The following is a 50,033-nucleotide window of genomic DNA, read 5'->3' on the forward strand; positions in this document are numbered from 1 at the left end:
GGCTTGGGCTTCTTTGGCGGTGTGGCTGCTGGCCCAGGATTTGGTTTCCGCCATTTTGTTTTTGAATTGGTCGAAAACTTTTTCGATATCCCATCTATGACAAAGGGACAGGCCTTTAGTAGGAATTGAGCTTGCCGAATGCCACGGGTTGGGTAGGGTGAAGCCATGAGACGGGCACGTTGGCTGGCTGAATGGCGGAACTCGGAAGGGAAACCGGTGTTTTACCATTGCATTTCACGCGTGGTGGAGCGGCGGTTTGCGTTTGGGGCGGAGGAGAAGGAAAAGTTTCGCACACTGATGCGCATGCAGGAGAAATTCACGGGTTGCCGGGTGGTGGCTTATTGTCTGATGTGCAATCACTTCCATTTGCTGCTCGAAGTGCCTCCGATAAATGTGGAGGGGATTTCGGACGAGTTGCTGTTCAAGCGATTGTCGGCGATTTACAGCGAAGCGTTCGTTGCAGAAATTGCGGCGCAACTGGCCGACGCTCGCAAGGTCGGTCAGGAAAAGCGCATCGCGGAAATTCACGAGCGCTTCACGTATCGCATGCACGATCTGGGAGAGTTTATGAAGGGGCTGCTGCAACGGTTCACCCAGTGGTTCAATCGCACGCAAGGTCGGACAGGTCGACTTTGGGAGGATCGATTCAAAAGTGTGATCGTCGAAGATGGATTTGCGGCGAAGACGATGGCGGCTTATATCGATTTGAACCCGGTCCGTGCTGGTATGGTGAAGGATCCGGCGGATTATCGTTGGAGTAGCTACGGCGAAGCGATCGGCGGCGGCCCGAAAGGAAATGGCAAGACAGCCAGGGCGGGATTGGTGCGAGCCTTGCGCGCTCACAAAGGTGTCGGTGCGGATGCGGGTTTTTGGAAAAATGATGTCGCTCGGGAATATCGCAAGGTGCTGATGGAAGGAGCTTTGGAGAAATCCGAAGAGGTGATTGACCGATCCGGAAAACGGGTGAAGCGGACTTTGCGAAAAGGAATTTCACGCGCGGAGGCGGAACGATCGTCGAAGGATGACGGTGATTTGCCAATGGCGGCGACTCTACGAAGGCGCGTCCGTTATTTCAGTGATGGTGCGGTGATTGGCAGTCGCTTGTTCGTGAACGAGGCGTTCCACGCTGCGCGGGATCGGTTCGGAGAGAAGCGGAAAGATGGAGCTCGAAAACTGCGTGGGCAAGCGGCGGGCCTAGCAGAGAAATTATGGAGTTTCCGCGATCTGCGCCAAGGCGTTGGCTGATGCGACAAGCGGCGGGACGCCGCTTGCACGGCCTGCGACGGGACGTCGCAGCCACGATGATGTGCAGGCATGCCGGAGGCGGCTTGGAATGGCATTCAGGAATCTGCGCGAAGGCGTATGCGGATGGGAAAAGGGGGAGAGTGGGCACCTCGGCGAAACAACGCAGTTGATCCTGTGCCGGATCGCTGGGAGGATGGGGCGTGCTCCCGTGGTTTTCGAATGACAAGTTTCCCCTATACCTCGCGCCGATGGCGGGGGTGACGGACGTGATTTTTCGCCGGATTTGTAAAGAACTCGGTGCGGATGTGATGGTGACGGAATTCGTTTCAGCAGAGGGCATCATGCAGGCGGATGATCGGACCCGGAAATACACCGAGTTCACCGACGAGCAACGCCCGGTCGGGGTGCAGTTGTTCGGCGCTGACGGCGCGCGCATGGGGGAGGCGGCGAAAAAGATCGTCGATTGGAAACGGCCCGATTTCATCGATATCAATTTCGGCTGCCCGGTGAATAAAGTGGTGTCCCGCAATGGCGGCTCCTCACTGCTCCGGGATTGCCCGGTGTTGGAATCGGTGGCGGCGGGCGTGGCAAAGGCAGTCGGAGATATCGTGCCGGTGACAGCAAAAATCCGCATTGGCTGGGATGAAAACTCGGTGAATGCGGTGGAGGTCGGAAAAATTCTCGAAGGTTCAGGAATGCAGGCGATCGCCGTGCACGGTCGGACCCGGGCGCAAGGCTATGGCGGTGAGGCGAATTGGAACGTCATCGATGCCGTCGCGCGGGCCGTTTCGGTTCCGGTGATTGGCAATGGCGATATCTCGACGGGTGCCGATCTGGTGAAACGCAAAACCGAAACGGCGGTTTCCGGGGTGATGATCGGGCGGGCTGCGATGCAGAATCCGTGGGTTTTCCGTGAGGCGAAACATTATCTCGAAACCGGCACGACGCTTCCCCCGGTGCCGTTGGCGGAGCGCTGGGAGCTCGTGTTGCGACATTGTCGTCTGGCCGTGGCGAGTGATCGCTATGGCTCGGAAAAGCAGACTCTCACGGCGATGCGGTCCCGGCTGATGAGTTACTGCAAGGGCTTTCCGGGAGCCAAAGAGCTGCGTCAGCGGCTATGCCACGTCGGTTCCGTTGCAGAAGTGGAGGATTTGGCGGGATTTTCGCTCGGTCAGGCGGAAATTGCTGAACTCTGCTGAGCTTGGTTGAAATCCCGTCTTTTCAAGCGGCTGCCGATTGTCCATTTTTTCTGCATGGAAAGCCACGATGTGTTGAAACGAGCGCTGCGTAAGACCAGTCCGAAAGCGGTGGCTGCTGAATTAGGCGTATCCCTCTCGTTGATTTACAAGTGGGCGGAGCGCCCGTCTGACGATGGCTCCGGCAGCCGGAATCCGATGGATCGGTTGCAGAAAATCATCGAACTGAGCGGCGACCACGGCATTGTCGACTGGATGTGCCGTAGAAATGGCGGCCACTTCGTGCTCGATCCGGATGTGGCCGGACACGACATCCGCCATGTGCTGCCAGCGACTCAGGAGATCATCTCGCAGTTTTCGGATCTGCTCAGCCAGATCTCGGATGCTGCGGTGGATCACTCGATCACCAAGGAAGAAGCGAAGGACATTCGCGAATGCTGGGATAAGCTCAAAAGCTATGCGGAAGGCTTTGTTCGCTGCTGTGAAAGTGGCGATTTCGAGCAAATGATGCACATCCCACCCCCATCCAAAGGGCCAACCCGCCTCGCGGTGGAGTGAATCTAACAGGCCTTGTGGTTCTGGGGCTAACGACCGATGCGCATGCCGGCGGCTTGCTGGTTTGCGCCGGTGGATACGATGGCGGCATGGTCGGAGATACCGGCTTTGATGGCTTCGATGGCCGCCACCACTTGCAGTGCTGAAGAGGCTCCCATGGCTTCCCCCAGGATTTGGCGCGGTGACCAGCGGAGTCCTTGCCAATCCGACCAAGCGGATTGCTCGGCGCGATCAAAACGGTTCACCCCAGTCGTTCCATCCACCAAAAGCGTGTCAGACGGAAGTTTCCCCAAATGGCGGCGGATTTCTAACGAAGCAGCAGCGCGGTCTTGATTGGAAAGTGAAACGGGATCGGGGAGATGGTGCAGCAGCACGTCAGTCTGGCCCGGCTCCAGATAAATCGCAGCGGCACCTTCGGACGGCAGGTAATTGCGCGAGTAGAGACTGAGGCCTTCCGCGCTCAGCCAGTCGATTTCTTCGGCAGCCACCACCAGGCAGCCGTCGACATCGCCGCGCAGAATCCACTCCACCGCCAGATCGATTCCGGTGAAAAATCCGGTGCTGTCTCCCACCAAGGTATCGTTGGGGGCGTTGCTACCGATCATCGCGGAAAGGTGGCTGGATGGCGCGTTGAAAACCGTTTCAGGAAACAGAATCGGACTAGCGACCGCCGGGTCGTTCAGCACCTCACCGAAGAACCGGTTCGAGTAGTTCACGCATCCGTTGGTGAGCGTGAAAATCACCCCGATGCGCAATTCGCCGTTTTGGGATCGGGTGCGGCGATCCTGGCCAAGGGCCTCCATCGCAGCGGCTGCGGCAAATTTGGAAATCGGGCTGGTGCGGCGAAGGCGCGGAAATTTTGGCGCAGCGGAGGCATCGGCCGGGACGCGCAAAACCGGTGTCGTGATTTTGCGACCATCGAGCTCTCTAACCATTTCCGATTTGGAAAGACTAAGGCCCGCTTGCATGGCTGCCAACAACGATGGGCTACCCCAACCGGCTGGCGATACGGCCCCGGTTCCGGTGATCGCGATTGAAGACTTCATGCGGCTCCCTCCTTGGCAAAAATGAGTGTGGCATTGGCTCCGCCAAATCCGAATGAGTTGGTGAGGACACGTTGAACGCTCGTGGTGCGCGGCTCGCGAATGAGATCGAAGGAGCACACGGGATCGGCTTCGCGAACGTGGAGGCTCGCGGGGAGAAATTGATCACGCAGGGCTAACAGGGTGATCACCGCTTCGACCGATCCCGCACCGCCTAACAAGTGGCCGATGGCGGATTTGGTCGAGCTCACCTTGATCTTGGACACTTGGTTTCCGGCCCAGCGCTGGATCGCATTTCCTTCGGCGATGTCATTCAGTGGAGTGCCGGTGCCGTGGGAATTGAGGTAGTCGATTTGTTCCGGCATCACGCCTGCCATTTCGCAAGCGGCGCGCATGGTGAGCAAAGCAGCGTCGCCTTGTGGGTTCGGTTGCGTGAGGTGATGGATGTCCGTTGCCGCGCCGTAGCCGAGGATTTCAGCCAGGATCGGAACGGATCTGGCACGCGCAGCCGCTTGTGATTCCACCACGACAAATGCCGCACCCTCGCCGAGTGCCAGTCCGTCGCGCGCGGCATCGAAGGGTCGTGGGATGCCGGATGGGCTGAGAGCTTGCAAGGCATCGAAGCCGGCGAATACGAGTTGGGACAATGCGTCGTAGCCGCCTGCTAACACGCGTTCTGCTTTTCCTGAACGAACCAGATGGAAGGCTTGGCCGATGGCATTTGCACCGGAGGCGCAGGCATTCGAGACGATGCGCAATGGGCCGCTGACTTTCAATTCCCGCGCCATCGTGGTCAGCTGCTGCTGGGATTGATAGGTTTCGACGCGCCTCAATTGTTCGGAGCGACGGGCGGTGGTCGAGAGTGACTGCCGGTAGTAGGCTTCGCCGATGGGCATGGCGGCGGCGGAGGTGCCGATGATTTGCGGCAGGTTCTGGATAGTGCCGGTGAGTAACCCTGCTTGCTCAAGCGCTTCGCGCGCGGCGTGATAGGCGAGCTGCGTGCCGCGATCCATGCGGTTCCAGATTTTTGCTCGCACTTCCGATACGGGGATCTCCACTTGCCCGGCGGTTTGCACGCGCTGGCGTGAAACATCGAACGAAGTGATGGTGGAAAAACAACTTCGCCCTGCGCGGAGGCCGACTGAGTTTTCATCCAGTCCATGACCCATTGGCGAAAGAATTCCAGCCCCGGTGATGACGACGGATCGAGGTCCGGCGGAGCTTGGGGAATCATGCGAATAGGCCACAGGGTAAATCAGGGAAGTTAAGGCTCGTCAGACCGGGTGTGTGGTAGCTAGGCACTGGCTCACGCTTCTTGTCAAATGCTCTATTTTCGTTGGTTGGAAACCTGTCGTCTTCATGCAAGCCGACCCGCTGTCTACGATGGCGCGGAGGTGGTGACATTTGGCGAACTCGCGAAGCGGGTGGAGGCCAGACCACACAGCGGAAGCCGGGTGATTGCACGATCTGGAGGGGTCGGTTTTTTCGTCGATTTGATATCCGGATGGCGTGACGGAAGCATGGTCATTCCGATCGAAAAAGATGCGCCGGAACCGAAACTCAACTCCGATCCGCCAGCTGAGACCTGCCTCGTCAAATACACGCCTGGCGCGAGCGGCATCCCGCGTGGCATTTTTTTCAACGATGCGCAGCTGATTGCGGACGGTGATCGGTTGGTGCGTGAGATGGGTCTTTCGGTCGAGGTGCCAAATCTCGCGGTGATTTCACTGGCTCATTCGTATGGATTTTCAAATATCGTCTTACCGCTGATATTGCACGGCGTGCCGGTGGTGTTGGCGCCGGTTCCGTTTCCGCGGGTGGTGGAAGAAATTTGTGCGAACCATGCAGCGTTGGCAGTGCCATCGGTGCCGTCCATTTGGCGGGCCTGGCATCGGGCAAAGATTCTGAAAAGTTTACCGATTCGTTTGGCGGTCTCGGCAGGTGCGCCGCTGTCGTTGGATCTGGAAGCGCAGGTTTACGAAACGTCCGGGATCAAGATTCGCAATTTTTACGGCACCAGTGAATGCGGTGCGATTTCATTTGATCGCTCCGAGTTGCCGCGTGTTGATGCATCGGATGTAGGGCGGGTGATGGCGGGTGTGAGTGTCTCTATCGGGAGGGATGGAAGATTGCAGGTGCAAAGCGATGCGGTTGCGATCGGCTACGATGAGTCTCGTCGTGATGATTTGTTAGGAGCTGGTTGCTATCTAACAAGAGATGTTGGCTTTGTCGATGAACGTGAAATCCTGCAATTGGTAGGCACCGTGGGGGGGGCGATCAATGTGGCGGGACGGAAAGTCAGTCCGGCCAAGGTTGAGGCGGCGCTGATGGCGACGGGTTTGGTGCGTCGGGCGAGGGTGTTCGGGATTCCAAGTGCGGACCGCGAGCGCAATGAGGAAATTTCCGCGTTGGTGGAAATGAATGATGGAGAGCGCCTGGAGCGGTTGAAGTCGTCCCTGTCCGAGCGGTTGGAAACCTGGGAATTGCCCCGGCATTGGCGGGCTGGAGCGGAATTGTGGGCATTGGGGCTGGCGGAATTGCGCGATGCTTTCCGGTTTCCATCCGCCTGATTCGCTGGTTAGCCTCGGCGGCATGCGAAACATCGATCAGTGGCTGGCTTGCGAAGAACTGGATGAACCATTCACCCACTGCATTGACTGCAAACTTCCATTGTTAGAAATCTCCGAACCGTGGTTGGTGAACAAGGAGTATTTCCGCGACGAGTGCATTCTCGAATACGCAATTTGCAAAAAGTGCCGCGACCGGACCACGGATCAACTTTCCGAAGAATCGAAGGAGGTGGTGCGCCAATTTCTGGAGCAGGAGATCGATTGGGCGAAGCGGATGAAAGAGTTCATGATGCAGCACGATCCGGCGCAGCGATTTCAGGCGTGCATTGCTTGCCGCAAAAAGCAGGAAGATTGCACCGGCTTCAGCATATCGGCGCTATTTGATTCCGAGGGGCATTTGCAAAACGGTCCCTTGCCATTGCTGGTGTGTAGCGACTGCATCGGTAGCATCACCGGGCGCTTGTCCGAGCACAGCAAAGGCGTGTGGCGTCGGTTTCTGGATGGCCATTTTGAGGGGCCTCCCAGCGATGCCAGTGTGCCCGGTTTTTTCTAACCGAAAGCATTTCTCTCAAATCACGCGTGTGAAAGCGCTTCCTCGAAGGTTGCGAGGATGTGGCCTATGGGCTCCAGCCCGCAAGAGACGCGGAGCAGGTTTTGGGAGACGCCGCAGGCTTCGACCCACTTCAGTTCATCGTAATGCGCCAACAGGGTGTATGGGCAAACCAGGGTGAAATTGGTGCCAAAGCTTGGTCCCTTGTTGAAACGGAGTGCATCGTAAACGCGCGGTGTTTTCTTCTCGGCTTTGAGAACGAAGGAAAGCAAGCCGCCGTAGCCACCGTCTTTGCGCATCACGGCGTGGTAGTGGTCGGTTTGCACCAGCGATGGATGCCAAACTTGCGCTACCGCCGGATGTTCGGACAACCAGGCGGCGAGGGCTGCGCCATTCTCGTTCACCGTTTTCATCCGCTTGGAGTAGCTGTGGAGATTCGACAGCAAAACCTCAGCATCCGCGATGTAGAGCGGGGAAGTTTTGGTCGAGTCGAGGGAGAGCGACTGGCGCAGTGTTTCCGCGAAAGGAGAGGAATCACGCACTGCAGCCATGCCGGCCATGACATCCCCGGCACCGGAGATCCATTTCGTCAGGCTGCCGGTCATGGCATCGGCGAAACGCAGGACGTCGAGATTGAATGGGCCACTGGTCGAGTCATCGACGATCAATGGAGTGCGTCCTTCATTGCAGGCTTCCGCGACGCGTTTGAGATCGACCGTCCGCAGGAGAGGATTGCTGGGAACTTCAGTGAATACCCCAGCGAATTCGCCTTGGCGGATGCGTTGCAAAGCTTCATCCAGCGAGCCGCCGGTTGCTTCGTTGAGGTAGACGACGCCATTGCCGAAGAGTTCCTGGATTTTCAGGCAATCGACGTAAGGAAATTCGAGCTGCAGCGTTTTCTTGCCGTCTTTGACTGCGGGTAGAGCTCGCAACATTGCGCTCGCCGCAGCCATGCCGCTGGAGAACACGAAGACGTCCTCTGCGGATGTGCCGAGGATTTTGGAAAGCGCGCGGGAAATCAGATGAGACTTCGTGCCCTCGCGGAGGTTGCCATCCAGACAGTCTTGAGCCTGTCGGCTGCTGACGACTTCACCGGAAAAGCGCCAATAGAAATTGGCGTCTTTCAGCGCTTTTGATGGCACGATGAGCGCTTGAAGGCCGTTGTAGCTGGTGATGCGGATCGCGGTCTCGGCGCGGCGTTCCACCCAACGATGGGCACGCTGGACGGACTCGCGGGTAGGTAGCACGAGAACTTCCTCATGCTCGGTGGCGACTTCCGATTTCGCTTTCGCGAATAGCTGCTCGACCGTTGGATGCTTGAAAAAGCGGGGATATCCGGCACGCATGCGGCGCACGACTTTGTCCCGGCCCTCTTCATAGCCAATTACCGACTCCCAAGTCGGCAGGCAAACAGAGCACGCATGGGGAGAATCGGGCAACGGCACACCCAGATCCTCCTCCTGCCAAGCTGGTTCCGCCATCAGGTCACGCATTGCGGTTCCCTCCATGACTTCCGAACGGACAAAGGGCAAGCGGGATTCGTTCTGAAGGACCAACAATCCCGAAATCTTTCACTTTTCGCAGTATCTGGAGAGGGCGTTGGCGAGGTCCCGAGCTTTCAGTGGCTTGGAAAGGTAGTCGTCCATGCCCGCATCGAAGCATTTTTGATCATCCCCGCGCATCACATCTGCGGTAAGGGCGACGATGTGGCATGGGGGTCTGCCTTCGGTGGCTTCGATCCGGCGAATTTCTTTCGTCGCATCAATGCCGTTCATTTCCGGCATTTGGACGTCCATGAGAATAATGTCCCAGGGTTGTTCTACAGCGGCCTGGTAGGCGAGTTTTCCATTGCGAACCACGTGGGGGCGAACGCCATATTGCGCGAGCAGGGCGGAGAGGAGCATTACATTGATTTCATTGTCCTCCGCGATCATGATGTTCAGCTTCTGCACCTCTTTGCTCAGCGCGAGAACTTGAGAATCACCTTTCATCTCGGCTGCGCTGATCAATTTCCGGCTGGATTTGCTCAGAGTGATGATGAAGTGAAATTCGCTGCCGGTGCCGACGCTGGATGGCTCATACCAGATTTCGCCGCCCATGAGCCGGGTAAGTTTGCGGCAGATGGCGAGGCCTAGACCCGTGCCGCCGTGGCGCCTGTTGTCAGCGGGATCGAGCTGGCTGAAATCACGAAATAGTTTTTCGCGTTTCGCTTCAGCAATGCCGCTGCCGGTATCGCGAATGATGCCGTGGAGGTAGAATTCATTCGGCCCGTGATCGGGGATGTATTCGTCGTAATTCGCGCGCAGCTCATCGTATGTTCCTTCGCGGATGTTGACGGTGACGGTGCCGTTTTCCGTGAACTTGATGGCGTTGGAAATCAGATTGCCCATCACCTGTTGCAGCCGCACTTCATCGCCAACAACCATCTCCGGCAGGGTGGAGTCGATCTCGGTGATGATTTCCACCCCGCTTTCGAGCGCCTTCGGCCGGAATAGCTCGGTCATGGACGCAAGGCATTTGTTGAGTTCGAACTGGGTGGACTCAAGCTCGAGTTTGCCGGCTTCGATTTTCGAAAAATCCAGGATGTCGTTCAGCACGGTGATCAGCGCCCGGCCGCTGGCGGCGATGGTCTCCGCGTATTTCCGCTGTTCCGGTTCCAGATCGGTTGCCAAAAGCAGATCGGAAAAGCCGAGCACACCGTTCAGCGGGGTGCGGATTTCATGGCTCATCATCGCGAGGAATTGCGACTTGGCCATGGTGGCAGCCTCCAGCTTTTGATTGAGCGAGATGAGTGTGGTATTGCTGGCCTGAAGTTGTTGCTGGCTTTCACGCAGCGCGCGCATCGCCTCATCCCGCTGGCGTTGGGTGAGAAATGCGTTCGAGTGGTATCGAATGCGTGCGATCAGTTCCTGTTGATCCGGCAATTTGACCAGATAGTCATTTGCGCCAGCGGCGAAGGCGGCACTTTTGATGCTCGGATCTTCTTTGACCGACAGCACAATGATCGGGATGCTTTTGGTCTCCGGGTTGTCGCGAAAAAGTCTGACGACATCCAGTCCGTCGACTCCAGGCATCACCAGATCCTGCAGGATGACGGTCGGTTTGATTTCCTGGGCGATCTCAATCGCTCTGGATGGATCCGGGCTGAAATGAAAATTGATATCCGGCTCGTTGAGCAGCGAGCGGCGGATGGCCTCACCAATGAATGCTTGGTCATCCAGCAACAGTACCATGATGGATGGTTCGATTTCCGGGTGGAAAGTCTTGGCTGACGAGGTCATCATGGGCGTGGCGGTTTAATTGGACAGTGAAAACCCGGCAAGACGATCGACGATCCGGTTCAGTGGCAGGATTTCGCGAGCCGCTCCAATTGCTGCAGCGGCTTTAGGCATGCCGAATAATGCGCAGCTCGCTTCGTCTTGTGCAATCGTCAGATGTCCCGCTTGCCGAAGTTGTTTCAGACCCTCGGCTCCGTCGCTGCCCATGCCTGTTAGCAAGGCGGCGGCAAGTGACCCTTTCCAATGTTCTGCGGCGCTGGAAAATAGGACGTTCACGGATGGGATGTAAGCAAATGCTGGTTGATCCGTGAAGTGTAGACGGTTTCCCGGCCGGAACACAAGATGATGTTCCGCTCCTGCGACCAGAACCAGGCCGTTGGTTACCGCGTCACCCGCTTGGGCTTTGCGCACAGGCCATGCGGTCTGGTCTCCGAGCCAGGAGATGAAATCGTCACCAAACCTCACATCCATGTGTTGGGCAATGACGATGCCTGTCGGCAGCGTGGCATCCAGTCCACTCAGAATTTCCGCCAGAGCGGCGGGGCCACCTGCGGATGCGCCGAGCAGGATCAGCTTTTGAGCACTGCGTGCCTCCGTTGCTGGTGCAGCGGCCTGAACCCGTGGAGGCATCGCCATGGGGGCGCGCAGAGTTTTGATTTGTTCGATCTTGCGGAAAAACGTGTCGATTTCTTCAAGATTGCCCATGCTGGGCGTGGTCACGACATCGAGTGCGCCCGCACCCATGGCTTCGAACACTTTCGAGGTGTTGCGGGGAATCGACCAGGTCACCAACAGCACCGCACACTCGGTGGTGGCGACAATTTCCCTGGTCGCCTCCACACCATCCATCCGCGGCATGACCACATCCATCAGCACCACATCTGGCGGGTTGGTGCGGCAATATTCAACCGCTTCCGCCCCGTCATAGGCGGTCCATAGAAGTTGGTAGCCGTCCCGGGTTGCGACAAGGCGCCGGATCGCCTCACATGAGACCGCGTTGTCATTCACGAGTCCCAGTTTCAGATGACGCGAAGGTGGCTTCATGATTGGTAGGCGGGGCCAATGAACTGCTCGACCATGCGCGCGAGTTCGTCGCTGTGGAAACTGGATTTTGCCAGGTAATAATCCGCGCCGGCTTCCAGGCCGCGCTCGCGATCCTCCTGCCGGTCCTTGTAGGAAACGATCATCACCGGGAGATCACGGAAATGAGGATTGGCGCGGATTTTTTCCACCAGCTCAATGCCATCCATCCGTGGCATGTCCACGTCGGTGATGACCATGTCGAATTTCCCTTCGCGCAGCGTGCTGAGGCCATCCATGCCATCCACTGCGGTGGTGACTTCATAGCCGCGCTCGGTCAGGAGTTTTCTTTCCAGCTCTCTCACCGTCAGTGAGTCATCCACAACAAGGACGTGTTTGGCAACGTCGGAATCCTCATGCTTGTCGGTTTTGGAAACTCTCAGCCTGCCTTCACCTGCAAGTGTGCGGATGGATAGGAGGAAATCCTCGTCATCCAGAACCAGAACCGGTGAGCCATCCGCCATCAAGGAGGTCGCTGCGAGATCGCGGATTTTTCCGAGCTCGGAATCCAGCGGTTGTAACAGAAGTTCTTCTTCGCCGAGGAAATTGGCAACCACCACGCCGAATTGCTTGCCGGCTTCAGACATGATCACCACCGACAGCGGGCTGGTGAGCGGCTGATTTTCTTCAAATTCCAGGACCTGCGCCGCGTTGATCAATCCAATCCGCTGGCCATTCCAGTCGCAATGCTGCCTGCCTTCGGTGTAGTGGGTTTCTTCTTCAGGAATGTTGGCGACGCCCTCGATTCTTGCCAGCGGCAGGGCGCATGGAGTGCCGGCGATGTCCACCAGCAGGCAGCGTGCGAGCGCTTGGGAGATCGGAGTGGAAAGCTCAAATGTCGTCCCGGCACCCAGCGTGCTATGAACACGAATCGTGCCGCGCAGTGCTTTTGCCGTGGAGCGCACCGCATCCAGGCCGACGCCGCGTCCGGAGATTTCGGTGACCTTGTTGCTCATCGAAAATCCGGGCAGGAACAAGAATTCCATGACCTCCGCGAAGGTCAGCGTCGAGGCGGCGACACGGCTGATCAATCCACGGGCGACGATTTCTTTCCGGATATACTCGGGATCAATGCCGCGACCATCGTCCGATAACCGGATCACCAGACGACCTGAAACGTGCGCGGCGGAAATGGTGATTGTTGCCTGGGGATCTTTCCCGACGGCATCGCGAATGTGGCTGGGCTCGATGCCGTGATCAAGCGCGTTGCGGATGAGGTGGGTGAGCGTGCTTTCCAGCCTTTCCAGAATGTCGCGATCGACCTCGGTGTTCTCTCCGCGGACTTCCAGTCGGCAGGGTTTTCCGAGCGACCGGGAAAGATCGCGGACCAGTCGTTTCAGGGACAGCACGCAGTCGGCAAACGGCCGCATTCGGCATGATAGTGCCTCGGTGTAGAGTCGGTTACCGAGTTGTGAGATTTGGAAGCTGTATTCGTCCAGGCCAAGCCGGAGCTGCTCGGCCAAATCCTCGGCTGCCGCAATTTTCCGCCGAATGTCTTCGAGGTGCTCAGCGGCTTGTGGGCTGCCGGCAAATGTCTCGGCAAAACCACGCAGTGAAATCAGCAGGCTGCGTTGAACCGTGGCGATCTCCTCCGCTTCCTTGTTGAAACGATTCGCCCGGTTGAGCGTGATGCGATTTTCTCCCGCCAGCGAAACAAGGCGGTCTAGGTTGTCCGAGCCGATCCGGACCGATCGGGTCTGGGTTTCGCTCCGGGATGCTTCGGCTGCTTGAGGTTCCTGGGCAGCGAGTTCCTGTTTTGCTGGCTCTGGTTTTGGGGTGGGTGCAGGGGCCGAGCTTTCCTCGGCATCCGCAGGCAATCCGCATTTGCGGACGAATTCGGCGATTTCCGCGGCGGTTGGCTTCGGCTCGGTATCGAAGATGACGCTGCGCAGCAGATCGGTTCCTTTGAGCATCAAATCGATCCGAGACTGCGGGAAGCGAGCGCCAGGATTTTTTTGAGCACTGACGAAGACGTCTTCCATCACGTGGGCGATGCCTACGGCGGCATCGACATTGACGATTCTGGCAGCGCCTTTGATTGAATGCGCCGCCCGCATCAGTTCTTCCAGCACAGAGGAGGCATCGACACCGCTGCCGAGTGCCAGAAGACCCTCGGATAGGGTGGTTAGTTGATTGTCGGCGTCGATTCTGAACAGCTCCGTCATCGAGAAGCCACTCAGGTCACCGGAAGATGAGCTGCCGGGAGTCATGTCAATTGGCGCCTCATCGCGTCGAAAAGTTCGTCTTCGTTCAATTTTGCGACGAAATGGTCGCCTTCTCCAAACCAACCCGTGCTGTAAACGGCCCCGGTATGGGTTGCGGGCAGCGGTTTCAGATCACTCTGATGAAATTCCTGCACCCCGAGGATTTCATCCACGATTGCGGCCACTCTCCAGCGTTGGTCCTGAAGCACCATCAGACGGGGTGTGCCACTGGCCGGTCCTGGTGTCGCATTCAGCAGGCGCTCCAGAGAAACACAGGTCCTGATGCGGCCATTCACATTTGTCACCCCGCGCAACAATCCCTTGCCGCTGTGGGGAAGGGGGCGGATGACGCCTGGGGTGATGATTTCTTCCACCCGGTCGGCAGACAGGCTGAACTTTTCTGCACCCAAGCGGAAAACCACCAGTGCGATCCGGTCCGAGCTGGGCGGATCCAGTGGCTTGGCAAAGTGCGTGGCCCATTCCTCGCGAAGCCCGTCGGGAATGGCGTGAAGGAGCAGGGAATCCGTAATCATGGGGCATTCAGGCGTTCGGCCCTAGCAAGAAGTTTACGTGAAGCATCTATCCGGCCATCGGCGCGTAAAAGCAGCGCGAGATGCGAAATGGCTTCGGGGTGAGAGGGGGAAAGGTAAAGCGCTTTTCGGAACAAGTTCTCGGCCCGTGTCCGTTCGCCGATCGTCTCGGCAAGCAGCCCGCCCAGATAGTAACTTTCGGCATCCGCTGGTTGGCGTCGATGGTATTGATCCAAGGTTGCCTGGGCTTCCTCAAGCGCCCCGCGGTCGGCGAGGCTGCGGATGTATTCCAATGTTGGTTCCGGGGCGGCAGGTGTGACCGGTGCCGCCGCCGCTGCCGGGGTGGGGCGGGAGATTCCAGCAGGCCGGGAAATGCGGGTGACCACCGGTCTGGTTCTTACTGGAGCTGAGAGACCTTGGAAAAATTGAATCGGGCTCGCCGGGCGGTTTGATTCCGCTTTTTCGCATGCAAAGGACATCGGGAATCCTGCGGATTTCCACCCGTTCTGGCAGGCGAGCGGGACTTCAGCCGGGCCGAGGAATAGCAGGCCGCTGGTTCTCAGCATGCTGCCGATTTTTTGCAGTGCGGAAATTTGCCGCTCGGGTGGGAAATAGATCAGCAAGTTCCGGCAGAAAATCACATCGTAACTTTCTTCAAAGACAGAGACGTCCCAAAAGTTTTTTTCCTCAAACAGCACCTCTCGGCGAACATGACTGGCGACGCGGAATTTTTGATCATCGAACGGCTCAAAGAATCGTTCCTGCGCTGGTGGCACGACCCCGCGAAATGCGGAATGGCGGTAAATGCCTTTGCGTGCCACGGCCACTGAAGGGGCATTGATGTCGAATCCGGTCACTGAAAATTCCGCAGAAGCCAGTCCTGCCCGTTGCAGGCAGATCGCGATCGAATACGTTTCCTCCCCGGTAGAGCAAGGTAGGCTCAATACCCGCAGCGGGCGTTTCGGGTAGCGCCTGACCCATTCCGTGAGTGCTTGATAGCTTTCCGGATACCGGAAAAAGAAGGTTTCCGGGACAATGATGCGGTGCAGAAATGCCTGCCAGACCTCTTGCTTGAGATCCAGGGAATCCGCCCATTCATCAAGGGTCGTCATTCCCGCCTCTTCCCGCGACAGCTCCATCGCCTTCAAAATCACGGGCAGCCCGCCGAGCGTGGAAACTTCCATGCCGGTGCGTTTGGTGATCAATGCTAGGACGCGGTCGACTGCCTTCATGTTGCATCCAGGGTGGAGTTGGTGAGTTCCTGCAGGACCGCATCCGGCAGCACGCGATCCGGGTGGATCCACTGAATGTAGCTACCGTCCGCCGCTTCGTAGACCCGGCCGATGTAGTCGGCGTTTGCTGGTAGCGAACCAGGATCGATGAATCGGATTTCCGCCAGATTTCGGGTTTCCGTGACCTTTTCCGCGAGCAGACCGAGCAATCGTGACACGCCGGATTCCAGCGTGACCTTGCACAGCATGATGCGGGAAACGAAGCATGGCTCGACCGGCGATAAATCTAACAGAACATTGAAATCCAAGACCGGCACCGGCTTGCCACGGAAATTGAGCAGCCCGGCGAACGCGGGGTGGGAATGCGGCATGGACTTCAGTCGGGCGAACGGAATCACTTCCTCAATCTGGCGTGAGGAAATGGCATAGCGGTCATGACCCGCGCTGAAGAGAACAAACAACATGAGGAATCCTATGCTTCTGGCAGTTTGAACCGGGCAATGGAGGTTTGCAGGCCGCTGGTGGCGTTGTTGAGTTGCTCGATCGCACGGCTGGAGTCACGGATGGAATCCGCCGTTTGTCGGGCGGCTTCACCGAGCTGGACCAGCGCATCGCTGATTTGTTGAGATCCTTGGTTTTGGGAACGCATGCCGCTGGTCACTGCGTCCATGCTTGGTGTGAGGGATTGCACCTGAAGGATGACCTGATCCAGCTGCGAGCTGATCTCCGTCACATCCTCACCGCCGCGTCGGACTTGCTCACTGAATTTGTCCATCCCCATCACGCCTGCGGAAACCGCAGCGACCATGTCTTTGACAATGCGCTCGATATCCAATGTGGAAGAAGCGGTTTGATCCGCGAGGCGGCGAATTTCCGCAGCCACGACAGCAAAGCCGCGGCCGTATTCACCTGCCTTTTCGGCCTCGATCGCGGCGTTGAGGGAAAGCAAATTCGTCTGATCCGCGACCTTGGTGATGGTGGTGATGACGGCGTTGATGTTGCCGGCTTTGTCATTCATCACGCCCAGTTTAGCGGTGACGGATGCGGATGCTTCCATGATCTGCCGCATGGTTGCCTCCATTCTGGCAAGACCGGTTTTGCCTTGGGTCGCCAGCGCTGAGGTGTCTTCGGAAACCTTGGCGACTTCATCGGTCACTTTCAGCAGCTCCATGGATGAGGCGGAAATTTCGCGTGCAGTCGCACTGATTTCGGTGGTGGTGCTGGCAACCTCACTGGCAGTGGTTTGCTGTTGCTTGGTCGTTGCTGCGATTTCCACCGCAGAGGAATTGACCTGCAAGCCGGAGCGTTGCACCTGCCGGATAAGATCGGAGAGGTTGCTGATCATGTCTGCTTGGGATCGCCCAAACTCATCCATTTCCGATCGCGGCTGCAGTTTGACGGTGAGGTCGCCCGCGGACATTTTGGCACCGGCGTGGGACATCTCACGAAGGTAGGTCAGCATGCCGGAAAAGGATTTGCCGAACTCATCAGCTTCCGATCGATGGGTGAGCTTGACGCTCAGATCTCCACTGGCGATTCGGTTGCTGGCCGCGGACATTTCCCGCAGGTAATCGACCATGGAGGCAAAGCTATGAGACAAGGTGCCAATTTCATCGCTCCGGTTAGGCGTCTCGACCGTCGTTGAAAGATCCCCTTTGGAAATTTGCACCGCGGAGTTGGTCAGCTTGCGAAGCGGAATCGAGATATTCCGCGCCAGCAAACTACCAATGACCAGTAACAGCAGAATGGAGGCTCCGACTGATAGCCAGATCATCCAGATCAGGGAGTGGGAATCCTTGCGGACTTCGTTGTTGGCATCCTCTATGGCCAGATGGACCACTTTGATCAAGTCGCTAAAGTTTTTGTGAATCTGCTGCCCGGTGCCGACTGTATCGTCGCGCTCGGCTGCCTGAAAAGCGGCTTCCGCACCGGCACTTGCGCGTAAGTCGACCAAAGCTTGCATCGCATCTTTCTTTTTCGCGATCAGCACTTCAGTATCCCTCAACTTGTTGAGCATGTCGGCATCGCCTTCGTATGCCTTTTCAAGTTTTTTGAGTTCTTCCAGGTCGCTTTGGAGATCGGAAAGGTCGGTATTGAAATCTTCGCGGAAATCGTTGGTGCCAGTTAGAAGATAACGGTTTGCGTCCGCTTCAGCATTCAGGACCTGGGCATCGACTTCATCCAGTATTTTGTTGTGGCTACTTGCTTGCTGCCTCAGATCGACGTTTTTGAGCAAGTTTAAGGCGGATATCAGCGATGCCAGCCCGATGCCTGCGATCAAAGCGATCGCGATCAAATACCCCGTGAAGATTTTTCTGCCAATGGACCACTTCATTTCGTGTCGATCTGTAAACACAGCGGCTCTCCATGGAAAGGGAATACTGGTGAGTTCTTTGCATTCAAGATTTCCTGAGTAATCGATCCGTTAGAAAAGGTCTGCAGTGCTGATGTCGTTCGGCGATGGAAATCGGGAAATTGACATTCGTGGAGGATTCGAATGGTTTGTGTAGATTGTCATTTCTACCCGAAAATAGTTTTGACGAGGTTAGCGTGAAGCGTCGTCGAAAAGTGCTCTACGTGACGGACCATTACCGAGAGGAGGTTCTTCTCGGTGTGGTGGACTATGCCCGTAGTAGAGGGTGGATGTTGGACGCGAGTATGCGTTTCCGGGGGGATTTGCCCGCAGAGGGCCGTGTTGATGGAATCATCGTTCACGGTTCGAACGATAGAATCGAACGATGGCTTAAAAATAGACCCGAGGTCCCGGTCGTTCATCTAGGTGCCGTGAAGTCAGGAGTCCAAGGACAGGTGGTGGAGCCGGACTACGAGCAAGCTGCTCAGGATGCGGCGCGGCATCTGTTGAGCCTGGGCCTGTTCAATCATGCTTTTCTACGATCCCGCAGCCTGCCTGAATCGAAACGGTTGCGGAGCGTGTTTCAGAAGGAAATTTTCCCACTGAATCGGGTCGAGATGATCGATCCTGATGATGATGCCGGTTTTAGCGATCGCCCGACTCCGCCGCGCGAACAGCGAGTGAGTCGCTTGGTGAGGATGTTGGGGCAAATGGCGAAGCCGGTGGGGGTCTTTGCGGATGATGATCAATTGGCTCTGGACCTGATGTTGGCCTGTGAATTGATGGGGCTGCGAGTGCCGCAGGAAGTCGCCATTCTGGGCTGTGGTAATAGTCAAATCGAGGTGGCGATGGCACCTTCGCCTTTATCTTCGGTTGATCTCAATTGGCGTCGTGTGGGTCGTGCGGGAGCCAGGGTTTTATCCGAAATGATGGAAGGGCGCGCGGCTTCAGAGCCGGTGAAAGTGGGTCCCTTAGGGGTGTTTGCACGCGCTTCCACGGCGACCATGGTGACCTCAAATCCCATGATTACCCGGGCGATTGTTCACATCCGGCAACATTTTGCGGAGAATTTGAAATCTTCAGAGCTCGCAAAAATTGCCGGCATGACCGAGCGGGCGTTTCGCGCAGAGTTTCGTTGCCTTGTAGGGCACAGCCCGCGGACAGAAATTTTTAAATCACGACTTGCCGCTGCAAACCGGCTTCTGCGCGATACCGATCTAAAGCTGGATGCCATCGCTCTCGAGAGCGGTTTCGGGAATGCGCGGAAATTATGTGAAATATTTGCGCAAACTTATCAACTTACTCCGAATAGCTGGAGAGATAAGGCGCGCGGATCTAACTGATTCAGCGTTAGACCTCTTCCAGTTTAAGGTAGGGAGATGAGGATGTCGCCACACATGATGTGAAAAATTAGCAACATACTAAGGATGGGTGGTTGCTTATCTGGCAATACAACTGGTAATGAATGATATGTCAAAAGAGGTAAGTCTTTTGGCTGAAATAGGGAATAGTTCACACTGTCGATTCAGCGCCGCAGTTGATAGAAGCTGAGAATGGATTGATCGCAGATTCTAGATTTGCGTCCCTATCTCAAACCCGAACTTCTATGATGATAAATAACGATCCTCGATGGGGGCATTTGTCTCCTTTTTTTAAAATTCCTTCTCGTTCTCTACTCGCGGGCTTGGCTTTAGTCGCTGCATTACCAGCTTCGGGAGCCGAAGCGAGCTACCGATATATCAGGTTTAAACCCACTGCGATCGTAAGTGGTGGGGTCAATGTGCAGATGTCGGAATTCACTTTTTCCTACCAAGGAACCTTGCTGAATCTGAATAATCGAGATGGCACTGGTGTCGATGTTGTAACAGTTTCGGCAACTTCGGGGACGCAGGATCCTGCGGCAGCTGAAGGCACGAACATGCTGTTCGATGGCCTGACCACCACCAAATGGTTCAGAGCTGAGGCCCTGGTAACAGGGAATGAGCTGGTGATCGATTTTGGAACGGCACCACCGACCTTTGATTCCTATAATTTTGCGAACGCCAACGATAACGCCACTTACATCCGAACTCCGATTTCCTGGACTTTGGCGGGAAGTGATGATGGCACGGATTGGATTCCGCTCGACGTCCGATCGAATGAAGCGACGGTTAGAACCAACTATGCCTATCAGGTAGGCTACGATATTCCGGATGCCATTCCTCCGGTGATCGATTATTTCAATAGTTACAGCACCGATACTGCCGGGTATTCGGCGATTATGCTCAATGGTTCATCCACCTATCTTGCCTGGGTGACTGGCAATACCTCTGTGGTCAATCTCATTGGGCCAAGTGGAACACCTATTAGTGTGCCGCTCAATGCAGAAACCGGTTACGCGGTAACGCCGCCTTCAAATGCGACATCAGTCTACACCTTGCAGGCGATCGCACCAAGCGGCGGAGAAGAAACCGCAACTGCAACCGTCCGGACGGTTGTGGGTGGTTCCTCGACCTATCAATACGTCCGCTACACGCCGATGAAGCGCCGGGGAGGAACCGTGCCTGGCGAAGTGCAACTCAGTGAATTCCAATTCTTCAATGGATCATCACAATTGACGGTAAGCGCGGTCAGCAACATCGGCGGAAGCAATGGCGACCCTGCCAGTACCTCCACGGAAACTGCCGCAAGTCTGATCGATAACAACACCGCGACCAAATGGTATGATGGCAATAGCGCACCGGTGATCTTTGACTTCGGGACTCCGCAAACATTTGACGGCTACCGTTTTGCTACTGGCAACGATGCGGCATCGCGTGACCCGATCCAGTGGACCTTGGAAGGCAGTAATGATCAATCCACATGGACCATGATTGAAAATGTTGATTTTGATTACCCGGTTCCATTGGAGCGCAATCGTTCTTCGTACGATATCCCGTTGCCAGGGAGTTCGATATCTCCCCGGATTGTTGAATTTACTGGGAGTGCATCGGAAATCTTTGTTGGGGAATCCGTTACTCTGACCTATTCTGTAGGTGGTGCTACTTCGGTATCATTGAATGGTGAAGTTCTTCCTGCATTCAGCGGTGAAGTGGTGGTGACTCCTACGGTAAGCACGACTTATACGCTTACAGTTGCAACGGCTACATCCACGGAAGCTTTAACGGCGTCCTTTGATGTGGTTGTCTATGATGATCCAGGTCTTGATGGCATTGACTACGATGATTTCGCATCGGCAGGAGCGGATATTCGAGTCGCTGGCAGCGCGGAGGTTACGGATGGCGTTTTACGCCTGACGCCTGATGAAGGAAGTCAAAGTGGTGCTGCTTACTTCTACAAGAAGTTGAACGGCACTGCTGGCTTTGAAATGACATTCGGGCTTCATCTCAACATTGATACTCCAGTTGCTCTCCCACCGGCCGACGGTATTGCCGTGGTGATTCATAATGCTGATGGTGGTGTCTCGAATGTTGGAACTGGTGAGACTGGTATTGCCTCGAATTCTCTGAACATCATGTTCAAATCATTCGATTTCACCGCGATCAATTCCTCAGTGGTTCAAGTTCTTTCCGGAACCACAGCGCTGAGCCAAGCTACTTCTATTTATCAAACCCCGGGAACGGAAATTATTGGGATTCCTGAGGTGTTGGATTCTGCCGGGAATGTGGTCGCTGGTGGGTACCCCTACACCCTTGCTACCTTGTCAACCGAGCGAGCCTATCAAGTGAGAATCGTTTATGTCCCAGGTGATCTCGACGTCTATTTCGATGGAATCGCAGTCATTCAAAATGTGGATGTGAATTTGGAAGATATCGGCGCGACAGATGAAAATGGGTTTTCCTACTTTGGATTTACCGCGCGGACCGGCCTTTATACGGAGAATAACGACATCGTGGATTGGAAAGTTCAGATGGGTGACTTTACCGAAGATCATGACTTTGGGATGATGAAGACGATCTATAAGACCGCTCCTGGATCAGATGTTCCAACCGATTATGATCTCGTTTGGTATGGTCATTCCGGATATTCTTATGATGTTGAATACACCAGTGACTTGGTGAATTGGTCGCCTTTGATCACCATTGATGGATTGGACGGACAACTTGGTTATAGTGTTCAATCGCTGCCGGACACGCCGATGGAGTTTTATCGAGTCGTTGAGTCAGAAAGCACGCCGGAACAATAGTTCGAAATCGAATCTCCCTGAGATAAAGCAATGATAGAGGCGCGATCCGAGCAATCGGGTCGCGCTTCATTTTGTATCATAAAGTTTGGTTTGGTGGGCTTTTGATCTTGTATATCATGGTGAATGTTTCATGATGCAATGATGATGAGTGGGGGAATGATTATGCAGGCCATAGGGATGTTGATCATACTTGTTGCAATGATTGCGGCAATTGGAATTGCCACCGGATATCCAGCTGCTCTTTGGATTGGTGACAAGGTGGCGGAATTTATTTCCTGCCTGCCCAATGAGAGATTTGCGGTGGCTCCTCCCATCATGGGACCGCCCGCGTCCAAGGCAATCAGAGGAGATTTACAAGAAGCTTTGGCAGACTATGAGGCGCTGCTCGAAAACTATCCCGACGAGCCGGAAATTTATCGGAAAATAATCGAACTGACACTTGGCCCGATGAATCAATCCGAGTTAGCCGAAGACTATCTTCATTTAGCGATGGAGAATCTGCAGGATGCCAAAGATCGGTCCCGATTGATCAAGCTGGCCGCTTCCATCAAAAGCGGCGAATATTGTCCGTTTCAGCATCTTCAGACTGAAAAGCTACGTTCTACGAGACGAGCTCTCGCTTATATCAGTAAGGTTCCTGCAGTGAAAAAACTGCTGTGATAGTCCGAGGATGTGGCTTTGCCTTGTCTGGCAAAGCTATTCCATCACCCCGCTCTTACCTGAGCCTTTCCCAGGAATCCACGTTCGAGCCAACGAACCAGACAGTGGCATCACGGTAGGGCACATAGGTGACATCGAGGCTTGGGTTGAAACCATAATACGGATAGTAGCCTCTACCATAAAATCCGCCGTAATACCCCGGTCCGACAAAGAATTCATCACGATAAACAGGTTTCGTGCCGGTGTAATCCCACCGCTCGCCTGATTTGCCGTTTTTCGAGTTTTCAAAAACCTGACTTGGGTTGCCCCATGCGATGCGAACGGCGTCCTTCGACATGCCACGACGTATTTGACCTTTCTTGACCAATTCCTGATCCTTGCTGCTCAACGCCTCAAATTTTTGCGGATTTTGAGCGATGCGATATTGCGGTGTCGATGGCACGCAGGAAACTACAAAAGTCGCTGAAATCAAGGAAAGGACGAGAAATTTCATACGGCTAATCTAAGGTCTGGCCTAGGAGAATGCAATGTGCGCGACAACGAATTTGAGGAAGTTCTGAAACACGCTTGCCAAGCGTGAACGCCGCGCCGCAATCTTCCTGCGAACGTTTCCCCGATTACCTAAAATGTCCGACCTGCTAGAAGACGACGATCTGACCGCCGCCCTGAAAAAATGCCCTGAATGGGAGTATGAGAAGAAGTCGATCACTCGAACTGTTGAGTTCGAAGAGTTCATGGATGCCATTGATTTTGTGAACGATCTCGCGGAGATCGCAGAAGAGGCACAACATCATCCTGACATCCACATCCGCCATACCAAGGTTTCACTGAAGCTCACCACGCATGATGCGGGTGGCGTTACAGATTTGGATATCGAATTGGCGCAACGGGTGGACAATCTTGTGGATTGATCACCGTGCGGCGGGGCGGATGAGATTTCCGCCCGGCCACTTTTGTTGCAGCTGACTGGCCTGCGAGGTCTGGCCAGTATCAGCGTTGCTTTGGTTAAAGCAGCATCATTTCCTCATCACTGAATCCAGTGATTTTCCGTAGGCCACTCTGCAATTTCCGCAGCGTGATGAAGAGGAAAATTCCGCATGGAACCAGGATGACAGGAAAGCCATATCCGGTGATTTTGGCGACCTGTGCATTGTAGACTTCTCGAGCGTCCGGAGCGAGGTGGTTGAGACCACCAAGGAAGTACATGGATAAGCCGAAATTCAGCAACGTGCTGATGAAAAATGAGGCTGCAAAAAGGAGGGTCGCTTTGAACAGGATCTCTTGGTAGGGAGCCTGAGCGTCGATCTCTTTGATTTTGTTCTCAATTTTACCGATGTCAAAGATGGCGTCGGTGTAGAGAAATTGACGAAGGAGAGGCGTGCGTGTCCAGTGCGAGCCGATGATGGCGAGGCCCAGGACGAATGGAATGGAGGCTTCTTTCAGGCCAAACAGAATGTCGGCATGGGGTTTGACGGTACCGTCCTTGTTCCAGAGAAAAAGGGTGAGGATTCCGGTCAGGAGAACCGAGCAGAGACCGAGTGCCGAAAAGAAATTGAACTTCTTGGTTTTGATAAAAAACCAGATCCCGTAGGCGATCGGCGGGATGAGAGCGATCATCAGCGCGTTCGTCGGGCCGAGGTTCCACCAATGAGCTGTTTTTCCGATGGAGCGCTCAAATGCCGGATCTTTGCTCAGATAGCTGAGCGCGACCACGGGGATGAGCACGTTGATCAGAATATTGGCGAGCGGGTTTTCCTTTGAGTTTTTTTGATTCGGCATGTGGGTTTGAGAGGGAGGAGTTGAAACGAAAAAAGGGCGGCCCCGGGTATCCAAGGCCGCCCTGTTCAAAGGATCGATCAGACTTTGCCGAAGATCGTCTGTCTGGTGGAGCGGAGATCGTCACAAGCGGTTTTCATCCGCTCGCAGAGGCCCAGTTCGCCTTTCTTGAGGTAGGCGCGTGGGTCGTAGGCCTTCTTGTTGCCGACTTCGCCATCAATCTTGAGCACGCCTTCGATGTTTTCGCAGATGTGGGTCACGATTGGACGGGTGAAGGCGTATTGAGTGTCGGTGTCGATGTTCATCTTCACCACACCGTAGTCGAGGGTTTCGCGGATTTCCGAAAGGTCGGAGCCGGAACCTCCGTGGAACACGAGGTCCATTTCTGCCGCTTCGCCGTGCTTGTCGGTCACGGCTTTTTGGCCATCGCGCAAGATGGTTGGCTTCAGTTTGACAGCGCCTGGCTTGTAAGCTCCGTGAACGTTGCCGAAGGTGGCAGCGAAAAGGAAGCGGCCGATTGGTTGAAGCGCTTCGTAAACTTCCACCATGTCGGCAGGAGTGGTGTAGAGCTTTTCGATAGGGAGGCCGGATGTGTCGTGACCGTCTTCTTCACCGCCGACGCAGCCGGCTTCGACTTCCAGAATGATGCCGAGCTCGGCGCACTCTTTGAGAAGTTCTTTGGAGATGGTGAGGTTTTCTTTCAGGTCGATGACCGATCCATCAAACATGTGGGATTGGAAAAGCGGGCCTTTTCCTTCGGCGATCCGCTTGCGGGATGCTTCGAGAAGTGGCTTGAGGAATCCCTCGACCTTCTCCGGATGGCAGTGGTCGGTGTGGAGGGCGATGAGGACATCGTGTTTTTCAGCCAAAAGGTGGCAGGCTTCGGCGAGGACGATCGCACCGAAGGCGGCGTCTTTCACTGAGGTGCCGGAAGCGAACTCCCCGCCGCCGGTGGAAATCTGGATGATTCCGTCCGACTTTGCCTCGGAAAACGCGCGAAGCGCACCATTGATGGTGGTGAGCGACGTGACGTTGATGGCTGGATAAGCGTAGCCACCTTTTTGGGCGGCGTCCAACATGGCGCAATATTGTTCGGGAGTGGCGATTGGCATAGCGATGCTTCCGTAAACAAGCATCGAACGCCAGACAAGCCGGAATGCGCACTTGTGGACAAATCCTGGCGTCCGGGTGACGCTTGTGGCTTGCAAGAGCACGGCAATCTGGATTGGCTCCATGTCATCCGATGACACAGTCCGAACCAATCGTTTGTAAGCCCACTCCCTGGTTTCTGCTTCGTGCCGTGGCCATGTTCCTGATGTTTGCCGTGTTTGCGTTCATGTTCTACCGCGATGGTTCGGTGGGATATCGGCAGGAAAACGAGGTGTTTTATCTCAATCAGGCCTTCCAAAAAGCGAACAAGGATTTTTCCCGCATGAATTCCAGCGGCACGCTCACCGCTGACGAATGGAAGCAATACGCGGCCGCCCAAACGGTGATTTTTCCGGAAAATCCAGCGGAACTGCCCAGCGGAATGAAGCTGCCGATGCCGTGGCCCGAGATTTTACAAAACTACGAAAAAGTGAAGCCACTGCAGTGGAACTCGCTCTGGATCGAATACACCGGCAAGCGCGGTTGGGACAGCACGGTGGCGGAAGAGCCGCACACGTTGCAGAAAATCAATGAGCAATGGACTGTTTTTTGGATTTGTCTCGCTCTGGCTCTGGTCGCCTTGTTTTTCCTGATCCGCACTCTTGGCCGCTCGATTTCTGTCGACGATTCCGGGGTGTCGCCAGCTTCCGGCCGCAAGGTGGCATTTGCTGATCTGAAAGTCCTGGATCTTCGGAAATGGGAGACCAAAGGCCTCGGATTTATCGATTACGATGGGGCATCGGGGAAAGGACGCATTCGAATCGACGGCTTGACCTACGGCGGATTTAAAAAGGAACAGGGAGAACCAGCGGAAAAATTGATGCAATTCATCCGCTCGCGATTTTCCGGTGAGATCATTGAATATACAGCTGTTGCGGACGAGGAAACCGCAGATTCTGAAGAGAAAACCGCCTGAATCATCAATTTCTGCGTGGATTTCAGACTATCGGCGCTTTTTCGAGGTTGCCAAGTCCGCCAGCCACGCGATAACCAACCGCAACGCCAACCAATTAACCATAGCAGCCCATGTCTGACAAAAGCATCGAAGACCGCGTCAAGGATATCATCGTCGATCAACTCGGCGTCAGTGCCGACCAAGTAACCCCGGAAGCAAAATTCGTCGAAGACCTCGGAGCCGACTCGCTCGACACCGTTGAACTCGTGATGGCATTTGAAGAAGAATTCGACATCGAGGTTCCTGATGAAGAAGCTGAAAAGCTTCAAGCCGTCGGTGACGTCGTGACCTACATCAACAGCCAGCAAGGCTAATTTCCGGTAGGCGTAAGTTTTCAAAAGGGCGGGCTCCATTCAGGTGTCCGTCCTTTTCTTTGCAATAGCCAGCTTCCCGCCGGATACTGAAAGCTCATGCATTCACCAGACGATATCCAATATGCCCTTGAGATGACCAAGGTCCTGCGCGAGCCGGATCGCCGCATCCAGACTTTTGGGGAGACTCGATTTGAATTCCAGCTCATCAGCGAGCTGATGGATCGCACCGGGGAAGTCCGGATCCGGACTGGCGAGGTTGAGGCGATGAAGCCACGAATCCTCCGCCCCGAGCCATATCGGGAAATCGAGCTGGATGGATTCGACGAGTCCGCACGGGATCGCCTTGAGAAGTTGGTGGATAAACTCCGCGCGGAAGGGAAGAATTTGGCCTTTTTGCAGTATGGCTTCCAATTCCGGCGCGGCCAGGTCAGCGAGGAAATCGTCCATGATTCGATCGATGCCGTCCGTGAACGCGTTCTCGAGGATATTCGCCGCACGGGAAATCCCTCGCTCGCGGTGATCGAGGGCGTGGATGATGCCTGGGAGGTTTCGATTTTGAAGTTCTCGTTCGAGATGATCCTCAGATCTCACGATATCAATGCCTTCGATTTTAAACGACGCGGTTTGCTGTGAAGAGGATGCTCCGTGAATTGAACCAAAGAGATAGGTTTACGGGGCGCTGGAATTATTCAATGTTCACCGCATTCGCATGAGGTTCAGTTTCTTCATCAAATTAGTCGCATTCCTTGCGGTGCTTGGTGTGATGGTGGTCACCGGAATGTTGGTCTATCACGTGATGATCAAGCCCTTGCCGATGATGTCCAAATGGGTTCCAAACCCGACGGAAATCATTGGTGGCCAGAAAGACGCGGATTTTGCCAGCATGCTCGATTCCGCCGAGCTTCCGGATATTGATCCGGGTGAGAAAGCCTTTCAAAAGGCGCATAGTCTGTTGGCGATGGGCCACCTTGAGGAAGCCCGCGAAAAGCTCAATACCATCATCAATGTTTTTCCAACTTCTTCAGCTGCCCCGACGGCACGCCGCATCGTCGGCGATATGAATTTGGATGAAGTTCTCTCAACCGCCCACATGGAAGGGAAGGAAACTTATGTGGTGAAACGGGGAGATTCCTACAATCTGATCGCGAATAAAAACCAAACTTCGCTGGAGATGATTGTCTACCTCAATGGCTTGCTGGAACTTGGCAGCCTGCAACCGGGAGATGAGCTGATCATCATGCCACTCAATTTCCGACTCATGATCGAACCCGAACGGAAGGCAATTTCCTTATGGGACGGTGGCAAATTTCTGCGCGACTACCTGATTCTCGACTATGTTATTCCCGGCAAATTGGCTTCCAAAAAGTGCAAAATTACCTCCGAAGCTGGCTATGTCGACGGTCGTGCCGTCCGGCAGGAGTCCGACAAATACCGTGGTTCGGAGAAAATGATCCAGATCGATAAAGATACGATCCAAATCCGCCCATTTCACGAAACCACCGAAATCCGTCCCCGCGGCATTTACATCAGTCCAACCGATCTCGAAGAACTCACCTTGCTCACCCGACCGGGAAATGAGGTGGAAATCCGTCATTCAACCCGCTAATTTCCCTCCCGCCACCATGCAGCTCCTTGAATTTGAAAAGCCCGCCGCGGAACTTGAACGCGAATTGGAAAAACTTCGCGCCAAATCCGGCTCCCAGAATATCGACATGTCGGAGGAAATCTCCATCATGGAAGGCAAGCTGGCGGCAACCCGTGCCGCGATTTACAAAAACCTAACTCCTTGGCAGCGAGTCCAGATCGCCCGCCATACGAGCCGCCCATTCATGCTCGACTACGTATCACTCGCCTTCACGGAGTTTTTCGAACTCCATGGCGATCGCCACATCGGCGATGACCATTCCATGCCCGGCGGATTTGCAAGAATCGGCGACCAGAGGGTGGTGGTGACCGGCCATCAGAAAGGCCGCGATACCAAGGAAAACCTGCTGCGCAACTTCGGCAGCGCCCACCCGGAAGGATATCGCAAGGCACTGCGGTTGATGAAAATCGCGGAAAAATTCGGCCTGCCGATCGTGACGATGATCGACACGCCTGGAGCATTCCCGGGGATCGGCGCGGAAGAGCGCAACATTGCCGAAGCCATTGCCTACAATCTCCGTGAGATGATGCTGCTGAAAGTGCCGGTCATTGCCATCGTCCTAGGCGAAGGTGGTTCGGGCGGAGCACTTGGAATCGGTGTCGCGGATCGCGTTCTGATGATGGAAAACGCTTACTATTCGGTGATTAGCCCGGAAGGTTGTGCAGCCATTCTTTGGAAACATCGCAAGCACGCTCCTGAAGCCGCCGAGGCGATGAAATTGGTCGCACCGGATTTAATGGAGCTGGGATTGATCGATGGAGTGATCCCGGAGCCGACAGGTGGTGCGCATCATGACCACATCACGACTGCGGAGTCGTTCAAGAAAGTGATTCTTGGGCAGCTGGAAGAACTCAAGGCGCTATCCGTGGAGCAATTGCTGGATCAGCGTTATGAGAAGTTCCGCAAGTTCGGGGAATGGGAAGGGAAGTGATGCTTTCGCGCCGATGATTGAAGGAGTCATTGTCCTGATCGGCGTTTCCGGCAGCGGAAAATCTACGATCGCCAGTGCTCTGGTGGAGAAAACCGGAGCCAAGTTCGTGGACGGGGATTTTCTCCATCCACGGGCCAATGTGCTCAAAATGGCGGCAGGCCATCCTTTGAACGATGAAGACCGAGCACCTTGGCTGGATCGACTGAACGATGCGATTTTTGCGATGAACCGCTTGGGTGGTGCGTCGGTTGTGGTCTGTTCCGCGCTCAAAAAGGCTTATCGGGATCGATTGCGAAATGGAAACCCGGGGCTGCGATTTGTTTATTTGAAGGGAGATAAGGATCTGATTCTCGAGCGGATGCAGGCGAGGAAAGGGCACTTTTTCAAGCCGCACCTGCTGGATTCCCAATTTGCCGCGCTGGAAGAACCCGGTGAGGACGAGACGGATGTGGTGACGGTTTCGACCGACCGTTCGGCCGAATCGGTCACTGAGCAGATTATCCAGAAATTGGGTCGGGGAACTGACTGAAAAGACTCTCCGGGGAAGTGCCATTTTCCCGGAAATGCTCGACAGCCATCGACTCATTTCGCTTGGCCAGGCGGACACCGTTTTCATCGAGAATCAACGGATGATGCAGGTAGACTGGTTCAGGAAATCCGAGCAGGGCCTGCAACAGGCGATGCACATGGGTCGACTCGAACAAATCTTCCCCGCGAGTGACGTGGGTGATTTTTTGAAAGGCATCGTCGACCACAACCGCGAGGTGGTAGGCCGTGCCAATGTCTTTGCGGGCCAAGACCACATCGCCCAAACGCTGCGGATTAACCGGATGCTCGCCTAAGCGAAGATCAGTGAATTTTAAATGCGGTGCAAACTCAGAAGCCGCTGCAGCATCGAGCCGCCAGCAATGAGGCACACCAGCGGCGATCTTGGCGTCGCGTTCGTCTGCAGTGAGAGTCCGGCATGTTCCGGGATAAAGCGGCCCATCCGGACCGTGCGGCGCGGAGAGGATGGATTGGGTGCCTGCGAGGATTTCGCGTCGAGTGCAGAAACAAGGATAGACGGTGCCTAGATTTCTTAATTTCTCCAAGGCTGAGGCGTAAGCATCGAGTCGATCCGATTGCCGTAGCGGCGGCTCATCCCAGCTGAGGTCCAGCCAGTGCAGGTCGGATTCGATACCGCCGTAAAATTCCTCGCGGACGCGGGTGGTGTCGATGTCTTCATGGCGCAGCAGAAATTGTCCTGAGTGTTTTCGGGCAAGATCATGAGCGACAAAGGCGGCATAGGCGTGGCCGAGATGCAATTTACCCGTTGGGCTGGGAGCGAATCGGGTGCGAATGGTCACGCTGGAAATTCCCGCGCTGGCCACTCGTCATCAAGAGCAAAGCGGCCATCCGGGGATTGGAATCTGAATTCCTTCACAATCTCCTTGAGCAACGAAATCAGACAAGTCAGGTTATCAGGAGTCTCAATCCGAGAAAATTATGGTTAGTCCCACGTCTGAACCCATGCACGCGGCCTACGATTCCAAAATTGAAGGAAACGTCATTTTTACCCGTGTGGACGCCGCGATCAACTGGATGCGGAAAAACTCACTGTGGCCGATGCCGATGGGCCTGGCCTGTTGTGCGATCGAGCTGATGGCGACGGCATCCAGCCGGTTCGATATTTCGCGGTTTGGGATGGAAGTGATGCGTTTTTCTCCGCGGCAGAGCGATGTGATGATCGTCGCTGGAACGGTCACCTACAAGATGGCACTCGCTGTCAAACGGGTGTGGGATCAAATGCCAGAGCCCAAATGGTGCATCGCGATGGGGGCCTGTGCTTCGAGTGGTGGCATGTATCGTAGCTACGCCGTTTTGCAGGGAATCGATCAATTGATCCCGGTGGATGTGTATGTTTCCGGCTGCCCACCCCGGCCAGAGGCATTGATCGAAGGGTTGATGAAGCTGCAAACCAAGATCGAGGGGGAATCTTCAACTTGGGATCAGAAACATGCCGCGGAGTGAGCGGAGACACGAATTTAGCAGATCATGAGTGTTGCAGAAGATGTCCAGAAACTCCGCGAAACCGTAGGGGATAAACTCAAAGGAGTGACGGAATTCCGGGGAGAGACCACCATCGTGGTGGATTTGGAATCGTTGCACCCGGTGTTGGAAAAATGCCGCCAAGACCTGGGGTTTGAGATGCTTTTGGACGTTTCCAGCGTTGACCATTTCGGTGATCATCCACGGTTCGAGGTGGTTTATGAATTGGCGACCTGTGACGATGCCAAACATCTGCGGGTGAAAGCTGCCGTTGCTGAGGATGAGGAAGTCCCGACGGTTGTGGATCTCTGGCAAGCGGCGGATTGGCACGAGCGCGAAGTTTGGGACATGATGGGCATTCCATTTTCTGGTCGCGAGAGCACCAAGCGGATCTTGATGTGGGAAGGTTACCCTTATTTTCCATTAAGGAAGGATTTCCCCCTGGCCGGTCGCCCAACCGAAATGCCGGACGTGGCGTTTACGGGTGTCGCGCCTCTGGAAGGCGGTCCCTTCGTAACAAGCGCTGGTGGTGAAGACACCGTTCGCCGCGAACCGAGAGCACATGTCATCGAGTGATTGACTGCGGGCATCGGCTATGAGAAACAAAGGCAGATTTACTTCACGCGGGACTTTTCGATTTTATGGGCACTTTTTTCTTAAATGGTGCTGAAAAGTTCCGGGAGATCCGGAAATCCTGGGCAGTGGCCGTGGTGGTCATCGCAATGATCGGACTCCACTTGTTTTTGGAAAGCCAGGGAGGCGCAATCACCGAGAGCGGTGAGATTTCCCCCTGGGTCATCCGATTTGGCTTATCCGGGGAACAAGTCCTGCATGGGAAAATCTGGCAACTGGTGACTTATGCCTGGTTCCATGGGAATTTGCTCCATCTGGGGCTCAACATGATGTGTTTGATCATGTTGGGGTCGAGGGTGGAGCAAATGCTGGGGACTCGCGTTTTCCTTGTGACCTTGTTTGCCGGTATTTTAGGCGGAGGGATCGGGCATCTCCCCATGAGTCTGGCTGGCGATCAAGCTCCCGTCCTGATTGGGATGTCGGGAGGATGCGTCGGACTATTGCTTTTGCTGACAACCTTGTCCCCAGAGTCCAGAATGTGGCCCTTGCCGGTGTCCGGGAAGGCGCTCGGAATGGGATTGGTGATCGGGGAATTGATATTGACCCTGGTGGACCGCAGATTGGAGATCCCGGGGTTCGAAAAAATAGGCACCTGGTTCAGTGTTCATGGTTTGGATACTTTGTTCCAAGTGGGACATTCGTGTCATCTGGGAGGTGCACTCGCCGGATGGATAGTGGGGCGTTGGTTGCTCCGGCCCAGGGTTTCGCTAGCAAGCCTCCGCCGCCAAAGAGAACGGCGGGAGGCTAAATATGGCAACGGACCGCAGCCTACGCCTGAAGCGGGCAAATCAGCTCCGTGATCTCCGTTCAGGCTGATTTTTATCAGACGATCTCCGAGTTTCCCGGGTTTCCGAGCGTTGAGGCGCGGCGCGTCGGGATTGGCTTGGATTCGAGTAGGTCGATCTGGATTCTACCTGGCGTTGCGGTTGTTGGGGTGTTGGACGAATTTGTTGCCGTGGGCTGTAGTCCCGGGTACTTACCGGAGAATTATAGCTGCTGTGGCTGGAATTTCTCGAATCCCGGGAGCTTTGAGTTTGAGGGCGAGGGGAATTTTGAGGTCGGGCCTGCTGGGTGCTCCGCGTATTGTTGTAGCTCGGCTGATTGCGGCTCGGCTGATTGCGGCTCGGCTGATTGCGGCTCGGCTGATTGCGGCTCGGCTGTTGTTGCGGAGGCCGGTTTGGGCTACTGCTTCTTCCGTTAGGCTGGGAGCCGCGTTGTGGCTGTTGCATGTGGACCTGATTCGACCAGGAATAATTTGAATTCCGGTAGAGCGTTTCCCGATTGCGGTAGTTGCTGAGAACCCGGTTATTAATGCGGCTCGGTGGAGGGCAATAGCGTCCTGGCTGCCATCCATGTGGCCGTGGCACACCTACAATCATGGGGGGGCGATAACCTACTGGATAATATCCATAAAGATAGGGGTCATAATAGCGGTGGCTGACATAGTCGTAATAGCTATTGCAGTAGGGGTCATAACCCCAGCGTGCGTTACCCGTACTGACGAATACTGAGGTGGAAAATGAGCTGCCCCCATAGCCGTATCCGTCGCCATAACCGTAAGAGACGCTTCCGGCGGTGTAGTACGGATCATAGACGCAGGAAGTCATCAGGAGTCCGCCAATAGCGGCGGCGATCAAAAAGCCGAATGGTTTCATCATGTCGATAAGACTACTCCGTGACGCAACGTATTCGACTGGTTTTTCACGAAAGTTTTGAATCCGGGGAGCGCTGGGTTGACAGGAGGCGAGAGGTTCGGGTTTCCTCTGGCATCCCAACATCATGAGCGAAACCATTCTTGTTACCGGCGGAGCCGGCTATATCGGCTCGCATACTGTGCGAATGCTCGCATCCCAAGGTCGAAAAATCGTCGTCTTGGACAATCTGGTATACGGTCACGAGTTGGCAATCATTGATCCTCAGGTAGAACTGGTGGTTGGTGAGGTGGGGGATGCGGAACTGGTCCGCGAGCTTTTCAAAAAGCATTCGTTTGACGCGGTTGTCCATTTTGCAGCTTACACCTATGTCGGGGAATCCGTTACGGATCCGCTGAAATACTACCAAAACAACACAGCCGCACCGATCGTTCTGTTGCAGGTGATGCAGGAGTTTGGTTGTAAAAGTTTTGTATTTTCTTCAACGTGTGCAACTTACGGTGTGCCTGAGGTGGTGCCGATTACCGAGGCGAATCCCCAAAATCCGATCAATCCTTATGGTCGGAGCAAATTGATGGTGGAATGGATTTTGCAAGACTGCGGGCATGCCTGGGGCTTGAGATATGCCTGCTTGCGCTACTTCAACGCGAGTGGCTGTTCGCCGGACGGGCGGATCGGCGAAGATCACAATCCTGAAACTCATTTGATCCCGCGGGTGATGATGGCGGTGACAGGTGAAATCGAAAAAGTGGAAGTCTTTGGGACTGACTATGATACCCCGGATGGAACTTGCATCCGCGATTACATCCATGTGGAGGATCTGGCTGATGCGCACGGCCGCGCGCTGGATCACCTGATGAAAGGCGGAAATCCGGTGAAGTGCAACCTCGGCACGGGTGTGGGGGTTTCCGTCAAAGAAATTATCGCCGCTGTCGAGGAAGTGACCGGAAAAACCGTGCCAGTTACGTTCGGCCCTCGGCGCCCAGGTGATCCTGGCATGCTGGTAGCCGATCCTACTCACGCCAAGGAAGTTCTCGGTTGGGTCGCCCAACGAAAGGATATCCGCGACATGGTCCGTTCAGCCTGGGCGTGGATGACGAGCGAGCGGCAAGGCCGCTATCCCGAAAATACGCGCGGAAGGTAATTGCGATGTATTGACATTGTTGCTTGCGATCGATCGCAGAATACGCAACCTTTTTCCTAAACAAAATCCCAACTGATGTCCTTGTATCAACCTAACCCCCGACCCAAGTCGCGGTCTCGAGGTTTCTCCCTGGTGGAGTTGCTGACGGTGATCGCCATTATTTCCATCCTCATGACCATGGGGGCCATTGGTATTGGTAATCTGGCTGCCGGAAAGGGCGTCAGCAGTGCCGTTGCCAGTGCCCAGGGGATCTTCGATCAAGCTCGCGCAACCGCTGTCAGCAGAAACACGGATGTTCGCGTGCTGATCAGCGCGGGTGATCCATCGGATACCGTGAACTATCTTCGCCGCATTTTGATCGCCTACCATCCGTTGGATGATGAAGGCCGCATGACCGATCTTTGGAAAATCGACGGTCGGGGCGTTTTGCTTCCTGAACAAACCTACTTCAGCCAGGATTTTAGCCGTCAAAAGAATGAGGTTGATGGCGAAACGATGGAAAAAATGGAACTCGGCCCGGACGATACAACTGCGAATTACCGTGGCGTTTATTACTACTATCAGATCAATAAAGAGGGGATTTGTTCAACCCCGGGAGCGTCTTTCGTGATTGGCTCAGGAGCGCGTCCTCCGAAAGCAGAAAAACCTCGCGTCACCAGTTCTGGCAAAATGGATTTCGGTGGATTTGTCATTTGGAGAAATTCTCGGACTTCAGAATTTCGCAGCCCAGCGCAAATGAACCTCCCTGAAAAAGTCAAAGAATTCTGAATCTATGAAATCTGGAAAGAATTTGAAAAAAGGTGGCTTCACCTTGCTTGAGACGGTTATTGCCATCGGGGTATTGGCAGTCCTGCTTACAGGTTTCATGGCTGTCTTCGGCCCTGCTGCCAACAGTATCAAGCGCTCCATCAATGCCCAGGAAGCGGACCGGTTGGCGACTTCCGTGGAACGCGAATTGGTCACGCTCCATAAGAACGAAAGCACAACCACCATTAAAAGCGGCTTCGACAAAGCATTCACTTGGTTGGATGAGTGCGATGATTACCGCACCGCTATCTTCGTTTATCAGTATCGTGCCAACCCGGACAGCATCCGATCCGATGAGACTTTACAGCCGGTCAAATCCGCCAAGGGACAACCAGGTAAAGACTACATCGTTCTTCCAATGGTGCGCCGTTTGGATGATCCGGAATTCTTCAACGATCTGCCTGCGATTGAGGGTACTTTGTTTTTGGTAAAATGCACCCAGCTAACCTTTGACGAGCAAGATCGTTTGGTAGCTGATCCAAACAAGACTAATGGCAAGATTCTCGATCCACGCAATGACACCGCAGTTTCGGTGCCGGATCGCTATCCGGATTCAGTGATTGCCTTCGCCGCTGAATTCCACGCGATGCCAACCACAACGGTTGCATACTTCAAAGGGGACGGATTCAAAAGGCGGTTTGAGACCGCGAAAAATCCGGTTTTCGTCCGCAACCTCGCCGTACGCCGCTAACCCAATCCAGGCACCCAGAGTATGACAATTTCCAAAAAATCCCTAATGGGCCCGGTGAAAAAAGGGTTTACCCTCATCGAGCTGATGGTTGCGATGGTGATTACCACCATCATCGTATCGGTTCTCGTCTCCATTACTTCCATCGCACTTGATACCTGGACTCGCAGTCGATCTCAGGTCAGTGCAGCCAGACAGGCGAAGGCCATGGTCGATACGATGGCGTCTGACTTCCAGGCGATGGTTAGTCGCAGCGGCAACAATTTCGAGTGGTTGTGGGCGAAATACTCAACCGACGATCTCGGAACCGAGACCCTGCAAAGTCCAAACGCATCTGATCTGGTCTTTTTCACCGCTCCTACCGATCGCTACAATGGCGATGTTTCAAGTATTAATGCACTTGGAGATGTCGCTTGTGTTGCCTATCAACTGAAATATCAGGACCCCATTCTCGGGGATGTGAGCTCGCTTTCCGATAAGGATGTGAAGTCTTTCCCGAGTTTTGTGCTCTACCGCTCAATCGTTGATCCCGACAATACCTATCGCGATCTGTTAGGTTCCGAGGATCTGGAGAATTCCTTCAAGCGATACATGGACGGTCGTTCTTCTCCTGAAAACTTCGTTTGCGAGAACGTGTACCAATACACGATCACCTTCCAAGTCGAAGTTAACGTGCGTGAGGCAGATGGAACGATCCGATCGCAGGTTGGACGGGTGACACTCGGTCAAAACTCGAATGGATATCGCGAAGTGAAACTTTTCGGCAACGACATCGTGATCAATGGCGGTTCCGCTTCGGGGCTTAACAGTCGTACCTCACGAAGCAGATCTTTGAGCACTCCGACAAGTTTACGTCGATCCACGGGCAAAACTCGGTTGAGCTCAGGTGATCTGAACGGCAAGGGGCGTGCTATTGGTGCTCGTGGGAGTGGCTCAAGCAATCAGGAACTGACTTTGTCGAATCTCCGCAAGGGCCGCATCGCAGCGGTCGAGATTTCCCTGACGGTGTTGACGAATTACGCCACCGACCAAATGCGCACTCGTAAGTTCAAGAGTGACGCTGACAAGGCGGACTTCATCGCAAAGAACTCCTACGAGTATTCGAAAGTTGTCGAATTGCCGAAGCGATAATCGCTTAGGCTGAATGAAGCGGAAGCTGCACGGTGAATTCCGTGCCTTCCGCGATTTTGCTGAATACGGTGATTTCTCCGTGGTGGTTTTCCACTATGGCTTTTGCAATGGCCAAACCTAGCCCCGAGTGGCCGGTTGTTTGCCCGCGAGCGGGATCTACCCGATAAAAGCGATCGAACACACGTGGCAAATGTTGCTCGGGAATGCCGTCCCCCTTGTCCGCCACGGTTAGGAATGCATTCAGCTCATCTTTCCAGACCCGGATGATGACTTGGCCTCCATTTTTTTGATGGACGATGGCATTCGAAACCAGATTGTTCACCAGGATGGAAAGACCGCGGGTATCGCCATCGATCAGGACTGGCTCCAAATAGGTCTGAATGGTGGTGTCTTTGGTTTCCGCCAAGGGCTGTAAAAGCCGCAGGGAGTCTTGAACGATTTCTGAGAGGTCCAGTGGTTCGTGAAATGAAAACTCATGTTCGCCATCCTGGCGGGCCAACATGAGGAGGGACTCCACCAGTGAGCGCATCCGGGTTCCTGCATCATGGCAGGTGGATAGGATCTCGCGATAGGCCTCTGCATCGCGATCTCGTTTCAGCCCGCGAGAGGTCTCGGAGAGAATCACGGTGAGGGGATTGCGCAGTTCATGGGAAGCGTCTGCGGTGAATTGGCGTTGGCGCTCGATGGCGTTTTCCAGACGGTCAAAGGTTTCGTTCAAGACATGGCTGAGCCGACCGAGTTCGTTATCGGTGTCTTCAATATCAATCCGTTCAGAAACCTTGCCGCCCGCAATGCGCGAGGCGGTTTTACTGATGGCGCTGATGGGCTGAATGGCACGTCCAGCCAGCCACCAGCCACCGAGCAGTCCAATGATCCAAAGGGAGGTTCCGCTGATGCCAATTTGGAGGGCGAGTCGTCTCAAGGCGGTCATGTCTGAGCTGATGTCTCGCCCGACAAGTCGTTGTGCCCCTTGTGGACCACCGCGAATCAATTCTCTGCGCCCGTCGAAATACCGCCCGCCACGTGCATCGCGATCCTCATTTTTCGTGGGATACGCGATGTTGTGCGGAGCGTTGGCGGATCGAAACAATTCGCGACCTTCTCCATCCCAGAACACGAGATAAATGCCGTCCGATGCGGATTGATCGAACAACCCTCTCATGTGGAGCGGGAAGCTCGATGGGTCATTCCGCAAACTCGTAAACTGCTTCTGGATTTCCTCTGAAGTTGGCGGTGAAGAATTTTTACCCGAATCTCCCATTCGCTCGAAGACATGGCGGATGAAGGAGCGCTCGAACGTTTCCAATTCGTGATCGATCCGCTCATGGCGATCGAGCGCTGCGAGTCGCCAGGCGAGCAGACACAAGGCGGTGATGACTCCCGCTAGAATCAGTGCATGCCAGAGTTGGAGGCGCCAGCGGAGTGAACTCGGATCGAACAAGGAGCGTTTGATATCCGGTGCGGGGTTCATTTCCCTGGCGTAGAGTTTCATGATTCGGAGTCGGGATTTGCGGCAATCAGGTAGCCGTGGCCGCGGCGGGTTTGAATGAATTCGTGGCCGATTTTTTTCCGGATGTTCGAGACGTGAACATCGAGGAGATTGGAGAGCGTGTCATCGTCATCGCTGAACAGGTGCTCGTAGAGCTCAGTTCGCGAGACAACGGTGCCTTGGCGGTGTGCCAGATATTCGACCAACGCATACTCCCGTGGTGTGAGCAGAACCGGCATGTCCCTGAGCGAGACTTCACGAGCCGCGGTATCGATCGAGATTTCTCCGATCCTTAGCACGCTGGTGGTTCGGCCGAGGCTGCGCCGGATCAATGCCCGGATGCGGGCAAGAAGTTCTTCGCCATCAAAGGGTTTGGTGAGATAATCGTCTGCTCCGGCATCCAAGCCGCGGACGCGGTCTGGAATGGTATCCCGCGCCGTGAGCATGAGCACGGGAGTGTGTTTGATTTGCCGCAGCTGGCGGAGAATATCCCAACCATCGAGAATGGGAAGCATGCCATCGAGGACGATGCAATCGTAGTCAGAGACCGTTGATTTGTAGAGTCCGCTTTCCCCATCGGCAGCGGTATCCACGGCATAGTTTTCTTCCCTTAGCATGGCAGCGAGGCTGCGCAGGAGAAGGGGGTCATCCTCGATGATCAGGATTCTCATACTTCAAGAATTGGCCGGATTATTCGTGGCGGAGCGCATCGATCGGATCGAGTGCCGCAGCCCGCCGTGCCGGCATGAAGCCGAAGAAAATTCCGATGCCTGCAGAGAATACAAACGCGTAGAGGTTGATCGTCGGATCAAACGTGAATGGCACGCTGATCACTTTCGAAAGAATCACGCACATGGTGTAGGCGAGCGTGATGCCGCTGAGTCCGCCGACGCATGACAGGGTGACAGCTTCCACCAGGAACTGCAGCAAGACCTCACGCGCCCGGGCGCCGATGGCGAGACGAATGCCGATTTCGCGAGTCCGTTCGGTCACGGAAACGAGCATGATGTTCATGATGCCGATACCGCCGACCAGTAGACTTACCCCCGCAACCGCCGCGAGCAGGGTGGTCATCACCTGGGTGCTGGAGCTGACGGCGTCGGCAATCTGGCGGGTGTCGAACACGCTGAAGTTATCGCTCATGCCTTTCCGGATGTGGCGTCTTTCCTGCATCAAGGCGGTGATGTCTGAAACCAGGACCGCGCTTGGATAGCCGTCCTTGCCGGAAATCATCACTTGGTTGACGTTTTGCTTTGAAACCAGACCAACCAAGCGGCGTTGCAGCGTGGAAATCGGCATCACCACGGTATCGTCCTGATCGTTTCCGAAGCCGGTCTGCCCTTTCGAGTTGAGCAGTCCGATCACGACGACGGAGGTGTTTTTCAGGCGGATTTTCGATCCAATCGGGTCAGCAGATCCGAACAGCTCCTTGCGGACTGTTTCGCCGATGACTGCGACAGCGGCACCGGTTTTGATTTCCTCATCATCAAAATAACGACCTTCCTTCAGGCTCCAGTTGCCAATTTCGAAGTATTCCTGGGTAGTCCCGGTAACGTTGCCGGTTCGTGCCTCTTGCAGGTAAATGGTCGATACCGAGGTGCTGACAACGGGGGCAACCGCCTGGATGCCGGCGACTTGTTCATCAATGGCTTCGGCATCTGATTCCGTGAAAAGTGGAACCCCGGCGGATGGTCCGCGTGGGCCAAAGCCTTGACCCGGGCGAAGAACCAGAAGGTTGCTGCCCAGACTGGAAATCTGCTCCTTGACGCTGGCGGTAGCACCACGGCCCAGAGTGACCATGGTGATCACCGCAGCCACGCCGATCACCACTCCGAGAACCGTGAGGAAAGCGCGTGTGAGATTCCGCCGGATTTCCCGGATGGCGATGAGAAATGCATTGAGTAACATGAGAATGTGGGTGGCGGGAGGTTAATGCTGACCTTTAAGCGGCCTGGACTGGTTGATGCGGTCGAATTCGATCAACCCATCTCGCACGCTCACCGTGCGTTTGGCATAAGCAGCGACTTCGTCCTCGTGGGTCACCATGAGCACGGTGATGCCACGTTCTTCATTGAGCCGACACAGGAGTTCCATGACTTCGGTGGTGGTTTTGGAATCGAGGTTACCGGTAGGCTCGTCGGCAAAGAGCGTGTCGGGATTCGTCACGATCGCGCGGGCAATCGCAACCCGTTGCTGTTGTCCGCCGGAAAGTTCGGCAGGGGTGTTTCTTTCTTTATCCGGCAGACCGACGCTGGCCAGAGCATTGCGGGCCATTTCATGACGCTGCTTTCTGGAGTAGCCGCGATAAAGCAAGGGCAGCTCAACATTCTCCAACGCGGAAGTCCGTGCGAGAAGGTTGAAGCCTTGGAAAATGAATCCAAGTGCATGCCGACGCAGCAGCGACCGCTGATCGGTATCGAGTTTTTCCACCTCGATTCCTTCAAATTGATAACTTCCCGAAGTGGGCGTATCCAGGCATCCGAGCAGGTTCATCAGCGTGGATTTTCCAGAGCCGGACGGACCCATTACCGCGACGAATTCGCCACGATGAATTGTCAGGTCAATGCCGCGCAGGGCTTGGAAGCTGGCATCACCAACCCCGTAGGTTTTGGTGAGGTCATGCAACTCGATGAGAGTTTCTTGGCTCATGATATCAGCTTGGTAAGCGTGGAGTGAATGCCGGAGTTGGCGGATTGATCAATTGCCTGAGGTCGGGTTCACGCTGGTGATGATCGGCAGACCGTCCTTGAGTTCAGGTCCGCTGGCTTCAGTAAATTTGCCGTCGGTGATGCCGGTGGTGACATTGATTTTTTCAGGTCTGCCATTCTTGAGAATCCAGACGTGTGGAGTTGGTTTTTTCTCGTCTCCACCAGCTCCCTCTTTCGATGACTGTCCGCCACCTCCACGACGGCGAGGTGGTCCGGGCATGAGGGATTGCATGAAGGATTTTTTCGGTTCGGTGGCGTTGCTGGCTGCGGCGACGCGTGCTGGATCGAAGCGCAGGGCGGCGTTGGGAATCAGAAACACATCCTTGGCGCTGGAGACGGCGATGTCAGCGGTTGCGGTCATGCCGGGGCGGAGACTCATGTCATCGTTGGTGACTTCAAGTTCGGTGTCATAGGTAACGACGTTTTCCGTGACGGTGGAGCCGTAGGAGACTTTTTTGATTTTGGCGGTGAAGTTCCGGTTCGGCCAGGCATCGACCGTGAAGGTGGCGGTTTGGCCCTTTTGAACCTTGCCGATGTCCGCTTCCGCAACGGTGACGACGAGGTCCATTTTCCGCAGATCTTCAGCGATGGTGAAAAGCTCGGGAGCGTTCAGGGATGCAGCCACGGTTTGGCCGACTTCGAGCGAGCGGGTCAGAATGATGCCATTTACCGGTGAGGTGATGACGGTTTTGCCGAGATCGCGCTCGGTGGTCTTCAAGTTCGCCTCAGCGATGGCGATGGAAGCTTTCGCGGATTCCAAATCGGCTGATGCCCGGGAGACAGCGGCTTTCGCGGTTTGCATGTCCGCTTTTGAAGGACTTTGACCATTACTCAGGCGGTGCAGTTCTTCGTAGCGAGCTAGGGTTGCTTCGTTTTCCTCCAGAGTCGCCTGGGTCTGCTTCAGATTCGCCTGCGCGGAAAGGAGCGATGCGCGATTACTTTCCACGTTTTGGGCGAATTTAACCGTGTCCAACTTGGCAAGTGGCTGGTCCTTTTTCACTTCGTCGTTGGAGTCGGCGTAGATTTCCACACAAGTTCCCGACAACTCACTGCCGACGGTGATTTCGTTGGTCGGACTGAGGTTTCCGGTCGCGGTGATGGTGAGGGAAATGTCGCCACGTTTCAGTTCCTGCGTTTGGAAATGCGGGCGGTTGTTTTCCTGGGTCTTACGATCCTGGAACCAAAGGAATAATCCTGCGGCAACAACGACGATAACGATCCCGATGAGCCATTTTTTCCATGGCTTGGTGCGGTTCGAATGGATGGTTTTAGCGAGTTCTGAGGCCATGTTCTGAGGGGTGAAAATTGTAAAATGAACGGAGATTAGTTCGACCAGCCGCCGCCGAGAGCGACGTAGAGATCGATAAAGGCAGCGGAGCGGCTGGCGCGGAGGGAAATCAGGGATTGCTCCAGAGAGAGCAAAGTCCGTTGGGTATCGAGCACGGTGAGCAGGTCAACCACACCTGCCTGATAGCGCTGGCGTGCGAGTTCATCGGCCTTGCGTGCGGCCTCGGTTGCTTTTTCCGTGGAGGAAAGTTGCTCGGTCGTCCGGCGGCAGGCAATCAGCGCGTCTTCGGTTTCCGAAAGCGCTGTCAGCACGGTGGAATAGTAGGTTTGCAGCGCCTGCTCTTGTGCTTCGCTTTGGTTGGCAATGTTGGCGCGGATTTTTCCGGCATCAAAAATGGGGCCCGTGAGTCCGGCGATGAGGTTGGTCGTGGTGGTTTCCGGATCGAAGATCTTCGAGGCGGAAAGCGAGTTCGTGCCAAGGCTACCGCTGAGCGTGAGGGTCGGATAGCGATCGGCTTGTGCGGCGCGGGTATTGGCCGCTGCAGCGAGCCACTGGTAGCCAGCCAATCGAAGATCAGGGCGTTGGCGCAAGGTGTCCGCTGGAATGCCGATGGCCAAACTGCTCGGTGGGCTTGGAATTTGATCACTGCCACTATCAAGCAACTGATCCAGTCCACCAGGGGCGAGGCCGCAGAGTTTGGCGAGCAAGTTGCGGGTTTGCTCCGCCGTTTGCTCGTAGGAGGGAATGGAGGAACGGGCTTGTTCCAAGGAAGTCAGCGATTGATTGGTGTCCAGTGAGTCGGTTTCGCCCGCCTGGCGTTTCCAGTCGGTAAGATTGTAGGTTTCCTCACGGGTTTTGATCGTGCTGCGGGTCAGGGCCAGCTGAGCTTCGGTCGAGCGCAGGGTGAGGTAGGCATTGGCGACCTGTGAGGCGAGCGAAGCCTGGACGGAATGGAAATTTTCTTCCGCGGCGCCGACATTGGCGGCGGCTGCCTGAGTGGAGTTCCGGTTTCTGCCGAATAAGTCGACTTCCCATGAAGCGTTGAGCCCGGCGGAGTAGGATTCGCTGGTGTCGGCATGGTTTCCATCGATGTAAGTGGAGCTGGAGCTTGCGGAAGCACTGCCACTGAGAGACGGGAAAAGGCTGGAGCGGGCGGAGACCAAGCTGGCTTTCGATGCCCGGATATTCGACGAAGCGATCGCCATGTCAGGGTTGCTCTTCAGCGCTTTGGAAATGAGCTGGTTCAGCACCGGATCGTTGAAGCGCCCCCACCAGCGGGAGAGGTCTTTACTGACCGACGCGGTTGGAAAGCCTGCGGCATTTTTCCATTCCTGAGGCAACGGATGGTCCGGCAGCGATTGCTGAGTGAGTGCGCAACCACCGAGGGTGAGCGCGGCGGGGATGAGGAAAAAGCGAACAGGTTTCATGTGAAAGCGGTGCCAACATAGCGGCGCGAACCTTTAGAAAGCGTGAAGTCGGTGAAAATTTCTGAAATTTTTCAAATGTTCGTTTCGAAACGCCTGATCAGCGGGGGAAATTGCGCCCATCAGCGGTCCTGGCTTGGCGGCAGAAAATGCCGCCCTATGGTGGCGGCATGTCGAAATATGCAGGTGAGGAAGTGTTGGTGGTGCCAAGAAGTTTGCTGGATCAACTGGGAGCTTTCGAAGGTATCCGCGGCGATGGGGTAGAGGCGGCGCTGGAGGTTTTGCTGGACCCGGAGAAACACTTTTTCATGGATCGCGCTGCGGCTGAAGATGATCCAAGCCACAAGCAATTGATCGCTTATTGCATTTTCCGCTGTGGCGATCGGGTCCTGCATTACACCCGTGGCAAAGCCGGCGGAGAAAACCGGCTGCATGCGAAAATCTCGGTCGGCGTCGGTGGTCACATCAATCCCGTGGACACAGGGGATGGAAAAGTCGGCCGGGATGCCTACTTCGCCGCTGTCGCTCGCGAAATCGAGGAGGAGCTGGAACTGCCGGCGAAATACGAATCCAAAATCGTCGCACTCCTGAATGATGAGTCGAATCCTGTCGGCCAGGTGCACTTGGGCATTGTCCACGTCATCGAACTCGATTCCGAATCGGTTTCCTCACGCGAAGACGCGCTGCTGGACCTTGGTTTCAGTTCTCTGGAAGAACTTGCCGGGGAAAAATTCGAGCGATTGGAAACCTGGTCGCAACACTGTGTCCGATATTTGGTCGGTCGATGAGATTTAGGGCGGATTCTCTCAGGCAAGTAAGAGAATCTCCTAATTTGCGGATTTTGATGTCGAGATTTCTCCCGATGCGATTCAGTATGTAACGTGCTTAGCAACTAACGTTTGCTCCAAAAATCCCATGGCAGCTTCTTCCCATCCCGATCGCCCGACGATTCTGATCGTTACCCCGGAAATCACCTACCTGCCGCCCGGGATGGGGAACATGGCGCAGCGGATGTCGGCGAAAGCTGGTGGGCTTGCTGATGTGTCAGCGTCGCTGGTTTCCGCGCTGTTCTCGCTCGGTGCGGACGTTCATGTGGCGATGCCGAACTATCGGCGGATGTTCCAGGGAGACGTTTTCAGTTTTCATGAACGCGAGCTGCGCAGGTACCATGAAGTGCTGCCGGAAGCTCACATCCACTTGGCGGAGGATCGGATTTTCTACTACCGGGAGCAGGTTTACAGCAACCGGGCAGAGGAGGCGATGAAGATTGCGCTGATCTTCCAGCGTGAAGTCATCAATCACATTGTGCCACACGTCCGGCCGGACTTGATTCACTGCAACGACTGGATGACCGCGCTGATCCCCGGGATGGCTCGGCGTCGTGGGATCAAAAGCCTGTTCACGGTGCACAACATTCACACGCGTCAGGTCTCGCTCTCCGAAGTTGAGGAAACGGGGATCGACGCAGCAGAGTTCTGGATGAATCTGTATTTCGCAGGTGCGCCGGACAATTACGACAATGCAAGATCGCATCTACCGGTCGATCTTTTGACTTCCGGGATTTTTGCCGCGCACTTCATCAACACGGTGAGCCCGAGGTTCCTGTGGGAAATTGTCGAAGGATGGCATCCGATGGTTCCGCATTCGGTTCGGCAGGAGCTGCGCAACAAGTATTGGGCCAACTGCGCGACGGGAATTTTGAATGCTCCCGATGCATCCTATAACCCGAAGTTGGATGCAACCTTGGTGCAGAATTTCGACGACACTGATTTCACTGCAGGGAAGGCGGCGAATAAGGAAGCCTTGCAAGCCGAGCTCCATCTCAAGGTCTCCGCATCGGCACCGATGGTGTTTTGGCCGTCACGGCTGGACCCGATGCAGAAAGGTCCGCAATTGCTCACCGAAATTCTCTATCAACTGGTGTCGGATTACTGGGAGCGCGATCTGCAAGTCGTGGTGGTGGCGAATGGCCCGTATGAACGCTGGATCAAGAAAATCATCCATGACTTCAACTTGTTCGAGCGGGTGGCGATCGTCGATTTCGATGAGCGATTGTCACGCCGGGCCTACGCGGCATCGGATTTCATGATCATGCCGTCGCAGTTCGAGCCATGCGGATTGCCGCAAATGACGGCACCGATTTACGGTTCACTTCCGATCGTCCACGCCACCGGCGGACTCTATGATACGGTGCGGCATCTGGATGTTGATGAATCCACCGGGAATGGCTTCCGTTTCGAAACCTACGACTCGAAAGGCTTCCGTTGGGCGATCGACCGGGCGATGGAATTTTACGCGCTTCCGGAAGAAATCCGTATCCGCGAAATCTCGCGAATCATGCGCCAGAGCCGCAACGAGTTCAGCCACGAAGAAGTGGCGCGGAACTACATTGCGATTTACGAGCAAATGCTCGCCCGGCCATTGGTCGAGAAAGAAGCTGGCGAGGAAATCAAAGAGATCGCCAAGGAGCTCGCTGCACAGCAGGCGGCTTTATGAGGCGCCGTTTGTTTTTTGCTGCCCGGCCAGGTTTTTCTGCCAAAGCGGCGACGCAGGAAAATCTTTCGGCCGTGAAATGATGATGCCGGCATGGGTCGATGATCCATTGACGTAATCCGTGATGGGTCGATCGATGATGGTCATGCGGCCTTTGTCGCGATCCGAGGTGGCGTGCATGAAATACGCACGGTCCTTGATCCGAATGATCATGCCAACGTGCGAAGTGTAGCCGTATTTATCGTGGCTGGTGATCGCGCAGATGTCTCCGTTTTGGAGGTATTTTTCGCTGGCGCGGATTTTATCAGCAGGGATGTGATAGACCGGCAATTTGGAAACCTGCGCCTCAATTCGTCCCATGGGTTGGATGAGCGAAGGATTTGCCTTGAGATAGCGGTAGGATTTCCACGCCACGGTCATTTCGTGGATCTGGCGCTGCAACCTCACCGCGCCAGGAATCTGTGGCGTGATGTTGGTGGAAAATCCGCGCCGCTGGTTGTCGTAGAAAACTTCTTCGAGGTGATGCATGCGGCTTAGGTAATTGCCGGTGCAAACTCCGTTGCGGTAACGCTCCAGCTCGACCATGTGAAGCAGGTCATTTTCCGAATAGGGGCCGGGTTTGTAAGCAATCAACCGGGAGATCGCGAGGGAGTCTTCGTAAAACGTCCAGCAATCCATCGCATTCAAATTCACCACCGGTGACTCGATGTGGTCGTCGACTTCCAGCGTGTAGTTTTGATAGGGCGTGCCGATTAATTCGCGGGCAACCCGGGCCGTGCGTTCGCCGATCGGGAGTTTGCGCCAATTTTCCCGCGTGGCTTTTGCCATGATGGCCTGAAATTTGGATTCACCTTTGAACACAGTGGACAATGGCAAACGGACCGGGCTTGCCGGTGGAAGGGCTTGGCCAAAAGCCGGAATCGGAAGGATGGCGACGAAACCTGCGATCATCGCGGCACGCAATTTTCCACTCATGGGCCGAGTGTATCGCAATCCAACAGAATGGGAAGATCGTTCAGAGAAGTGCGGAAAACTTATTTCGAAGAATCCCGGCGAAATACTTCTTCAAAGACGAACCACTGGGACCAATGTTCGCGCACCACCTCCAACAAGGTCGTGGCCCAGATTTTGGTCGCCTCCGAATCATCGCCACGGCGCCGCGGTGGTAGCTCCAAGGGGCGGGAGATCTTCACTTGATATCTCCGCCAGCCGATCCGTGTGATGAACAAAGGGTAGCACGGTGCATGGGTGATGCGCGCAAGCACCAACGGCCCTTTTGGCAAGGTCATCTGCAATCCAGGTTCGACTTCGACTTCCATGGGAGAAACCTCGAACACGACGCGATCGCCTTGCACGGCGACGAGGTTTCCCTCGTTGAGGATTCTCGCCAATTCGATACCAAGCATGCTGCCCTCTTCGTTATACAGAGTCCGGAAAAACGGGTGATGCCGTTGCTTCTCGAGCATTTCCTTTTCACGGATCTTTTGCAATTCCGGCTCGCGTTCCGGCGACCGAACCGCAAACAACGGTTTGCCGAATCGCGTGGAGAACATGGGCGCGGCAATGTCGTAATTGCCCATGTGAGCGGTAAGCAGCATGCAGCCTTGTTGTTTTTTTGCGAGATCCTCGAACCACTTTTGTCCTTCGACGGACCAGTCCACACCCCCCGTTTCGGTTTCGCAGCGAAGCCCGTCCACGAACGTCACGGAAAAATTCCAGAACACGCGCCAGGCTCCCCAGATCGCTCGGGCTCTGGACCATTCCGGGAAAAGTGCCCGGAGATTGGTGGTTACGGCTCGCCGTTGTTTGCTGGCGATCACGAAGAAAATGGCGGTCCAACCGGCGACCAGTGGTGGTTCGAGAAACCACGGAACCAGATGCATCGCCCCGCGAGCTGCGCGCGTTGGCAAATCACCGAACACACCAAGTCGGCGGCTGAGTCTGGTTTTGTCGGATTCCGTCACGAACCCCCAGCAAATCCCGAGTGCACTTGCGCTGCAACGGTTTTTAGCAACCGGAGCATCATCGACAATTTGCTTGATGAATGAAGATTAAAACAATGTTCTTTTCGCGAATCAGAATTGAATCATGAAAAAATACGCGGCTGAAATGATCGGGACGATGTGGTTGGTGCTAGGCGGATGCGGCAGCGCCGTGCTCGCGGCTGGATTCCCAGGGGTTGGCATCGGTTGGGCAGGAGTCGCCCTGGCGTTTGGGTTAACGGTGATGACCATGGCTTATGCAATCGGTCACATCTCCGGCTGCCATTTGAATCCAGCGGTATCGATCGGGCTCTGGATGGCAAAGCGGTTTCCAGCCAAAGAGCTGGGTCCTTACATCCTTGCTCAAGTGGTCGGAGGCATCATCGGTGCGGGCATTTTGGATGTGATTGCCAGCGGTCATGCCGGATTTTCCCCATCCCAAGGATTCGCATCGAACGGATATGGCATTCATTCACCCGCTGGATTCTCTCTGCTGTCATGCTTTGTCACCGAAGTGACGATGACTGCCGTTTTTCTCATCATCATTCTGGGAGCGACTGATCCTCGCTCGCATCCAGGTTTGGCACCCGTGGCAATCGGCCTGGGTCTGACCTTGATTCACTTGATCAGTATTCCGGTAACCAATACTTCGGTGAATCCTGCGCGCAGCCTTGCCGTCGCCCTTTTTGCAGGTGGCGATTTTCTCTCCCAAGTCTGGCTGTTTTGGCTGGCACCGATCCTCGGCGCCGCAATTGGCGCAGTGGTTTATGGGCTGATCCAACGCTCCGAAAATGCGATCGCGCCAAAGGGTGAGTTTTAACCGTATGCGGCGCGGATGAACTTCGGCGGAATCACGCCGATGCGTTTCTAACAAAAAACGGGCCGGTGGTTTGATCCACCGGCCCGTCTCATCATTGCTTGTTTTTCTGAATCTTCGTTAGTCGCGGGTCACAGACAAGCGCCCGAACCACTTGCCGGACTGAGCTTCTTCAGTGGAGATGATAACGGTCACCGTTTCATATCCGGCTGATGGAGTATCAGAAGTTATTTCCACATTTCCGGAGGTGGCCGAGGGGATCTCGGTGTCGGTCCAGTTGATGAGGTCCGTGCTGGTTTGCAGGACCTGGGTGGTGGA

General features: G+C 55.1%; 49 protein-coding genes. 25 read left to right on the forward strand and 24 right to left on the reverse strand.

Annotated features, from left to right (window positions below):
• Positions 1-165 precede the first annotated feature (165 nt).
• The 3 genes from JIN85_RS15825 to JIN85_RS15835 all read left to right on the forward strand — a co-directional run bounded on the left by JIN85_RS15825 (position 166) and on the right by JIN85_RS15835 (position 2,999).
• Positions 166-1,245, forward strand: a complete 1,080-nt coding sequence (locus JIN85_RS15825; RefSeq protein WP_200272518.1) for a transposase — start codon at positions 166-168, stop codon at positions 1,243-1,245.
• Between the two features lie 200 nt (positions 1,246-1,445).
• The gene (gene dusB / locus JIN85_RS15830) at positions 1,446-2,444 is read left to right on the forward strand and encodes a tRNA dihydrouridine synthase DusB (RefSeq protein ID WP_200272520.1); all 999 of its coding nucleotides are present in this window, start codon (positions 1,446-1,448) and stop codon (positions 2,442-2,444) included.
• A gap of 54 nt (positions 2,445-2,498) precedes the next feature.
• The gene (locus JIN85_RS15835) at positions 2,499-2,999 is read left to right on the forward strand and encodes a phage regulatory CII family protein (protein ID WP_200272522.1); all 501 of its coding nucleotides are present in this window, start codon (positions 2,499-2,501) and stop codon (positions 2,997-2,999) included.
• Between the two features lie 26 nt (positions 3,000-3,025).
• Here the strand turns inward: JIN85_RS15835 and JIN85_RS15840 are convergent, their stop codons facing one another.
• Both JIN85_RS15840 and JIN85_RS15845 read right to left on the reverse strand, forming a co-directional pair.
• Positions 3,026-4,042: a beta-ketoacyl synthase N-terminal-like domain-containing protein gene (locus JIN85_RS15840; RefSeq protein WP_200272524.1), complete on the reverse strand. Its 1,017-nt coding sequence runs from the start codon at positions 4,040-4,042 to the stop codon at positions 3,026-3,028.
• A complete protein-coding gene (locus JIN85_RS15845; protein ID WP_325109641.1) occupies positions 4,039-5,286 on the reverse strand; it encodes a beta-ketoacyl-[acyl-carrier-protein] synthase family protein in 1,248 nt (415 codons plus the stop codon). Before JIN85_RS15845 ends, JIN85_RS15840 begins: the two co-directional genes overlap by 4 nt.
• Before the next feature lie 75 nt (positions 5,287-5,361).
• Here JIN85_RS15845 and JIN85_RS15850 point away from each other — a divergent pair, with 75 nt between their 5' ends.
• Together JIN85_RS15850 and JIN85_RS15855 are read left to right on the forward strand one after the other, a co-directional pair.
• Entirely contained in the window at positions 5,362-6,609 is a 1,248-nt protein-coding gene (locus JIN85_RS15850; protein ID WP_200272526.1) for a class I adenylate-forming enzyme family protein, read from the forward strand.
• Entirely contained in the window at positions 6,584-7,162 is a 579-nt protein-coding gene (locus JIN85_RS15855) for a hypothetical protein (protein ID WP_200272528.1), read from the forward strand. The genes JIN85_RS15850 and JIN85_RS15855 overlap by 26 nt, the downstream gene beginning before the upstream one ends.
• 20 nt (positions 7,163-7,182) lie before the next feature.
• Here JIN85_RS15855 and JIN85_RS15860 read toward each other — a convergent pair whose 3' ends face one another.
• From JIN85_RS15860 to JIN85_RS21970, 8 genes are all read right to left on the reverse strand, one after another.
• The gene (locus tag JIN85_RS15860; protein ID WP_234047469.1) at positions 7,183-8,667 is read right to left on the reverse strand and encodes a PLP-dependent transferase; all 1,485 of its coding nucleotides are present in this window, start codon (positions 8,665-8,667) and stop codon (positions 7,183-7,185) included.
• A gap of 63 nt (positions 8,668-8,730) precedes the next feature.
• On the reverse strand, positions 8,731-10,443 hold the full coding sequence (locus tag JIN85_RS15865; protein WP_200272530.1) for a response regulator: 1,713 nt from the start codon (positions 10,441-10,443) through the stop codon (positions 8,731-8,733).
• Between the two features lie 12 nt (positions 10,444-10,455).
• The gene (gene cheB, locus JIN85_RS15870) at positions 10,456-11,481 is read right to left on the reverse strand and encodes a chemotaxis-specific protein-glutamate methyltransferase CheB (RefSeq protein ID WP_200272532.1); all 1,026 of its coding nucleotides are present in this window, start codon (positions 11,479-11,481) and stop codon (positions 10,456-10,458) included.
• Entirely contained in the window at positions 11,478-13,727 is a 2,250-nt protein-coding gene (locus tag JIN85_RS15875; protein ID WP_200272533.1) for a hybrid sensor histidine kinase/response regulator, read from the reverse strand. Before JIN85_RS15875 ends, cheB begins: the two co-directional genes overlap by 4 nt.
• Positions 13,724-14,254 carry a chemotaxis protein CheW gene (locus JIN85_RS15880; RefSeq protein WP_200272535.1) on the reverse strand — a complete coding sequence of 177 codons (531 nt, stop codon included), beginning with the start codon at positions 14,252-14,254 and terminating at the stop codon, positions 13,724-13,726. The genes JIN85_RS15875 and JIN85_RS15880 overlap by 4 nt, the downstream gene beginning before the upstream one ends.
• On the reverse strand, positions 14,251-15,483 hold the full coding sequence (locus JIN85_RS15885; RefSeq protein WP_200272537.1) for a CheR family methyltransferase: 1,233 nt from the start codon (positions 15,481-15,483) through the stop codon (positions 14,251-14,253). The genes JIN85_RS15880 and JIN85_RS15885 overlap by 4 nt, the downstream gene beginning before the upstream one ends.
• Positions 15,480-15,947: a chemotaxis protein CheW gene (locus JIN85_RS15890; protein WP_200272539.1), complete on the reverse strand. Its 468-nt coding sequence runs from the start codon at positions 15,945-15,947 to the stop codon at positions 15,480-15,482. Before JIN85_RS15890 ends, JIN85_RS15885 begins: the two co-directional genes overlap by 4 nt.
• 8 nt (positions 15,948-15,955) lie before the next feature.
• The gene (locus JIN85_RS21970) at positions 15,956-17,818 is read right to left on the reverse strand and encodes a methyl-accepting chemotaxis protein (RefSeq protein ID WP_200272541.1); all 1,863 of its coding nucleotides are present in this window, start codon (positions 17,816-17,818) and stop codon (positions 15,956-15,958) included.
• Between the two features lie 215 nt (positions 17,819-18,033).
• Between JIN85_RS21970 and JIN85_RS15900 the strand changes: the two genes are divergently transcribed.
• The 3 genes from JIN85_RS15900 (at position 18,034) to JIN85_RS15910 (ending at position 22,661) form a co-directional block, all read left to right on the forward strand.
• Positions 18,034-19,179: a substrate-binding domain-containing protein gene (locus JIN85_RS15900; RefSeq protein ID WP_200272543.1), complete on the forward strand. Its 1,146-nt coding sequence runs from the start codon at positions 18,034-18,036 to the stop codon at positions 19,177-19,179.
• Between the two features lie 443 nt (positions 19,180-19,622).
• Positions 19,623-22,001, forward strand: coding sequence for a discoidin domain-containing protein (locus JIN85_RS15905; RefSeq protein WP_200272545.1), 2,379 nt, complete (start codon positions 19,623-19,625; stop codon positions 21,999-22,001).
• A 123-nt stretch (positions 22,002-22,124) separates the two neighbouring features.
• Positions 22,125-22,661, forward strand: a complete 537-nt coding sequence (locus tag JIN85_RS15910; protein WP_200272547.1) for a hypothetical protein — start codon at positions 22,125-22,127, stop codon at positions 22,659-22,661.
• A gap of 55 nt (positions 22,662-22,716) precedes the next feature.
• Here the strand turns inward: JIN85_RS15910 and JIN85_RS15915 are convergent, their stop codons facing one another.
• A complete protein-coding gene (locus JIN85_RS15915) occupies positions 22,717-23,154 on the reverse strand; it encodes a hypothetical protein (protein WP_200272549.1) in 438 nt (145 codons plus the stop codon).
• 133 nt (positions 23,155-23,287) lie between these two features.
• Between JIN85_RS15915 and JIN85_RS15920 the strand changes: the two genes are divergently transcribed.
• Entirely contained in the window at positions 23,288-23,572 is a 285-nt protein-coding gene (locus tag JIN85_RS15920) for a 4a-hydroxytetrahydrobiopterin dehydratase (RefSeq protein ID WP_200272551.1), read from the forward strand.
• A 94-nt stretch (positions 23,573-23,666) separates the two neighbouring features.
• Here the strand turns inward: JIN85_RS15920 and JIN85_RS15925 are convergent, their stop codons facing one another.
• A complete protein-coding gene (locus JIN85_RS15925) occupies positions 23,667-24,440 on the reverse strand; it encodes a VC0807 family protein (protein ID WP_200272553.1) in 774 nt (257 codons plus the stop codon).
• Positions 24,441-24,517: 77 nt separating this feature from the next.
• Positions 24,518-25,549, reverse strand: coding sequence for a class II fructose-bisphosphate aldolase (gene fbaA / locus JIN85_RS15930; RefSeq protein WP_200272618.1), 1,032 nt, complete (start codon positions 25,547-25,549; stop codon positions 24,518-24,520).
• A 131-nt stretch (positions 25,550-25,680) separates the two neighbouring features.
• Between fbaA and JIN85_RS15935 the strand changes: the two genes are divergently transcribed.
• The 6 genes from JIN85_RS15935 (at position 25,681) to JIN85_RS15960 (ending at position 29,960) form a co-directional block, all read left to right on the forward strand.
• Complete coding sequence (locus JIN85_RS15935; protein WP_200272555.1) at positions 25,681-26,502, forward strand: hypothetical protein; 822 nt, start codon at positions 25,681-25,683, stop codon at positions 26,500-26,502.
• Positions 26,503-26,612: 110 nt separating this feature from the next.
• Positions 26,613-26,855 (forward strand): acyl carrier protein, encoded by a 243-nt coding sequence (gene acpP / locus JIN85_RS15940; protein ID WP_200272557.1) that lies wholly within the window; start codon positions 26,613-26,615, stop codon positions 26,853-26,855.
• Positions 26,856-26,951: 96 nt separating this feature from the next.
• Positions 26,952-27,488: a hypothetical protein gene (locus tag JIN85_RS15945; RefSeq protein WP_200272559.1), complete on the forward strand. Its 537-nt coding sequence runs from the start codon at positions 26,952-26,954 to the stop codon at positions 27,486-27,488.
• Between the two features lie 76 nt (positions 27,489-27,564).
• Positions 27,565-28,461, forward strand: a complete 897-nt coding sequence (locus tag JIN85_RS15950; protein WP_200272561.1) for a LysM peptidoglycan-binding domain-containing protein — start codon at positions 27,565-27,567, stop codon at positions 28,459-28,461.
• A 16-nt stretch (positions 28,462-28,477) separates the two neighbouring features.
• The gene (locus JIN85_RS15955) at positions 28,478-29,431 is read left to right on the forward strand and encodes an acetyl-CoA carboxylase carboxyltransferase subunit alpha (protein ID WP_200272563.1); all 954 of its coding nucleotides are present in this window, start codon (positions 28,478-28,480) and stop codon (positions 29,429-29,431) included.
• A gap of 13 nt (positions 29,432-29,444) precedes the next feature.
• Positions 29,445-29,960 (forward strand): gluconokinase, encoded by a 516-nt coding sequence (locus tag JIN85_RS15960; RefSeq protein ID WP_200272565.1) that lies wholly within the window; start codon positions 29,445-29,447, stop codon positions 29,958-29,960.
• Here the strand turns inward: JIN85_RS15960 and gluQRS are convergent.
• Positions 29,929-30,777, reverse strand: coding sequence for a tRNA glutamyl-Q(34) synthetase GluQRS (gene gluQRS / locus JIN85_RS15965; protein ID WP_325109652.1), 849 nt, complete (start codon positions 30,775-30,777; stop codon positions 29,929-29,931). The genes JIN85_RS15960 and gluQRS overlap by 32 nt on opposite strands.
• 163 nt (positions 30,778-30,940) lie before the next feature.
• Here gluQRS and nuoB point away from each other — a divergent pair, with 163 nt between their 5' ends.
• From nuoB to JIN85_RS15980, 3 genes are all read left to right on the forward strand, one after another.
• Positions 30,941-31,441 (forward strand): NADH-quinone oxidoreductase subunit NuoB, encoded by a 501-nt coding sequence (gene nuoB / locus JIN85_RS15970; protein WP_234047471.1) that lies wholly within the window; start codon positions 30,941-30,943, stop codon positions 31,439-31,441.
• A gap of 24 nt (positions 31,442-31,465) precedes the next feature.
• Positions 31,466-32,035 carry an NADH-quinone oxidoreductase subunit C gene (locus JIN85_RS15975; RefSeq protein ID WP_200272569.1) on the forward strand — a complete coding sequence of 190 codons (570 nt, stop codon included), beginning with the start codon at positions 31,466-31,468 and terminating at the stop codon, positions 32,033-32,035.
• A 65-nt stretch (positions 32,036-32,100) separates the two neighbouring features.
• Positions 32,101-32,892, forward strand: coding sequence for a rhomboid family intramembrane serine protease (locus JIN85_RS15980; RefSeq protein WP_200272577.1), 792 nt, complete (start codon positions 32,101-32,103; stop codon positions 32,890-32,892).
• On the opposite strand, the gene JIN85_RS15985 is transcribed toward JIN85_RS15980, so the two are convergent.
• The gene (locus JIN85_RS15985) at positions 32,881-33,750 is read right to left on the reverse strand and encodes a hypothetical protein (protein ID WP_200272579.1); all 870 of its coding nucleotides are present in this window, start codon (positions 33,748-33,750) and stop codon (positions 32,881-32,883) included. The two genes, JIN85_RS15980 and JIN85_RS15985, sit on opposite strands and share 12 nt — an antisense overlap.
• A 121-nt stretch (positions 33,751-33,871) precedes the next feature.
• Here JIN85_RS15985 and galE point away from each other — a divergent pair, with 121 nt between their 5' ends.
• The 4 genes from galE (at position 33,872) to JIN85_RS16005 (ending at position 37,514) form a co-directional block, all read left to right on the forward strand.
• Positions 33,872-34,888, forward strand: coding sequence for a UDP-glucose 4-epimerase GalE (gene galE, locus JIN85_RS15990; RefSeq protein ID WP_200272581.1), 1,017 nt, complete (start codon positions 33,872-33,874; stop codon positions 34,886-34,888).
• Positions 34,889-34,963: 75 nt separating this feature from the next.
• Positions 34,964-35,656: a pilus assembly FimT family protein gene (locus JIN85_RS15995; protein WP_200272583.1), complete on the forward strand. Its 693-nt coding sequence runs from the start codon at positions 34,964-34,966 to the stop codon at positions 35,654-35,656.
• A 4-nt stretch (positions 35,657-35,660) separates the two neighbouring features.
• Entirely contained in the window at positions 35,661-36,386 is a 726-nt protein-coding gene (locus tag JIN85_RS16000; protein ID WP_200272585.1) for a type IV pilus modification PilV family protein, read from the forward strand.
• 21 nt (positions 36,387-36,407) lie between these two features.
• The gene (locus JIN85_RS16005) at positions 36,408-37,514 is read left to right on the forward strand and encodes a PulJ/GspJ family protein (RefSeq protein ID WP_200272587.1); all 1,107 of its coding nucleotides are present in this window, start codon (positions 36,408-36,410) and stop codon (positions 37,512-37,514) included.
• Between the two features lie 4 nt (positions 37,515-37,518).
• Here JIN85_RS16005 and JIN85_RS16010 read toward each other — a convergent pair whose 3' ends face one another.
• From JIN85_RS16010 to JIN85_RS16035, 6 genes are read right to left on the reverse strand one after another with little or no spacing between them, the layout of a single operon-like run.
• On the reverse strand, positions 37,519-39,006 hold the full coding sequence (locus tag JIN85_RS16010) for a sensor histidine kinase (protein ID WP_200272589.1): 1,488 nt from the start codon (positions 39,004-39,006) through the stop codon (positions 37,519-37,521).
• Positions 39,003-39,674 carry a response regulator transcription factor gene (locus JIN85_RS16015; protein ID WP_200272591.1) on the reverse strand — a complete coding sequence of 224 codons (672 nt, stop codon included), beginning with the start codon at positions 39,672-39,674 and terminating at the stop codon, positions 39,003-39,005. Before JIN85_RS16015 ends, JIN85_RS16010 begins: the two co-directional genes overlap by 4 nt.
• 19 nt (positions 39,675-39,693) lie before the next feature.
• On the reverse strand, positions 39,694-40,911 hold the full coding sequence (locus tag JIN85_RS16020; RefSeq protein ID WP_200272593.1) for an ABC transporter permease: 1,218 nt from the start codon (positions 40,909-40,911) through the stop codon (positions 39,694-39,696).
• A 21-nt stretch (positions 40,912-40,932) separates the two neighbouring features.
• Complete coding sequence (locus JIN85_RS16025) at positions 40,933-41,652, reverse strand: ABC transporter ATP-binding protein (RefSeq protein WP_200272596.1); 720 nt, start codon at positions 41,650-41,652, stop codon at positions 40,933-40,935.
• 48 nt (positions 41,653-41,700) lie between these two features.
• Positions 41,701-42,999, reverse strand: a complete 1,299-nt coding sequence (locus JIN85_RS16030) for an efflux RND transporter periplasmic adaptor subunit (RefSeq protein WP_200272598.1) — start codon at positions 42,997-42,999, stop codon at positions 41,701-41,703.
• A 35-nt stretch (positions 43,000-43,034) separates the two neighbouring features.
• Positions 43,035-44,426, reverse strand: a complete 1,392-nt coding sequence (locus tag JIN85_RS16035; protein WP_200272600.1) for an efflux transporter outer membrane subunit — start codon at positions 44,424-44,426, stop codon at positions 43,035-43,037.
• A gap of 167 nt (positions 44,427-44,593) precedes the next feature.
• Between JIN85_RS16035 and JIN85_RS16040 the strand changes: the two genes are divergently transcribed.
• Entirely contained in the window at positions 44,594-45,211 is a 618-nt protein-coding gene (locus JIN85_RS16040; protein ID WP_200272602.1) for a hypothetical protein, read from the forward strand.
• A gap of 127 nt (positions 45,212-45,338) precedes the next feature.
• The gene (locus JIN85_RS16045; protein WP_200272604.1) at positions 45,339-46,919 is read left to right on the forward strand and encodes a glycogen synthase; all 1,581 of its coding nucleotides are present in this window, start codon (positions 45,339-45,341) and stop codon (positions 46,917-46,919) included.
• Here JIN85_RS16045 and JIN85_RS16050 read toward each other — a convergent pair.
• Positions 46,914-47,891, reverse strand: a complete 978-nt coding sequence (locus tag JIN85_RS16050; RefSeq protein ID WP_200272606.1) for an N-acetylmuramoyl-L-alanine amidase-like domain-containing protein — start codon at positions 47,889-47,891, stop codon at positions 46,914-46,916. The two genes, JIN85_RS16045 and JIN85_RS16050, sit on opposite strands and share 6 nt — an antisense overlap.
• A gap of 59 nt (positions 47,892-47,950) precedes the next feature.
• Positions 47,951-48,880: a lysophospholipid acyltransferase family protein gene (locus JIN85_RS16055; RefSeq protein WP_200272608.1), complete on the reverse strand. Its 930-nt coding sequence runs from the start codon at positions 48,878-48,880 to the stop codon at positions 47,951-47,953.
• Positions 48,881-49,004: 124 nt separating this feature from the next.
• Here JIN85_RS16055 and aqpZ point away from each other — a divergent pair, with 124 nt between their 5' ends.
• The gene (gene aqpZ, locus JIN85_RS16060) at positions 49,005-49,718 is read left to right on the forward strand and encodes an aquaporin Z (RefSeq protein WP_200272610.1); all 714 of its coding nucleotides are present in this window, start codon (positions 49,005-49,007) and stop codon (positions 49,716-49,718) included.
• A gap of 117 nt (positions 49,719-49,835) precedes the next feature.
• Here the strand turns inward: aqpZ and JIN85_RS16065 are convergent.
• Positions 49,836-50,033: hypothetical protein (locus JIN85_RS16065; protein WP_200272612.1), on the reverse strand; the 198-nt coding region annotated here is incomplete at its 5' end.

Source organism: Luteolibacter pohnpeiensis (assembly GCF_016595435.1).
Taxonomy (GTDB): domain Bacteria; phylum Verrucomicrobiota; class Verrucomicrobiia; order Verrucomicrobiales; family Akkermansiaceae; genus Luteolibacter; species Luteolibacter pohnpeiensis.

Bases quoted from the DNA above. Each gene is read 5' to 3' on its own strand.
- JIN85_RS15825 (WP_200272518.1), top strand. From the start codon at position 166: ATGAGACGGGCACGTTGGCTGGCTGAATGGCGGAACTCGGAAGGGAAA.
- JIN85_RS15835 (WP_200272522.1), top strand. From the start codon at position 2,499: ATGGAAAGCCACGATGTGTTGAAACGAGCGCTGCGTAAGACCAGTCCG.
- JIN85_RS15840 (WP_200272524.1), bottom strand. From the start codon at position 4,042: ATGAAGTCTTCAATCGCGATCACCGGAACCGGGGCCGTATCGCCAGCC.
- JIN85_RS15850 (WP_200272526.1), top strand. From the start codon at position 5,362: ATGCTCTATTTTCGTTGGTTGGAAACCTGTCGTCTTCATGCAAGCCGA.
- JIN85_RS15855 (WP_200272528.1), top strand. From the start codon at position 6,584: ATGCTTTCCGGTTTCCATCCGCCTGATTCGCTGGTTAGCCTCGGCGGC.
- JIN85_RS15860 (WP_234047469.1), bottom strand. From the start codon at position 8,667: ATGGAGGGAACCGCAATGCGTGACCTGATGGCGGAACCAGCTTGGCAG.
- JIN85_RS15865 (WP_200272530.1), bottom strand. From the start codon at position 10,443: ATGATGACCTCGTCAGCCAAGACTTTCCACCCGGAAATCGAACCATCC.
- cheB (WP_200272532.1), bottom strand. From the start codon at position 11,481: ATGAAGCCACCTTCGCGTCATCTGAAACTGGGACTCGTGAATGACAAC.
- JIN85_RS15875 (WP_200272533.1), bottom strand. From the start codon at position 13,727: ATGACTCCCGGCAGCTCATCTTCCGGTGACCTGAGTGGCTTCTCGATG.
- JIN85_RS15880 (WP_200272535.1), bottom strand. From the start codon at position 14,254: ATGATTACGGATTCCCTGCTCCTTCACGCCATTCCCGACGGGCTTCGC.
- JIN85_RS15885 (WP_200272537.1), bottom strand. From the start codon at position 15,483: ATGAAGGCAGTCGACCGCGTCCTAGCATTGATCACCAAACGCACCGGC.
- JIN85_RS15890 (WP_200272539.1), bottom strand. From the start codon at position 15,947: ATGTTGTTTGTTCTCTTCAGCGCGGGTCATGACCGCTATGCCATTTCC.
- JIN85_RS21970 (WP_200272541.1), bottom strand. From the start codon at position 17,818: ATGAAGTGGTCCATTGGCAGAAAAATCTTCACGGGGTATTTGATCGCG.
- JIN85_RS15905 (WP_200272545.1), top strand. From the start codon at position 19,623: ATGTCGGAATTCACTTTTTCCTACCAAGGAACCTTGCTGAATCTGAAT.
- JIN85_RS15910 (WP_200272547.1), top strand. From the start codon at position 22,125: ATGTTTCATGATGCAATGATGATGAGTGGGGGAATGATTATGCAGGCC.
- JIN85_RS15915 (WP_200272549.1), bottom strand. From the start codon at position 23,154: ATGAAATTTCTCGTCCTTTCCTTGATTTCAGCGACTTTTGTAGTTTCC.
- JIN85_RS15920 (WP_200272551.1), top strand. From the start codon at position 23,288: ATGTCCGACCTGCTAGAAGACGACGATCTGACCGCCGCCCTGAAAAAA.
- JIN85_RS15925 (WP_200272553.1), bottom strand. From the start codon at position 24,440: ATGCCGAATCAAAAAAACTCAAAGGAAAACCCGCTCGCCAATATTCTG.
- fbaA (WP_200272618.1), bottom strand. From the start codon at position 25,549: ATGCCAATCGCCACTCCCGAACAATATTGCGCCATGTTGGACGCCGCC.
- JIN85_RS15935 (WP_200272555.1), top strand. From the start codon at position 25,681: ATGACACAGTCCGAACCAATCGTTTGTAAGCCCACTCCCTGGTTTCTG.
- acpP (WP_200272557.1), top strand. From the start codon at position 26,613: ATGTCTGACAAAAGCATCGAAGACCGCGTCAAGGATATCATCGTCGAT.
- JIN85_RS15945 (WP_200272559.1), top strand. From the start codon at position 26,952: ATGCATTCACCAGACGATATCCAATATGCCCTTGAGATGACCAAGGTC.
- JIN85_RS15950 (WP_200272561.1), top strand. From the start codon at position 27,565: ATGAGGTTCAGTTTCTTCATCAAATTAGTCGCATTCCTTGCGGTGCTT.
- JIN85_RS15955 (WP_200272563.1), top strand. From the start codon at position 28,478: ATGCAGCTCCTTGAATTTGAAAAGCCCGCCGCGGAACTTGAACGCGAA.
- JIN85_RS15960 (WP_200272565.1), top strand. From the start codon at position 29,445: ATGATTGAAGGAGTCATTGTCCTGATCGGCGTTTCCGGCAGCGGAAAA.
- nuoB (WP_234047471.1), top strand. From the start codon at position 30,941: ATGCACGCGGCCTACGATTCCAAAATTGAAGGAAACGTCATTTTTACC.
- JIN85_RS15975 (WP_200272569.1), top strand. From the start codon at position 31,466: ATGAGTGTTGCAGAAGATGTCCAGAAACTCCGCGAAACCGTAGGGGAT.
- JIN85_RS15980 (WP_200272577.1), top strand. From the start codon at position 32,101: ATGGGCACTTTTTTCTTAAATGGTGCTGAAAAGTTCCGGGAGATCCGG.
- JIN85_RS15985 (WP_200272579.1), bottom strand. From the start codon at position 33,750: ATGATGAAACCATTCGGCTTTTTGATCGCCGCCGCTATTGGCGGACTC.
- galE (WP_200272581.1), top strand. From the start codon at position 33,872: ATGAGCGAAACCATTCTTGTTACCGGCGGAGCCGGCTATATCGGCTCG.
- JIN85_RS15995 (WP_200272583.1), top strand. From the start codon at position 34,964: ATGTCCTTGTATCAACCTAACCCCCGACCCAAGTCGCGGTCTCGAGGT.
- JIN85_RS16000 (WP_200272585.1), top strand. From the start codon at position 35,661: ATGAAATCTGGAAAGAATTTGAAAAAAGGTGGCTTCACCTTGCTTGAG.
- JIN85_RS16005 (WP_200272587.1), top strand. From the start codon at position 36,408: ATGACAATTTCCAAAAAATCCCTAATGGGCCCGGTGAAAAAAGGGTTT.
- JIN85_RS16010 (WP_200272589.1), bottom strand. From the start codon at position 39,006: ATGAAACTCTACGCCAGGGAAATGAACCCCGCACCGGATATCAAACGC.
- JIN85_RS16015 (WP_200272591.1), bottom strand. From the start codon at position 39,674: ATGAGAATCCTGATCATCGAGGATGACCCCCTTCTCCTGCGCAGCCTC.
- JIN85_RS16020 (WP_200272593.1), bottom strand. From the start codon at position 40,911: ATGTTACTCAATGCATTTCTCATCGCCATCCGGGAAATCCGGCGGAAT.
- JIN85_RS16025 (WP_200272596.1), bottom strand. From the start codon at position 41,652: ATGAGCCAAGAAACTCTCATCGAGTTGCATGACCTCACCAAAACCTAC.
- JIN85_RS16030 (WP_200272598.1), bottom strand. From the start codon at position 42,999: ATGGCCTCAGAACTCGCTAAAACCATCCATTCGAACCGCACCAAGCCA.
- JIN85_RS16035 (WP_200272600.1), bottom strand. From the start codon at position 44,426: ATGAAACCTGTTCGCTTTTTCCTCATCCCCGCCGCGCTCACCCTCGGT.
- JIN85_RS16040 (WP_200272602.1), top strand. From the start codon at position 44,594: ATGTCGAAATATGCAGGTGAGGAAGTGTTGGTGGTGCCAAGAAGTTTG.
- JIN85_RS16045 (WP_200272604.1), top strand. From the start codon at position 45,339: ATGGCAGCTTCTTCCCATCCCGATCGCCCGACGATTCTGATCGTTACC.
- JIN85_RS16050 (WP_200272606.1), bottom strand. From the start codon at position 47,891: ATGAGTGGAAAATTGCGTGCCGCGATGATCGCAGGTTTCGTCGCCATC.
- aqpZ (WP_200272610.1), top strand. From the start codon at position 49,005: ATGAAAAAATACGCGGCTGAAATGATCGGGACGATGTGGTTGGTGCTA.